Genomic DNA, 45,336 nt, shown 5'->3' with positions numbered 1-45,336 from the left:
CACGGACAATCCCCTGCTTCTGTGCTGGGTCGTGGGCATGATTTGCCTGAGTCTGGCCGTGGAACGCGACAGGCTGGCGTATTTCATCATCCTGGGCGCGAGCGTGGCCCTGGGAGTCATGGCCAAATACACCATGCTCGTCTTTATCCCCCTGGCCCTTGTCGCCAGCCTGTGGATCGGTCGGACCCACGCCCTGGGCGAAAGGTTTTGGCCGCGCCTGGGCAAGGCCCTGGGCGCGGGCGGCGTGGCTGGATTCCTGCCCATCCTGCTTTGGAACGCGGGCAACGGCTGGGTTGGGTTCAAACACGTCCTGTACCGGGGCGCCATGGCCGGAGAAAAGGCCGGCACCCTGTTTCGGCTGGAAAAATTTCCCGAATATCTGGGCGGTCAGGTCGGAGTGCTTACGCCGTGGTGGTTTGTTTTCCTGCTGATCGGAGCCTGGGCATGCACGCGCTGGCTTCTGTCCCGGCAGGAGCAGCCAAGTCCTTTCGACCTGCCCCGCCACCACGTCATCCTTCTGGTTGTATTTTTCTGGCCGGTCTGGATTTTTTTCCTGCTCTGGAGCCTGCACACCAAGGTCGAGCTCAATTGGGCGGCCACGGCCTATCCGGCCGGATTCATTTTGGCCGCGATGGCCTTTGAACGCTTCATGCACCGCGAGCCGCGCCCCAGACGTCGGTTTGTCTGGCCGGCCCTGGGAGTTCTGGTTTTCGCCCTCCTCCATCTCCAGGGATTTATCCCGATCGACAGCCCCAAAAATCCGGTTCATCGCCTGCTGGGCTGGCAGGATCTGGGCACGCGGGTCGATCAGTTGCGCCTTGACCTGGGCGGGCCGGAAACGGTTTTTCTTTGCAGTGATGAATACGGCCTGACCGCCCAGCTGTCGTTCTACGTGCCAGGGCAAATCCGGGCCTATTGCGTGGCCGGTGGGCGAAAAATGAACCAATACGATCTCTGGCCCGGGCCCGGGCCGGAATTCGAAAGCGCGGTCTACGTGGTCAAGGGCGAAAAGGCGGGTGTTCCGGATCGCGTGGCCCGGCTTTTCGAAATTGTTGATCCGCCCTTGGTGGTGACGACAACCCATCAGGGTCGCGCGGGTCAGACCTTCACCCTGTTCGCCTGCCGGGGCTTTCAGGGCGGCTGGCCACCACAGGAAGGGTCGATTTTTTAAAACTGGATGCCGCGCGCGGCCAGGTAGGACTGGGAGGCCAAAAAATCAGCCTCGGTATGCGGCTCGCACGTCGCGCTGACGGACGGGTGCTTCGCGAGCCAGCTCCAAAGCTCCTCCCATGGGATGGAACCCAGACCCAGACCGCGATGCTGGTCCGCGCCGCCATCGTTATCGTGCAGATGCAGGTGGCCGATATGGCCGTCCAGGGCGGTCAGCCATTCGTTCAGATTCCGGCGCTCATGACCACGGGCGAAGCAGTGCCAGTGCCCCAGATCCAGGCAGGCCCGGGCCCGACCGTCCAGGGCGTCGAGCACGGCCAGATGATGCGCGGGCGTTTCCTCAAAGACGTTTTCCAGGAACAGCGGGGCAGCGCCGGCGCGATTGAGGACCGCGTTCCAGGTGGTCACGGAACGTTCCAGCCAAAGATCCTGAAAATTGGCGTAGGTCAGAGGGTCATAACCGAGATGGGCGATAAAATGGACCGGACGATACACGGCGGCCACGCCCACGGCCTGGAGTAAGCGGCTTTGGGTGGCATGGTGAATGAGCGCGTCCAGGCTGCCCGGATGCAGATCGAAAAAAGGCAGATGCACGGCGCAGACCAGCCCGGCGTCGCGCAGCATGGCCGCGGTCCGCGCGTGCCAGTCCGGAGACAGGCTATCCAGGGCCCAAACATCCAGACCCAGTTCAGGATTCAGGCCATGTCTTAAAAAAAGGTCCAGGTAGCGGGGATGCTCCTCGATATAACGCAGGGGCAGATTGACGAAATGCATGTCAGTGCAGGGTGTCCTCGACCGTGATGGCCCAGGTGTCGAATTTGGCGGGCCGGAAGACAAACCGTCGCCCGCTTCCGGCCTGGCTGAGCAATACGACCACGCCCTGATCGGTCAGGGCAATCCGGGGCTCGCCGCGAAACGGATTGTCGACACCGGTTTCAAGCTCGGCCCGCAAACGCCGCGCGATGGCCAGATTGCCCTGATCCAAACCGCGCGTAGCGTCCTTGGCGTACATTTTCACCACGTCACCCAGACTGCGTCTGGACCAAGCGTCTTCGCCCCGCCGAAGCATGGTTTGAATTTCCTTTTCCATGGTCACGACATACGGCGGCGTGGTTTTCAGGCGCTGTGGGGCCCACTCCTCGCCCACGATTTTCCACGCATCGCCCTGCCGCATCCAATACAACCGCCGCCAACCTTCCTGGATGGAATCGTGGGCCACGGTCTGTTCGGGAAAAAAGCTGACCACGTAACCCGGTCCTTCCAAAATTTGAATTTTCCCCATGCGCACGTCGATCCAGGGCCTGGCCGTGAATTCGGCCCGAATCGCCGTCTGGAATCGTTCAAAAGATTTACCCGAGGACTGGGCATAGAGCTTGGAATCGTAAAGTCCAAAAAAACGTTCATCCCGCCGTTCGCGGGTCGCGCTCCAGGCCCACGTGCCCTGGACGACGCCCTGGGGCGCTCCGGCCCTGGTCGCGTTGCCCCATGCGATGTCCTGTCCGATGATCACCGGTGTGCCGTGCCGGGCAACATGGTCATCCAGATGATCCACGTCGGCGTTGTTCATGGACACGCAACCCTTGGTCTGCCTGGGCGTGATGGGCTCGCCCCGGCCGTGAATCCAGATTCCATACCCGGTTTTGCTCCGGATACGGTCCACGGGATTGGGATAATTCAGCGGAAAGGCGGTGTTGCCATAAAGGAGAAAATCCAGGCCGGAAGTGATTTTGCCGGTAACGAAATAAACCCCCTCGGGGGTTTTCAAATCGCCCTCGACCTGCTTGTCGCCGTCGCGCTGCCCCGTGGTACAAATCAGTTTCTTGAATTTGTCCAGCCGGGTCGCGTTTCCCGATGACCGGACCAAGAACGCGCGTTGCCGGCTTTTGTCCACGGCCATGAACAGCGGGGGCATGTTGGGACGGGGAGTCAGGGTCGGACGCCAGTTCGCCGCGTCCACCAACGTGGGCGCGGCGAACTGCAAGGCCAAGACAAGAGCAAACCACAGTTGCATGGATGGACGATCAGCTCCGGGCCGTTTCAACCAGTTCCTTGCGGGTGAAGATGGTCCGCAGCTCGAATCCGGCCTTGGCGATATTCTCGCGGCCACCCTGCTCGCGGTCCAACACGCCCATGATGGCCACGATGTTCAGACCCTGCTCGCGCACGCGGTCCACGGCCTTGAGGAGCGTGCCACCGGTTGTGATGACATCCTCCAGCAGGCAGACGTTCATGCCCGCCTTGAAGTTGTTCAAGCCTTCCAGATACTGGTTGGTGCCATGGCCCTTGGGCTGCTTGCGGATGATGAAACCGGGGAGAGGATAGCCTTCCAGGTGTGAAACCACGGTCACGCTGGACACCAGCGGGTCGGCGCCGAGCGTCATCCCGCCCACGCCCTGGATGCCGCCGTGGGCGCGGATCATGTCCAGGAAGAACTTGCCGATGAGCCAGGAGCCCTCGGGATGCAGGGCCGTGTGTTTGCAGTCGAAATAGTAATCGCTTTTCTGGCCCGAGGTCAGGGTGAAATCACCTTCGAGATAGGATTTCTCGAGGAGCAGTTGGGCCAGTCGTTTCTTCAGGTCGGTCGTCATGCAATCCTCTTATTTGAACACGCGGCCAAAAATCGTGTGTTCATGCCGCAGATAATACTTCAGATCAAAGGCCTGATCCAACCGGGCGGCATCCAAGCGACCGGTGATGGCCGCGTCGGCGCGCACGGCCGCCTCGAAGGGGGTCCGGTCCTGCCAGCAGCGCATGGCCACGGCCTGGACCATCTCGTAGGCCTTTTGCCGCTCCAGCCCGGTTTCGACCAGGGCCAGAAGAACGCGCTGGGAAAAAAACAGGCCATACGAACCCATCAGATTGCGTTCCATGTTCTCGGGGATGATGCGCAGGTTTTCGAGCACGCCATTGAGCCGATTAAGCATGTAGTTCACCATGATGGTCGAATCCGGCATGATGACGCGTTCCACCGAGGAATGACTGATGTCCCGTTCATGCCAGAGGGCCATGTTTTCCATGGCGGCCAGCGCGTTGCTCCGCACCAGGCGGGACAGACCGGTCAGGTTCTCGGCCGAGATGGGATTCTTCTTGTGGGGCATGGCCGAGGAGCCTTTCTGGCCCTTGCCAAAACCTTCCTCCACCTCGAGCACCTCGGTGCGTTGCAAGTGCCGCAGTTCGACGCAAAGGCGTTCGACACCGCCGGCGATAAGGGCCAACGCCGTGAAATACTGGGCATAGCGGTCGCGCTGGATGACCTGGGTGGAGATGGGATCAACCCCGAGGCCCAAAATATCCAGGGCACGTTTTTCCAGTTCGGGTTCCAGCTGGGCGTAGGTCCCAACCGCGCCGGAAATCTTGCCAACGCGGATGTTCTCCAGGGCCGCCGCCCAACGCTCGCGATGGCGCTGAAATTCGGCGTGGAACACGGCCATCTTCAGGCCAAAGCTGGTCGGCTCGGCGTGGATGCCGTGGGTGCGCCCCATGCACAGGCGGCCGGCATGGGTTTTGGCCATGGATTCCAGGGTGGCCAGAAGTTGGTCCAGATCCTTGAGGATAATCTTGCCGGCACGGGTCAACAACAGAGCGTTGGCCGTGTCCACGATGTCCGAGGACGTGCATCCCAGATGGATGAACCGCGAGGACGGGCCGACCTTTTCCTCCACGGCGGTCAAAAAGGCGATAACATCGTGCTTGGTGATTTCTTCCAGTTCCAGGATGCGGTCCAGCTCGAAATCGGCCTTGTCCCGGATCGTGGCCATGTCCTCGGCGGGGATGACGCCCATGGCGTGCCAGCCCTCGCAAACGGCCAATTCCACTTCGAGCCAGGCCCGGAATTTTTGTTCCAGGGTCCAGATCTCGCCCATTTCCTTGCGTGTGTAGCGTTCAATCATACGTGTCTGTGTGGAGCCGTGGGGTGCATTCCTCCTTGAAAATGGAGGTTCGGCGCACGGTCTTGCGGATAAAGGGAAAGAAAAAGGCAGCCGAAGCTGCCTTCGTCATGAGGACGTCGTGGTTGCCGTATCCGAAGAGGACGGTGAGGATGACTCCTTGCTGCCGTTGCCGCCGGATGCTTTGCAGTATCCGGAAGCATACCAGCCCCCGCCCTTCAGGACAAAGGAGGTGTTGGAGATGACCCGTTGGGCAGCTCCGCCGCAGACGGGACAGACTTTGTCCCGATCCTGGAAATCCTTCTGCCATTCCTCGAAAATCTGATGGCAATCCTCGCAGCAATACTCATAAATCGGCATGATGACCTCCGCAAAAACTATTTCTTGGCGGCCGCCTTGGCTTCGCGGATGCGCTCTTTCAGGCGCTCCTCGCGACGTTTGCGACGGCGGTCCAATTCTTTTTTCCGTTCGGTTTTCTTCTGAGCCATTATGTTCTCCTCCAGGGGTATGATATGTCGACTGAATGGAAGACTGGGCTCATATAATAGGGATCACCCTTTTGTCCAGCCTGACCGCGCGCCAAATTCCCGGAACTCACACGGGCACCACGGTGTAGTCCCGGCGCCCAAGGCCCAACTGTTGGGCATATTCCAAAAGATAGCAGCCCTGGACATGCCCGTGGATGGCTTCAAACTTATCCTGACCGGAAGCGATGCCCTCGGGCAGGGCGCTGGGATACAAAGGCGGCGCCTGATTGACCAAATCCAGACAGGCCTGATCCAGGGCCACCGGGTCCCAGGCGGCCAAAAGGCCCAGGTCCGGGCAGATGGGCGCGTCGGAAAAACCCGTGCAGTCACACCCCGGACTGACCTGCTGCACGAAGTTCAGATGCAATGTCCGCCGGGACCGGCCCAGGAGAGCCGCGGCCGCGTATTCGGCCATGCGTTCCAGAAAGGTATTCACGTCCACCCGCCAATCCACTTCCAACCCGCCGGTCTTGCAGGCCAAAAAACAAGCCGCGCAGCCGGCGCACTTGTCCCGGTCAATCCGGATTTTGCGATCCGCCCCCAAGGAGAGCGCGCCATGGGCGCAAACCTCGACACACTGCCCGCAGCCCGTGCAGTGCTCGGGATGGACGGCCGGGCCCAACCCGCAATGCTGCCGCATCTTGCCCCGCCGCGTGGCGCAGCCCATGCCGACGTTCTTGATGGCGCCGCCAAAACCAGCCAGATCGTGGCCCTTGAAATGGCTGACCGTGACCAGCATGTCCGCGTCAACGATATCCCCGGCCAGAAAGGCCTGCTCGAAATGACGGCCCGGACAGGGCACGGCCCGCTCGTTGCCGCTTTTCAAACCGTCGGCCAAAATGACCGGCGCGCCCAGCACGTTGGGATCATAGCCATGCCGGGCGGCCTGCAGGGCATGGGACACGGATTCGCCACGCTGGCCGACATACAGCGTGTTCGTGTCGGTGAGAAAAGGCTTGGCCCCGCATTTACGCAAAAAGGCCAAAAGCGGCACGAGTTGCAGGGGCCGGACATGGCCCGTTCCGCCACCCTCGCCAAAATGGAGCTTGACCGCGACCAAATCCCCGGAGCGCACCTCGGCGCCCAGCCCGGCCAGCTTGAGCAGGCGCTTGACCTTGGCCTCGAACGGTGCCTTGCGGGACGCGCGCAGGTTCCAGAAATAAACAGCTTCGGCCATGGCTCACCGCGCGGGAATGGGCTCCTGGGCTTCCGTCAGCAAGAATCTGCCGTCCAGAATCCAGCGTTTGAGCTCCTCGGCCACCTCCAGGGACAGGGTATAGCTGGTCACGGGCGTGGTCGGCACCTCCTTGCCATCCACGGTGATCGAGCCCTGCTTGAGCTGGGCAAAGGTCACGTGACCATATCGGGACGGATAGCCATTGGGATAGTCCTCGCCGTAGTCGACCACGGGCACCAGGATATCCTCGTCGGCCACGCCCGTGTACCAGGCCATGTCCTCGTTCAGGATGGGAATGGGAATGCCCAGGCCCACGGCCAGGGAGCACCCGTAGCCGACGATGCTCACCCCGCGCACATAGCGGGGGCTCATCCCCTTCAAGTCGCCCTTGACCATGATCGTGCCCGAGGGCGTCAGGGGCACGCCGCGCTCGGTGCGCTTGGGATCGGGCACGTGCTGGGTGCCCTCGCCGATGACGTACCCAATGCCACCGCCCAGAAAAATACGCGTGCCCAGGCCAATGGTCCTGAAATAGGGATCGTTCAGGAGCGGGCTCAACTCACCGGCCGTGGCGTAGTTGGCGTTGCCCATGTTCGACTTGAGTGGTCCCATGTAGGTGTACTTGAGCTTGGGCGTGCAATTGATGGCGCAGTTGTAGTTCTGGTAGCAATTCCGCGGGTTGAGCAGGATGGCGTTCCGCAACTCGGCCAGCGACACGTTCTTTTCGATGGCCTTTCTGGGATAGCAGTCCGTGCCGTAGGCCTCGGCCTTGAGATGGACCCGCTTGCCTTTCAAAAGGTCCTCGATGACGTGCCCGCCTCCGTATTTAAACTGGCCCGGGTACACCTTGTTCAGGGGATCGTCTTCCGAGGGCTCGGTGGCGCCAAGGTAGGAGTCCACGGCGGCCAGGCCGGCGTGACACGGAACGCCGTTCAGCCATACCTTGGAAGTTTTGATGGTCGGCGGCTGCTGCCCGATGTTGAACAACATCCCCGAGGAACACATGGGCGAAAATGTTCCGGTGGTGACGACATCGACTTGGCGGGCGGCCTTGACCTTGCCTTCCTTGCGAACTAAACTGGTCATTTCGCTGGCGTTGAGGACGACCGCTTTTCCCTGCCGGATTTTTTCGTTGATTTCGGCGATGGTCCTGTGGACTTCGAACGTGGCACTCATACATGTCCTCCCGTGAGATATCGGACCACTCCCGGTCCGCGGGAGCGGACTATGTCTGATTTGCCCGTCGGAGTAAACCGGACTTCGTGTCGTCCTGGGAGTACTGCATCATGGATCGTGTCTATCAGGGGCTGCAACAGGCCTTTCCCGCCGAGGAACTGGGCCGTTGGAGCTCGTCGCTGGGCATGAGTGTCGATGAAAACGTGCTGACGGTCCGCTTTCCACATAAATTTTTCGCGGAGTGGTTCGAGACCCAGCTCCGCGCCCGCTTCGAACAGGCCCTGGCTGGAACCGGACTGGCCATTGTCTACCAGTTCCAGGTCGGCGACCGGGATGTTGTCGTCCGCGAACGCAAACCGCCGAGTTCAACGCGGCCCTTTGGCAATGAGTTTCTTTTCGACAACTTCCTGGTCAACAACAAAAACTATTTTCCCTTGGCCTCGGCCCAGGAAGTGGCCCAAAGCCGCGAGGTCCAATACAACCCTTTCGTGCTGTGCGGGGAAAGCGGCGCCGGCAAATCCTTTTTGCTGCGAGCCATCGCCAACGCCAGGAGCGAGCAGGACGGGACCGGGATTTTCGTGGCTGGCATCGAGGATCTGCACGAACTTTATACCTCGCGCGGCGATGCCCGAAAATTTTTGACCACCATGAATTTTCTCGGCATCGACGACCTGCAGGACATTGCCAGGCATCAATATCTGCAAGGCGAACTGATCGCGCTGTTCGATCACTTCCACACCAGGCGCAAACAGATGGTCTTCGCCTGCGCCGGCAAGGTGTCCGGATACACGTTTTTGGCGCCCAAGCTCAAATCCCGTCTGGAATGGGGCCTCATCGTCACCCTGAAGGCTCCGGATCTGGACATCCGGACCCAGTACGCCGTGGCCCGTTGCCGGGAGCGACGCATCGACCTGCCCAAGGAGCGGTTGCTCCTCCTGGCCCAACGTTTTTCGGACCTGCGCAATCTTGAGGGCTGCATCCTGAAACTCTGGGCCTACCGGGAACTGATCCACGACCAAATTTCCGATGAAGATTTCGACAACATACTGAATTATCTTGATGATCGCTCCGTGACGACCATGACCGTGGACCAAATTCTGGGTACGGTTTGCACCCATTTCTCCCTGACCAGGGACGAAATCCTGTCCGCCGGCCGCAAGCAGAATCTAGTCTTTGCCCGCCAAGCGGCCATGTTTCTGTGCCGCAAGCACCTGGGCCTGTCCTTTCCGGAACTGGGCCGGGCCTTCGGCGGCCGGGACCATTCCACCGTGCTCTACAGCTGTCGAAAAATCGAACAATTACAGCGTGATGATAAAAACGTAAAAACGATGATACACGCCCTGTCCGAACAATGCATGGCCATGGACGACACGGGGTCGACCATATTTCCCGGATAAAAGGAGCCCACGATGTTTTTGAAGGTACGCAAGGAAGATATCATTGACGGATTGCTCAAGGCCGCGAACATCATCCCGACCAAGACCGGGGCGGCCTATCTGCGGACTGTCTGGCTACGGGCCGAGGACGACGCCCTGTCCATCCTGGCCACGGATTCCAGCATCGAATTCGTGGGCACCTACCCGGCCGTCATCAGTGACGGCGGCCTGGTCGGGGTATCCGGAAAAAAATTCTGCGACCTGATGCGCAAGATGCCTCCAGGTGAAATCCTGCTCAAGCTCGACGCCTCGGGCAAACACCTGCACATTGAACAGGGCCGCCGCAAATACAAACTTCCGGCCAACGAATCGTCCTGGTTTCAGGACTTCAATCCTTTTCCCGAGGAAAACGCGGTCCTTTGGTCGGGCGACTTCCTCAAGGAAATCATCGACCGCATCGCCTTCTGCATCTCCGACGACGAAGATCTGACCAGCATGAACTGCATCAAATTCTCGCCCGTGGAAGGCGACGACGTCGAGATTTGCGGTCTGAACGGACACCAATTCGGCCTGTTGCGGTTCACCAACGCCGACATCCACGCGGCCCTTGGCCAGGATGGGTTCCTGGTGTCCAAAAAATACCTGCTCGAAATCCGCAAATGGCTGACCAACGACGAAATCGAGATCAGCCTGTCGGACAAGCGCCTTTTCCTGCGCACCGAAAACAAAAAAGAAACCTTCAGCCTGCCGCTCAAGACCTATGTTTTCGCGGACTACCGCAACTTCATCAATCAATACACGAACCGCTTCGCCTCGACCCTGATCGTGGACAAACACGAACTAACCGACTCCCTGGATCGGATCTTCATTTTCAATACCGACGCCAACAAGGCCACATTCTTCAACTTCGGTCCCGAGGAACTGGCCCTGTCCTGCCAGGGCCAGGACATCGGCGAGGGCACGGAGCAGATCGGCTGCGCCTATTCCGGCGAGCTGTCCAAGATCGCCATGCAGACCAAGATCCTGCTGGACATCGTCAGCCACTTCAATTCCGATTCCCTGACCTTTTCCTTTGTCGGAGCCCTCGAACCCTGCAAAATCACCGGCAAGAACGATCCCAACTACATGGTTCTGACCATGCCCGTGGAAATCACCGAGGACACCTACTACAGTGAAGAAGAAATCTAGGGTTCGGTACCGTTCCCGAATATAACCATAAGAGAACTCATGACAAAAGCATCCACATATACCGCCGACAGCATTACCGTCCTGGAAGGTCTGTCCGCCGTGCGCAAACGGCCGGCCATGTATATTGGCTCCACCAATATCAATGGCCTGCACCATCTGGTGTACGAAGTCATCGACAACGCCATCGACGAGGCCATGGCCGGCTACTGCGACCAAATCAAGGTCACCGTGCACATGGACAACTCGGTCAGCATCATCGACAATGGTCGCGGCATCCCCGTGGACATGCACCCCAAGGAACACAAGCCGGCCTTGGAAGTGGTCATGACCGTGCTCCACGCCGGCGGCAAATTCGACAACGACACCTACAAGGTATCCGGCGGCCTGCATGGCGTGGGTGTGTCCGTGGTCAACGCCCTGTCCGAATACCTGGAGGTCACGGTCAGCCGGGGAGGCTTGCGCCATTACCAGCGCTACCGCCGCGGCGTGCCCGTGGCGCCCCTGAGCGTGGTCGGTGAAACCGACAAGACCGGCACCCTGGTCCGGTTCAAGCCCGACGAGGAAATTTTCGAGGAACTGGACTTCCAGTATGATGTCCTGGCCAAGCGCTTCGAGGAACTGGCCTATCTCAATCCGGGCATCAAGATCGAATTTTTCGACGAAAAAAGCCAAAACCGGGATGTCTTCAAATACGACGGCGGCCTGCCGCACTTCATCAAGAACAAGAACCAGGACAACGGCATCCACCGCATTGTCAGTGGTAGCGGCGAAATGGAGGGCGTGAGCATCGATTTCGCCCTGCAATACACGGCTGGCTATAAGGAAAACGTCTATACCTTCGCCAACAACATCCGCACCAAGGAAGGCGGCACCCACTTGCAGGGCTTCAAGACGGCCCTGACCCGGGCCATCAACACCTATATCACCAACAGCGCCGACCTGCCCAAGAAATTGAAGCAGAAGGTGTCCGGCGACGACGTGCGCGAGGGCCTGACCGCCATCATCAGCGTCAAGATTCCCAATCCGCAGTTCGAGGGCCAGACCAAGACCAAGCTCGGCAACTCCGAGGTGGCCGGCTACGTGGCGACCATGGTCTACGAAGCCCTGAACGAATTTTTCGGCGAAAATCCCAAGGACGTGCGGCTGATCATCGAAAAGGTCATTGACGCGGCCCGCGCCCGCGACGCGGCCCGGCGCGCCAGGGAACTGGTACGGCGCAAGGGCGCCCTGTCCGACAACGCCCTGCCCGGCAAATTGGCCGACTGCCAGAGCAAGGACCCGGCCGAAAGCGAGGTCTTCATCGTCGAGGGCGACTCCGCCGGCGGCTCGGCCAAACAGGGTCGCAACCCGAAATTCCAGGCCATTTTGCCCCTGCGTGGCAAAATTTTGAACGTGGAAAAAACCCGTTTCGACAAGATGCTCCAAAACAAGGAGATCAAGGCCCTGATCACGGCCATGGGCGCGGGCATCGGCGAGGACGAGGTGGACCTGGCCAAGCTCCGGTACCACAAGATCATCATCATGACCGACGCCGATGTGGACGGAGCGCATATCCGCACCCTGATCCTGACCTTCTTCTACCGCCAATACCAGCAACTCATTGAACAGGGCTACCTCTACATCGCCCAGCCGCCCCTGTACCGGGTGCACAAGGGCTCCTTCGAGCGCTACATCAAAAACGAGGAAGAGATGAGTGGCTTCCTGGTCCAACGCGTGACCGAGGAAATGACCGTCGCCACCCCCGAAGGCCCGGACATCGCCGGCCAGGAACTGACGGAGCTGCTCGACCGGATCCTGGCCCTGCGCGATCTGACCGTGGACGTGGCCAACATGGGCATTCCGGACGCCCTGTTCATCCACCTGCTGCAGTATGGCCAGGCGCTCGAACCCGAAACGGTCCGTGTTGCCGGCCTCGAACCCGCCTTCTTGGCCCACATGCGGGAACGGGAATACACGGTGGAACTGGTCAACGAACACGAGGACGGCCAAGAAGGCGTTGCCCTGGAAAACGAGACCCGGCACTATCTGCGTTTTGTCGACGCCAACAACCATGCCATCCGCCTGGGGTTGGAATTCTTCCACTCCAAGCGGTACCGCCGGGCCATGGAACTCCTGACTTCGATCCGCGAACGCTGCCCGGGTCCGGGCCATGTTATCCGGCACAAGGACATGGAAATGGAGGCCGCGAGCTATTTCGACCTCCTCCGCCAGGTCCTGGACCTGGCCCAGAAAGGCGTCAACGTACAGCGGTACAAGGGCCTAGGTGAAATGAACCCGGAGCAGCTGTGGGCCACGACCATGGACCCGGACGCACGAACCCTGCTGCGAGTGACTATCGACGACGCGGTCGAGGCCGACGAGCTGTTCACCAAACTCATGGGCGACAAGGTCGAGCCGAGGCGGGAATTCATCGAACGCAACGCCTTGGCCGTGACCGACCTTGATATTTAGTCCATACAGATTTTTACATTGAATTGAGGTAGATGTGTCCAACATCAGCATCGAGAAGGAACTCCAGAAATCCTATTTGGAATACTCCCTGAGCGTCATCATTGGCCGGGCCATCCCGGACGTGCGCGACGGGCTCAAACCCGTGCACCGGCGCATCCTGTTCGCCATGCACGAGCTGGGCAACACCTACAACCGGGCCTACAAAAAATCGGCCCGCGTCGTTGGTGATGTCATCGGTAAATTCCACCCCCATGGCGACTCGGCCGTGTACGACGCCCTGGTGCGCATGGCCCAGAACTTCAACATGCGCGACCCCCTGGTGGACGGTCAGGGCAATTTCGGGTCCATCGACGGCGACGCCGCGGCGGCCATGCGATACACCGAAGTGCGCATGTCCCGTTTGGCCGGCTCCTTTCTGGCCGACATCGAAAAGGACACGGTGGAATTTAGGCCCAACTACGACAACTCCCTGCAGGAACCATCCGTTCTGCCGACCAAGGTGCCCAACCTGCTCGTCAATGGCTCCTCGGGCATCGCCGTGGGCATGGCCACGAACATCCCGCCCCACAACCTGGGCGAGGTGGTCGCCGGCACCCTGCGCCTGCTGGACGACCCGCGCATATCCATCAACGACCTGATGCAGGACATCAAGGCGCCTGATTTCCCGACAGGCGCCCTGCTTTACGGCAAGTCCGGCATCCGCGAGGCCTACCACACCGGCCGAGGCTCGGTGCGCATCCGGTCCAGGATCGAGATCGAGAAACGCAAGGGCGACCTGGAATCCATCGTGGTCAAGGAAATCCCCTATGCCCTGAACAAATCCACCCTGGTCGAAAAAATCGCGATTCTGGTCAACGAACGCAAAATCGAGGGCATTTCGGACCTGCGCGACGAGTCGGACATGAAGGGCATCCGCATCGTCATGGACCTGAAAAAAGGCGTGTTCTCGGATGTCATCATCAACCAGCTCTTCAAATACACATCCCTGGAAACGAGCTTCGGCATCAACATGATGGCCGTGGTCAACAACCGGCCCCAGCTGCTGAATCTGAAGCAGGTCCTGGAATACTTTCTGGACTACCGGCGCGAGGTCGTCATCCGGCGCTCCCGCTTCGACCTCAGAAAGGCCCAACACCGGGCGCATATCCTGGAAGGTCTGCGCATCGCCCTGGATTTCATCGACGAAGTGGTCAGCCTGATCCGCGCCTCCAAGACCCCCCAGGAAGCCAAGGAACGACTGCGCGAACGCTTCGGCCTGTCCGAAATCCAGGCCCAGGCCATTTTGGACATGCGCCTGCAGCGCCTGACCAACCTGGAGCGCGAAAAACTGCTGGAGGAATACGCCGAGCTCCTGAAGCAGATCGAATACCTGACCAGCGTCATCGAGAATCCCGAGGTGCTCAAAGGCGTCATCCGACAGGAGCTCGAAGAATTGCGCGACACCTTCGCCACGCCGCGTAAATCCCAACTTCTGACGCACGACCCGGATTCCATCGACATCGAGGACATCATTCCGGACGATTCCGTGGTCATCACCCTGTCCCGCAACGGCTATCTCAAACGCACCAGCCTGGACAGCTACCGCCAACAGCGCCGGGGAGGCACGGGCATCACCGGCGTGCATGTCGCCGACGAGGACTTCATCACCTCCATCCTGACCACGTCCAATCACCAGTACCTGAACCTGTTCACCAACAAGGGCAGGATGTACCAGATCAAGGTCCATCAGATTCCCGAGGGCGGACGCACGGCCAGGGGCAAGCACGTGGCCAACCTGCTGCCCCTGGACAGCAACGAGTACATCGCCGCGGCCATGAGCTGTCGCGACCTGGACCAGGAAAAATACTATTTCTTCTATACCCGCCAGGGCGTGGTCAAACGCAGCTCCATCGAGCTCTATCGCAACATCCGCGCCGCCGGACTCATTGCCCTGGGCATGCGCGAGGACGACGAACTCATTGGCGTGAGCGAGGTGGAGGAAGGCGATGAGATGGTCCTGGTCACCGTGGACGGCTATTCCATCCGCTTTGCCTGCTCCGACGTGCGGGCCATGGGCCGTCAGGCCACCGGCGTGAAGGGCATCGCCCTGCGCAAGGGAGACCGGGTCGTGGCCGGCGTGGTCATCACCAAGGGCTCCACGCAGGAACTCCTGACCGTGGCCGAAAACGGCTATGGCAAGCGGACCCAGGTCGAGCACTTCCGGGCCCAGTCACGCGGCGGCAAGGGCATCATCAACATGCGCATCACCCCCAAGACCGGCAAGGTGGTCGGGGCCATGATGGTCCTGCCCACGGACGAGCTGATCCTTTTGACCTCGGGCAGCAAGATCATCCGCATCGGCATCTCCAGCATCAGCCTGGTTGGCCGGGCGGCCCAGGGCGTGCGCCTGGTCCGGCTGGAGGATGACCAGACCGTGATTTGTTTTGACCACGTTCCGGCCGAAAACGCCGAGGACGGCCCGGTCGCCGAAACCGTCGCGGCCGATCTGGAATTGGACGACACCGAAATCCCGGACGACGAGCCAACGACAGAGGACACGGACGACTGATCCACGCCGGGCCAGCGGCCCGGCGTGCGACTGGACGTTTCGCGCGTGGTCGTGTAGGGGAGCTGGCCATGAAATCTGATCGACGGACAGCATATGCTGAAGTACAAAGGGACGGGCGTCACGCCGGGTCCCTTTTTTTTCGCGACACGAAAACCCGGCCGGAGTCCGAGGAGACAGGCGCATGAATTGGCGGCACAAGGATTTACTCGACATTTCGCAGCTTGACCGGGACGAGGTCGGGCACGTCTTCGAGACGGCGGCCAGATTCGCCGAAGTGAACCAGCGGCCCATCAAAAAAGTGCCCATCCTCAAGGGCAAGAGCGTGGTCCTCTTTTTCGCCGAGGCCTCGACCCGGACCAAGACCTCTTTCGACATGGCTGGCAAGCGACTTTCGGCCGACACCTTCAGTCTGGCCAAATCCGGCAGCTCCCTGCAAAAAGGCGAAAGCCTCAAGGACACGGCCCTGACCCTGCAGGCCATGCACCCCGACGCCATCGTCATCCGGCATTGGCAGAGCGGCGCCGCCGCCTTCCTGGCCGAAAGACTGGATTGCTCCATCATCAACGCCGGCGACGGCTGGCACGCGCACCCCACCCAGGCCCTGCTCGATGGCTTCACCCTGAGCCGGGTCTGGGACACTTTTAAGGGCAGGACCGTGTGCATCCTGGGCGACATCGCCCACAGCCGGGTGGCCCGCTCCGATGTCCAGCTCCTGACCCTGCTCGGCGCCCGGGTGCGACTGTGCGCGCCGCGCACGCTCCTGCCCGCCGGCGTCGGATCCTGGCCCGTGGAAACCTTTACCGACGTGGCCACGGCCTGCGCGGGCGTGGACGCGGTCATTTGTCTGCGCCTGCAGCTTGAACGGCAACAGGCCGGCCTGCTGCCGGACCTGCGCGAGTACGCGTGCACCTATGGCCTGACCGGCCGGCACCTGAAAAACGCGGCGCCAAACGTCAAGATCATGCATCCCGGACCCATGAACCGGGGGCTGGAAATCGCTTCCGACCTCGCCGACTCGGGCGCGAGTCTGGTGCTCGACCAGGTCAGTGCCGGCGTGGCCGTGCGCATGACCCTTCTCCATCTTTTTCTGACCCGGTCCCGCATCGCGGCATAGGAGGTTCCCATGGCGACTTGTGATCTGATCATCCGCGATGTCCTGTGGCAGGACCGGGCGCGCGACCTTGTCCTGTTCCAAGGCCGGATCGTGGAACTGGCCGAGGCCGGCGTCGTGGTTCCCGAATCCGTCCCAACCCATGACGCCCAGGGCCTGCATCTGCTGCCCAGCCTGATCGACGCCCACGTCCATCTGCGCGAGCCCGGCCAGGAATACAAGGAAGACATCGCCTCCGGCCTGACCGCCGCCCTGCGGGGCGGCTTTGGCCAGGTCATGGCCATGGCCAACACCAACCCGGTCAACGATCGGGCCTCCGTGACCGAATTCATGCTGCACAAGGCGGCCCTGGCCTACCCGCACGGCCCGTGGGCGCGGCCCGTGGGCGCCCTGACCGTCGGCCTCCTGGGCAAGGAACTGGCTCCGGCCGGCGAGCTGGCCGGGGCCGGTTGCGTGGCCCTGTCCAACGATGGCCGGCCAGTGGAAAACAGCGAACTTTTTCGACGCGGCATGGAGTACGGGGCGGACTTCGGCCTGCGGGTCATCGACCACTGCGAGGACCCCTGGCTTGGAGCGGGCGGAGTCATGAACGAGGGGTTGGTCTCGGGGCGTCTGGGGCTTAAAGGGATCCCGTCCGTGTCCGAAGCCATGCAGGTTGCCCGGGACATTCTCCTGGCCGCGTATCTGAACATTCCCGTCCATCTGGCCCACATCAGCTGCCGGGAGTCCATCGAACTCATCGCCATGGCCAAGGCCAAGGGCGTGCCGGTCACGGCCGAAACCTGTCCGCATTATCTGCTCTGGGACGAAACCTGGGTCGAGGGCTACGACACCAGCGCCAAGGTCAATCCGCCCCTGCGCACCCGTGACGACGTCCTGGCCATGCGCCAAGCCGTGCGCGACGGCGTCATCGACATCCTGGTCACGGATCACGCCCCGCACGCGGCCCATGAAAAGGAAACGCCCTTCGACGAGGCACCCAACGGCATTTCCGGCCTGGATACGGCCCTGTCCCTGACCTATGAACTGGTTCGTGGCGGCGAGCTGGAACTTGGCGACATCGCCCGACTGTGGTGCTGGAACACGGCCACGATTTTCAACCTGCCGCGCAACACCTTCCAGCCCGGCGACCCGGCCGACTTCGTCCTCTTCGACCCGGACCAGGCCTGGATGGTCACGGCCGAAGCCCTGTGCTCCAAGGGCAAGAACACACCCTGTCTGGGCAAGGAACTCCCGGGACGGGTCATGGCCCACTTCCTGGGCGGACGGGAAATCTTCGCGCGCGACAAGGCGTCCCTGATCTAGGCCCTTCAACCAAAACGGATACGACAAAGCTGAATCATGGCCAAAATCCTTATCGTCGACGACGACCTGAGCCTGCGCGAAGTCCTGGAAATCGCCCTTTCCAAAAAGGGCCACGCCGTGTGGACCGCTCCGGATTCGGCCACGGCCCTGGACGTGCTGCAACGGGAGGCCATCGCCTTGATTCTGCTGGATCTGCGCCTGGGCAGGGAAAGCGGCATCGACCTCTTGGCGCGTATCCGCGAAACCTGGACCGAGGTCCCGGTGCTCATGGTCACGGCCTACGCCGACGCCAAAAGCGCCATCACGGCCATCAAGCATGGCGCCAAGGACTACATCACCAAACCCTTCGAGCTGGACGACCTGCTCTTCACCGTCGAACGGACCCTGGAAACGGCCCGTCTCAAGGAGGAAAACGCCTGGCTCAAGGGCCAAATCAATCGACAATACGGCGATATCATTGGCCAAAGCCCCCAAATGCAGGCAGTTTTCGACTTGGTGCGGCGCATCGCGCCGACGACCATCAACGTCCTCGTCACCGGCGAATCGGGCACGGGCAAGGAGCTTTTCGCCCGGGCCATTCACCAGCAAAGCCCCAGGGCCACCCATCCGTTCCTGGCCATCAACTGTGGCGGCCTGCCTGAAAACCTGGTCGAAAGCGAGCTCTTCGGATTCCGCAAGGGGGCTTTCACCAGCGCCGACCGCTCCAAGAAGGGGCTTCTGGAAATGGCCGAGGGCGGCACCATCTTTTTGGACGAGGTTGGCGAGCTGGCCGCGCCGACCCAGGTCAAGCTGCTGCGCTTTGTCCAGGAGCGCTGCTTCATCCCCCTGGGCGGCACCGAGGAATTGCACGCCGATGTGCGCATCATCACGGCCACCAACCGCAACATCGAGCAGTGCGTGGCCGAGGGCACCTTCCGCGAGGATCTGTATTACCGCCTCAGCGGGGTCAAGGTGCACCTGCCGCCGCTGCGCGAACGCGGTCAGGATATCCAGACCCTGGCCGACCATTTTTTGAAAAAAGCCTGCCAGACCCAAAAACGCGCCCTCAAGGGCTTCACCGGGGACGCCCGGAGCAAGCTGCTCCGCTACCATTATCCCGGCAATGTGCGGGAACTGGAAAACATCGTCGAACGGGCCGTGGCCCTGGAGCCCGGCGACACCGTGACCTCGGAAGCCCTGGTCATCTACGAAAAAATCCCCGCCGGCGAACTCGAATGCGGCCTCCAGAAAGTCCTGTCCGGGCAGCTGACCCTGGATGAATATCTGGCCACGCACGAACACAGGGTTCTTCAGGAGGCCATGCGCCGTTGCGGCGGACACAAGGGCCGGGCCGCCGAGATGGTCGGGCTCAATTTCCGGCAGTTCCGCTACCGCTTGACCAAGGTGGGGGAAAAAGATGAAGATATCTGATCTTTACCCGCTTGTTACAGACCTTTCGCCTACCGCACCCGATCATTCAAGGAGACATGGATGCCTCAGCCGATAAAAGAAGCCATCTCGATCTGCAAAACCATCATGCGCAACGGCTACGATGCCTACGTCATCAGCGCCGCGCTGCAACGCCGGGTCCTCGCCCACTCCCAGGATTCCGAGGTGGAAATTTGCACGGACATCGATCTGGACGGCCTCAAGGTGCTTTTCCCCGAGATCGAATCCGGCACCGCGGGAATCATGGCCCGCTTGATCCAGAATACCACGACCATTCTTTTCCACGCCGCCGACAACGCCGACGCCTCCCACCCCGAGGTCTGCGTGACCCAGATCACGCCGAACATGCTGCGCAAGCTGGAACAGGACGGCGATTTCCCCATGCACCTGGCCTGTCCGTATGTCCCTCGCTCCCAGGACGCCTACGACGGATTCGAAAACATCGCCGCCGGGCAGATCAAATTCGCGGGCATCCCGGACGAAACCCTCAAGCACGACTATCTCCGGGCCATCCGCGCCCTGCGCTTCTCCGCCAACTACCACCTGCCCATCGAGGAAAACTCCTGGATGTCGATTATCCGCGCCTCGCGCCGGGTTCTGGACTATGTCTCGGTGGCGGACATCATGGACGAGTGGCGCAAGGTCGAGGCCGAAAACATGTGGCGCTTCGCCGAATTGCTGTTCGACTCCATGATCCTGCATGGCCTGCTGCCGGAACTGGCCGCCCTGAGCCGTATTTTCCAGGCCACAAACGACGAGGGAGGCTCCCAATCCGTCTGGCAGCATACCCTGGACGTCATGCGCCGCTATCCCGAGGAACTCCCCTACGACTGGTACGGCACCCTGGCCTGTCTGTTCCATGACTGCGGCAAGCTCTACGCCGGCGAACAGTACGGCAAAAAGACCACCTTCTACCAGCACCACCGCATCGGAGCCAAGGTCACGCGCAAGATTCTGAAGCGTCTGCGCCTCAACACCGAGGAAGTGGATCTGGTCGTCAATCTGGTTCGCAACCACATGCGTTTCCATTTCATGCTCACGGACAAGGGCATCCGCCGCTTCAAGGCCCTGGACGATTACCCGCGCCTGATCGAAATGGCCCGGGCGGATATCAAGGCCACGGGCGGCAACTACACGGAATTCAATCATAACATGAAGATGCTGGAACGGGCCGACATCCGCGAGGAGCTGCTCGAACCGCTGCTGAACGGCAAGCAAATCATGGACATCGCCGCCATCAAGCCAGGTCCGACCGTGGGCTTGATCCGGGACAGCCTGCTCCAGGCCCAGATCGCGGGCGACGTCAACAACCAGGAAGAGGCCGAGCGTTTTGTCCTGGCCTACAAGGAAAAAAACCAGCTCTAATAGCTTTTATTCATTTGTTTTCTTCCCTCGCCGAAGGCACGAGGACCGCCCTGGCCGCGATCCTTGTGCCTTTGCGATTCCGGACAGGTAATGCGCAACATTCTTGAATTGACCTATCCCGAGCTGGAATCCGCCATCCTGGCCATGGGGCATCAGGCCTTTCGGGCCCGACAGCTCTGGCAATGGCTGTGGCGGCGCGGCGCGCGGGATTTCGCCCAGATGACCAATATCGCCAAGAACTTTCGGGAGCAGTTGCAACGGGAATGGGCGGTGGCCTGGCCGGCGACCTCGGAAACACGGGTCAGTTCCGACGGAACCATCAAATTCCTGCTGGAGCTGGCCGATGGCGCCACGGTGGAAAGCGTGCTCATCCCGGACAAGGGGCGCTACACGCAATGCCTGTCCTGCCAAATCGGTTGCCCCATGGGCTGCACCTTCTGCAGCACGGGGCTCATGGGCTTTGTCCGGAACATGACCGGCGGGGAAATCGCGGCCCAGATCCTGGTGGCGCGGGAGTACCTGCGGGCCCACGGTCTGGCCGAGGAAATCAAGAATCTCGTCTATATGGGCATGGGAGAGCCGCTTTTGAACTGGGACGAGGTCCGCAAAAGCCTGCATATCGTGTCCCATGCCGAGGGGCTGGAATTTTCCCGGCGGCGGATCACCCTATCCACCTGCGCCGTCAAGGGGCGGCTGCGCTGCTTCGAGGCCGAGGGTCTGGCGCTGCCCGCCATTTCCCTGCACGCCCCGACCCAGGACATTCGGGAAAAGCTCATGCCCGGCGCCGCCGCCTGGCACATCGACGACCTGATCAAGACCCTGCAAGAATTCACGCTCCGCCCCCGGGAACGGGTGACCATTGAGTACATCCTGATCCGAAACGTCAACGACAGGCTGGAGCACGCCCGCCAGTTGGTGCGCCTTTTGTCGCACCTCAAGTGCAAGATCAATCTGATCGCCTACAATCCCGGTCCGGGCATCGCCTACGAGGCGCCGGACCCGGCCGATGTGTTGGCGTTCGAGGAGCTGTTGCGCGCCAAGGGGTTCACCGTGACCCTGCGCAAGAGCAAGGGACAGGACATCGCGGCGGCCTGCGGTCAGCTCAAGACCGAAGTCGATGGCCACGCGCAAACGATCACCCAGTAAGCAAGGATACAGCGTGGACAAACCCAATTTTGCCAAGGGCGGCGGTCTCATTCCGGCCATTGCCCAGGACGCGGCCAGCGGCGAGGTGCTGATGCTCGCCTACATGAACGAAGAGGCCTGGAACACAACCCTCGAAACCGGCGAGGTGCACTACTACAGCCGCAGCCGGGATTGCCTGTGGCACAAGGGCGGCACGTCCGGGCACGTGCAGAAGGTGGTGTCCATCGCCCTGGACTGCGACCAGGACACGGTCCTGGTCAAGGTGGAACAAATCGGCGGCGCGGCCTGCCACACCGGCCGCAGAAGCTGCTTTTATCGTCAACGCGACGCTCGGGGGCAGTGGTCGGACTGCTCCCCCATGGTGTTCGATCCCAAGGAGGTTTACAAATAATGGCTGACGGAAAACAAATGCGTATCGGCATTCCCAAGGGTTCCCTGGAGGAAGCCACGATCAAGCTTTTCGCCAAGGCGGGATGGAAAATTACCTCCCACCATCGCAACTATTTCCCGGAAATCAACGACCCGGAATTGACCTGCTCCCTGTGCCGGGCCCAGGAAATGGCCCGCTACGTGGAAAGCGGCCTGCTCGACGCCGGCCTGACCGGCCGGGACTGGATTCTGGAAAACCAGTCCGACGTGGTCGTGGTTGACGACCTGATCTACTCCAAGGCCAGCAACCGTCCGGCCAAATGGGTTCTGGCCGTGGCTGGCGACGCCCCGTACAAGCGCCCCGAGGATCTGGCCGGCAAAAAAATCGCCACGGAATTCGTGGGCTTCACCCGCCGTTATTTCGAATCCGCCGGCATCCCGGTCGAGGTCGAATACTCCTGGGGCGCCACCGAGGCCAAGGTTGTCGAAGGGCTGGTGGACGGCATCGTCGAAATCACCGAGACCGGCACGACGATCAAGGCCCATGGCCTGCGCATCATCGCCGAGCTGCTCCAGACCAACACCCAGCTCATCGCCAACAAAAATTCCTGGAACGATCCCTGGAAGCGGGCCAAGATCGAAAACATGAACATCCTGCTTCAGGGCGCCCTGCGGGCCGACAAGCTCGTCGCCCTAAAGATGAACGCGCCGGCCGAGGCCGTGGACAAGGTCATGTCGCTGCTGCCGAGCATGAACTCGCCGACCGTGGCCCATCTGCACAATTCGGACTGGCTGTCCATCGAAACCGTGGTCGAGGCCACCCTGGTGCGCGATCTGGTTCCCCGGTTGTTGTCCGTGGGCGCGGAAGCCATCATCGAATACTCCCTGAACAAGGTCATCTGATCCGATCACCGCGAGCGGCCCCGCCAAGGGCCAAGGAAGAAACGTATGAAAACATCCCTCCTGGTGCTTTTCGTTTGTGTATTTCTGGCCGGATGCGGAGCGCGCTCCGGTTCCGGCGGCTTGTCCTCGGACATGGGCAGCCGCGAGGTCCAGCTGCGCCTGGATCTGGTCGAATCCCATGTCAAAAACGACCAGCCCCAACGGGCCTTGCAAGAGCTGCTCAAGGTCGAGGACCAGGCCGGCCACCTGTCCCGGTTTCATTTCGACGCGGGCATGGTCTACCTTGGTCTGAACGAATTGGAAAAATCACGGGAGGGCTTTGCCCGGGCCACGCAAATCGACGACGACTTCGGCGAGGCCTGGAACAACCTGGGCAAGGTCCTGGAGGCCTTGGGCAAGATCCAGGAGGCCGAGGCCGCCTACACCAAGTCCATCTCCATTCTGACCTATCTCACTCCGGAATTTCCAGCCTACAACCTTGGCGCCATGTACCTTGGCCAGGGGCGGGCCAAGGATGCCGAGGCCGCCGCGCGCAAGGCCCTGGCCAAAAACTGGCGCTATCTTCCGGGCTACAAGCTCCTCGGCGAGGCATTGATCGCCCAAAACCGCGTCGATGAAGCCGAAACCGTGCTCCGGGATGGCATGGAAGCGGACCTGGAAAGCACCTACCTGACACTGGCCCTGGCCGAACTCCACATGCGCACCGGCAAACAGCACGAGGCCCGGGAACTGTTCGAACGCATCGTCACCCTGAACCCAAAATCCAATGATGCCAAAGTGGCCCAGGATTACCTGGGCATCCTCCAATGACACCTCCGAGGACGCCCCTCGCGTTCTCGGGATAAATCCCTGGATTTTCGATTTCGCGGCCTTCAACCTGTGGTCCAGACCGGCCGGGTTGTTGGCCGTTCTGGACATGCTGCGCGCGGCGGGAACCCATGTCGCCCTGCTGGATTGTCTGGACCAAACCTGGTCCGACGCGCCCTGGCCCAGGCCCCACGCCACGGGCAAGGGACATTACCCCAAGCATCTGGCCGCCAAGCCATCCGTTCTGCGTGATGTCCCACGCCGCTTCAGCCGTTACGGCCAAGACCCGGAATTGGTCCGGGTGGCGCTGGCGGCCCTGAACCCGCCGCCGGACCTGATCCTGATCACCAGCATCATGACCTATTGGTATCCGGGCGCCCGCGAGGCCATCGCCATGGCGCGCGACATCTGGCCAAAAACACCCGTGGTCCTTGGCGGAATTTACGCCTCCCTCTGTCCGGACCATGCCGCCGGATTGGAGGCGGATCTGGTGCTGGGAGGAAAATTCGAGGACCCCGCCAACTGGTCGCGCCTCTGGAAACTCCTTGGCCAGACCACGCCGGCCGTGCCCGCCAACGCCGGGATGCATCTGGCCCTGGACCTATACGCCGACCCGGCGTTTTCAATCGTCCTTGGTTCGCGCGGCTGTCCGTTCCGATGCCCGTATTGCGCCAGCCACAGCCTGCATCCCACCTTCCGCCAAGCCCCGGCCCCGGAGCTTTTGGCCGGCATCAGGCGCGAGTACGCGCGTGGCGTGCGGGACTTCGCCTTTTACGACGACGCGCTGCTGGTCCAGCCGGGAACCTGGCTTTGGCCGCTCCTGGAGTGGTTCACGGGCAAAAACGCCCGCCTGCACACGCCCAACGCCATGCACATCCGCTATCTGACCCCGGAAGTATGCGCGCGGCTGAAGCGGGCCGGATTTTCGACCATCCGCCTCGGCCTGGAAACCGTCGATTTCGCCCACCGGCTGGACGCCAAGCTGTCGCGGGAGCAATGGGAAGCGGGACTGGCCGCCCTGCGCGGCGCGGGCTTTGGGCCGGACCGTGTCGGCGCCTATATTTTGTTTGGGCTGCCCGATCAGGACATGGGAGAAGTGGAGCGGACCATCCGTCTGGTCCGGGCAAGCGGCATCAAGCCGGATCTGGCCTTTTTCACACCGATTCCAACCAGCCCGCTTTTCGAGCGGGCCCGGGAGGTGTCGATGTTTCCCGTGGACACGGAACCACTGTGCCAAAACAATTCCATCTGGCCGTGCGTGCCGGGCGGATTTTCCTGGGACGCGGCCATGTATTGGCGAAAAGTGGTCGGCGGGTAGTCTAGTCGGACTCGACGTGCAACAGGTCTTCCTCGTCGAGATCCTCGGGAAATTCGCCGGAATCCAGATCGCAGAATCCATAGCCCACCGAGCACATGGGCAACCCCAGCAGCTCGACCAGACTCAGATGACGGTCCACGGCCAGGGTGAAGCCACAGTCATGATCCGGGCAATGGAGGATTTCGTTGATTTCCTCGGACGAGGCGTCGGAGTTGAAATACTGGGACAGCAATTCCGCCTTGCCCCCCTGGGCCCGGGGCCGGCTCCTGCCCTCGCCGTCCAGGGACGGCGCCGGCGACCTGTAGGTGTCCAGCAGTTCGCCGTCGGCATACAGCCAGTAGCGAAAAAGCTCCTCGTCCACGGCTTGGACCGCCAGCGCCGAGCAGCCGAAGTACCCGGAAAGGTCCTCGGCCAAGTCGGTCAGGATGCGGATTTCTCCCTCGTCGCTGTCCATTTCATACACGGTGGTCAGGCCATCCTCGGTCGGCGAAACAAAGGCGCAGCGTCCCTGGTTGCCAAGTTCATGAAGAATGTCCCGTGCCTTCGGCCCTTTAAGTGTAATATTGGCGTATGTCGTTCCCATATGTGGGTTCTTCAAACAGAATCCAGGCCAACTTGCAAGCCTGGAAGAGCACCCGGGACGCATTCTCCGGCCGGCATGGTGGGGCTTGAGAAAGATCATGGCTTCGCGTACCCCTCGCGGTATTGGCCCGGGACCATTTCCGGGCCTTTTCCATGACTGTCGAACGTGAACAGGAGCCCGCCGCGACCGGACGGGCTGGTCCAACATATCAGGAGGAACCATGAGTGCAGTGAAGGCGCTATGCGCCGGGGAAACAGGCAAGGGAGTGGTCATTCAGGGCAACATGGCCTTTGCCGTGGGCTGTGTGCGGGCGGGCTTCCACGCCGCCGACGGGTATCCGGGCACGCCGAGCACCGAGGTCATCGACAAGGGCCTGTCCCAGGTCCAGGATCTGATCACCGTGGGCTGGTCCGTGAACGAGGCCGTGGCCGCGGGCGTGGGCTTCGGCCACACCCTGGCCGGCAGCGACTGTGTCGTGACCATGAAAATTCCGGGCCTTTTCCAGGCCGCCGACGTCATCACCAGCTCGGCCTTTTACACCGGCCAGCGCGGCAGCCTCGTCTATTATATCGCCAGCGACTACACGCCCAGCTCCACCCAGCATCTGGTGGACCCGCGCCATATGCTCAAAAGCTGCTGCATTCCGGTCTTCGAGCCGCGCAACCACCAGGAAATGCATGAGGCCGCGCGGATCGCCGCCGATCTGGGGCGCCGTTTCCACACCCCCGTGGCCGTCATCGCCTCCGGCGTGCTCTGTCACAGCGAAGGCCTGGTCCGTCTGATGGAACCGCGCATGCGCGAAAAAGCGCCTCTGCCGGAACGCATGAGCGACTTCATCACCCTGCCCAATCGGGCGCGCATGTTCCACGACCAGGTCCGCACGACCCGCATTCCGGCCCTGCGCGAAATAGTCGAACAAAGCCCTCTCAACATCTGGACCAAGGGCGCGGGCAAGATCGGTGTCATCACCCACGGCGTGAATGGCCTGTTCGTGGACGAGGTCCGCGCGACTTCCGGCCAAGACATCGACGTCCTGTCCCTGGGCTTCACCTATCCCCTGCCCATGCAGCTCGCCCGCCGTTTTTGCGAGAGCATCGACGGCCCAGTTTTTGTCATCGAGGACGGACACCGCTTCATCCAGGACAGTCTGCTGGCCGCCGGGCTCATGGTCCAGGGCAAGGGCGAGGACGAAACGGTCACGGAGTGGACTCCGGCCCTGATCGCGGCCCGACTCGGCCTGAAGCTGGAAACGCGTGCGTCCGAGGTGGCCAGCCTGCCCCGGCCGCCCATGATCTGCGCGGGCTGTCCGTATCGTCTTTTCGGCCAAATTGTCGGCAAGATGCGCAAAAAAGGCACGTTGGAGGCCGTGTTCGGAGATATCGGCTGCAACACCCTGCTCCATTTCCTAAATGCCATGGACACGGCCCTGGCCATGGGCGCGAGCGAGGCCAAGCGCCTGGGCTATGTCCTGTCCCGGCCCGAGGCCGCCAGTAAATGCCTGGCCGTGCTCGGCGACGGCACCGAATGCCACAGCGGCATGGACGCCACCCGCAACACCATTTTCCGCAACATCCCCGGCGTGAAGGTCATCCTCAACAATGAGTGGACGGCCATGACCGGCGGCCAGCCCTCGCCGACATCTCCCGCCAATCTGGCCGGCGACCCCAACGTGTTCGATTTGAACGCCAGCCTCGAGGCCCACGGCGCGAACGTCGTCGAAGCCAGCGGCTACGACAAAAAAGGCCTGGAAAAAGCCCTCAAGGACAGTCTGGCCCTGGCTGAAAACGGAACCTTCACCACCCTGGTCGTCACCGGCACCTGCATCCGCAAGATGCCCAAGGAGGCCTACGGCGTGAAGATGGCCGTGGACGCGGATCTGTGCAAGAGATGCGGCCTGTGCCAAATCTGTCCGGGCATCGAGGCCGACAGCGAGGGTCTGCCCCGCTTCAACAACATCTGCACAGGGTGCGTGGGTCAGAATCCCGCCTGCGCCCAGATGTGCCCGGTGGGGGCCATCGCGCCGGCCAAGGATCAAAGCGTGTGCGGCCTGGCCTCCTGCCCGGAGTTGCCCACTCCGCCCGAATCCATCGCCCTGCCCGATGCCGGAAAACTGCCACCATTTTTGTCCGTGGCCGTGCGCGGCGTGGGCGGTCAGGGCAACCTCTTCTTCGGCCGGGTCCTGACCCAGCTGGCGTATCTGCTGGGCTACGACCAACAGAACATCCTCAAGGGCGAGACCCACGGCATGGCCCAGATGGGTGGCCCGGTCATCAGCACCTTTGCCTGTGGCGCGGTTCATTCGCCGGTGCTCATGCCCGGCACCTGCCAGTGCCTGGTCAGCATGGAACGCAGCGAGGTCTTCCGACCGGGTTTCCTGGACATGCTCCGGCCCGGCGGCACGGTCATCCTGGCCGACACGGCCATCATGCCCCCGGCCTTCGATCCGGCCAAATACCCGACCGTGGACGCCGTGCGCCAGGCTCTGGACGGGTACAACGTCATTGACGTGGACGTCCTGAACACGGCCCTGGGCCTGGGCGACCCGACCGGCCGCTGCGCCAACGTGGTCATGATCGGCGTTTTGAGCACGGTCGCCCCGTTTAACTCCTTCCCCTCCGAATACTGGCTCCAGGCCTTGAAAAACGTCAGCCCCAAGCCGGCCATCTGGCGGACCAACCACGCCGCCTTCCTGGCCGGCCGGAAACTGGGCGGACAATAGCACGGCCAGGGGGCAGATCCCCAAACCACGCACATCATCAAGCGGGCTTACGGCCCGCTTTTTTTATGCGCCACAAATCCCCATGTGGTGGCGCCCCATCGCCCGCCGCCGCCCTGGCACAGGATTTGCCCACGCGCCCCGCCTGTGCTAGGGAGCCGTGACCCACGCGGCCCACGTCCGCGCCATCCCCACGCCAACCCCCCTTTTCTGGAGAAGACATGAGTGATCTCAAGAAGATGTATCATACCCTGAACCGGGATTCCTTCCCGGCCGACCTCACCCTGACCATTGGCGACCAGACCATACGGTTCACCAAGAAAACCTGGAACATCGGCGGCGAACAAAAGGGCCTGCGCTACGGCGAAAATCCGGATCAACCCGCGGCCCTGTACGAGGTGGCCGACAGCTCCTTTTCCATGGACGGTGTCGCCTTCCAGCACGGCCAGCACAAGCTGGTTTCCAGCCTGACCGAGGACAACCTGATCCAGTCCGGCAAGCATCCGGGCAAGATCAACCTGACCGACGTCGACAACGGCATCAACATGCTCCAGTACCTCGCGGCCAAGCCCGCGGCCATCATCTTGAAGCACAACAACCCCTGCGGCGCGGCCTGGTCCGATGACGGACTGCACGCGGCCCTGACCAAGGCCTTTGGGGCCGATCGCATCGCCGCCTTCGGCGGCACCATCGTGGTCAACCGTCCCCTGGACAAGGCCTGCGCGGAATTTATCAATTCCAGCTATTTCGAGGTTGTCGCGGCTCCGGAATTCGAGCCCGGCGCCCTGGACGTGCTGACCACCAAGAAAAATCTGCGCATCATCCGTATCCCGGCCCTGGGCAAGCTCGAAGACATGGTCGGCACCCCGTTCCTGGACATCAAGTCCCTGGTGGACGGAGGCCTGATCATCCAGGCGTCCTTCCGCAACCGCATCCTCGGCGTGGATGATTTCCTGCCGGCCGCGGCCACCAAGGACGGCCAGACCGTCCTGGCCCGTAAACCCACCCCCAAGGAAGCCGATGACCTGCTCTTCGCCTGGGCCGTGGAAGCCGGCGTGACCTCCAATTCCATCATTTTCGCCCGCGACGGGGCCACCGTGTCCATCGGCACCGGCGAGCAGGATCGCGTCGGTTGTGTCGAGCTGACCATCCAGAAGGCTCACACCAAATACGCCGACAAGCTGGCCTTTGAACGGCATGGCCTGTCCCTGTACGAACTCAAGCTCAAGGCCAGGGACGACGCCGACCTGAATTCCTCCCTGACCGAAATCCTGGCCCGGACGGAACGGGACAAGGGCGGCCTGCCCGGCACGGTTTTGGTTTCGGACGGCTTCTTCCCCTTCCGCGACGGCGTCGATCTGGCCATTGCCCAGGGCGTGACGGCCATCGCCCAGCCCGGCGGCTCCATCCGCGACCTCGAAGTCATCCAGGCCGTCAACGAGGCCGCTCCCCAGGTGGCCATGGTCTTTACAGGGCAGCGCTCGTTCAAGCATTGATCACGGTCCAATCCCGCCCCTCGGCCCGCAACCGGACCTTGGGGCGGGCGTTCGGCGGCACGCGGGGCACAGTCCCCTCGTCCCCGTCATCAAACGTTTCACCGCCGCCCGGAGCCCCCGGGCGACGCAATGCCGCCAGAAGCGGAGCGCGCGACGCGCATAAGGTCTTGTATGTCCATCTTTCCTCCCCTTTTGCCAGGCTGCATCATGGAATTTCTGCAGGACAACCAGCCGGTCACGGCCTGGGTTCTGGATGTCCAGGGGGCGCGGTTGCGGGTCTTCACGTCGGGCCAGCGCGAGCTGAAGCTCCCCCTGTCCCGCGCCCTGCCCTGGACCGGTCCGCAGTGTAGCGCCGGCGCCAGCCGACAGGAGATGCTCGATCTGCTGCGCACCCACCACGGCCGCCGCGAGCGTCTGGCCGAGGCCGTCGATGCCCTGGAGCTCTGGGATCTGGCCCAGGGCGAGCTGGACGAGGCGGAAATCGACTGGTTCGCCAGTCTGGTCTTTGACACGCCCAACCCCGATCAGCTGGCCGCACTGGGCCGCAAGCTGCTCCAGACCAAGACCCATTTCAAATTTTCCCCGCCCAAGTTCGAAATCTACCCCCGCGAGACGGTCGAACGCCGCCAGGAGGAAATGCGCAAGGCCCAGGAACGGGAACGTCTGGTCGGTTTCGGGCAGGTCTTTCTGCGCGGCTTGTGGGACGCCTTCACCAAGCGCAAGGCCACCCCGCCCCAGCCCGACGCGGAACAGACCCAGCGCATCCACGACCTGCTCATGACCCGCATCGCCAATCCCGACGACCGGGACTCCGAGGCGTTGTGGAAGACCATGAGTCAGGGGCTGCCCGAGGACCCGTTCCTGCCCCTGTATCTGGCCCAGGCCTGGGGCATCGTGCCGCCGCATTTCAATTTTCATCTGGCCCGGGCCCAGTACGACTGGACGCCGGATTGGGCAGGGGAACACGCCCAAGCCGTGGAGGACATCGCACGCCGCGTCCTGGCCGGCCGGACCGCGCCCGTGACCAGCATCGTGACCATCGACTCGGCCAGCACCCAGGACATCGACGACGGCTTCAGCCTGGAGCGAACCGCGTCCGGCTTCACCCTGCGCCAGGCCCTGGCCTGCCCGCCCCTGGGCTGGGAGTTCGGATCAAGCCTGGATCGGGCCGTGCTGCACCGGTTCACGTCCCTGTACCTGCCCGAGGGCACCAGCCACATGCTGCCCGAGGCGCTGGGCACGGCCTTTTTCAGCCTGAACGCGGGCCAGGAGCGTCCGGCCCTGGTCATCACCTTTGATCTGGATGAAAACGGCGCCCTCCGGTCCTTCGAGCCGGCCATCGCCTGGATCCACGTGGACGCCAACCTGACCTATGCCGGAGTGGAGGCGGACATCGCCGCCGGCACGACGGCCATGCTGGCCTCGGCCCGCGATCTGGCCGCCCTGCTCCGCGCCCAGCGCATCCACGACCACGCCGTGATCATGGACCAGCCCGACCCGCGTCTGGTCCTGTCCGGGGACCCGGCCAACCCCACCGTCGAGGTGCGCCAGTCCGTGTCCACGCCCGAGGCCCAGATGATCGTGTCCGAATTCATGATCCTGGCCAACAAGGCCATGGCCGCCTGGGCCCTGGACAACGACGTGCCCCTGCTCTTCCGGACCCAGAACATCACCCTGCCGGCCGAAAGCGCCGGCGTCTGGAGCGAGCCCACGGACATCTACCGGATCATCAACAACATGGGCCCGTCCATTCTGGAGTGCGAGCCCAAGCGCCACGCCACCATCGGCGCCAAGGCCTACGCGCCGGTGACCTCGCCCCTGCGCCGCTACTCGGACTTTCTCAACATGGCCCAGATCCTGGCCAAACTGACCGGCCAGGGACGACTGCTGACCAAGGACGAACTGGAACGCCTGCTGCCCATCCTGTCCAGCCGGGCGGAAATGACCGGACAGGTCCAGCGCATGCGCCCACGCTACTGGAAATGCGAATACTTCCGGCAAAATCACAAAAAAACACGCTGGTCCGGGATCATCGTCGATGCCGGCCCGGTCCTGGTGACCATCTCCCTGCCGGACATGCAGCTCTTCCTCAAGGCGCCGCGCAAAATCTTTGGCGACAAAATCCGCCTGGGCCAACGCTTTGCCATCCGCATTGGCAAGGTCGATCCCCTGAACAACGAAATCAAGATCGTCGAGGCCTGGGAAGAGGAATGATCTTGTTCACGACGCTTTTTTTCCGTAAAGTGACCCGTTCCATGCCAACCACATTCCGTCAGACCAAGGAGTTCGCACAATGGTGACAATATTCTGGCTGTGCATCAGCTACCTGCTGGGCGCCATGCCCTTTGGCCTTCTTGTTTCCCGGACCTGCTGCAACATCGATCCCCGCGAACAGGGCAGCGGCAACATCGGCGCGACCAACGTCGGCCGGCTGTGCGGAAAAAAATACGGAGCCCTGACCCTGATCCTGGACATGGCCAAGGGTTTCATCCCCGTGGTCCTGGCCTCGTCGTTCTCGGATTCCGCCTTTTTCCTGACCCTGGTCGCCACGGCCACCATTTGCGGGCACATGTACTCCGTTTTCCTGAACGGCAAGGGCGGCAAGGGCGTGGCCACCTGGGTCGGCGCCTTCGCGGCCATTTCCTTTTCCGGCACTATCCTGTGCGGGCTGGGCTTCCTGGCCGCGCTCTATCTGTACAACTACGTGTCCCTGGCCTCCATGGTCATGGTCGCGCTGATGCCCATCGTGCTCCTCTTCCAAGGCATCTGGGGCGCCATCCCCCTGGCCCTGGTCCTGGCCGGCCTGATCTTCTGGAAGCATTCCGAAAACATCCAGCGCCTCATGAACGGCGAGGAAAACCCCTGGAAAAAATAATCCAGCGTCCTTCTTGTCGCCGAAGGAATGACATTCCGGTCGTGAACAGCGGCCGACAACGACACCCCTACAAGGATCGATATGTCTCGGAGAGCAGCGATAAGCTTGGTTTTGATTTGTTTTCTTGGCGCGACAGGGTGTCACTGGGTTGGTTCGACAGCCGGTAAGGCCCAGGCCAAGATCGAGCGCAAGATAGATGCCGTCCAGGACGGCTACGAAAAAGGCTACACCAGGGAAAAAACGAAAACCAACCAATAGGTCGATTCATTTCCCGCGACGCAACACGGCGGCCAGGCTGGCCCTGGTCGCCATACACACAGACAGGCACGGCCCTAACGGTCGTTCGCGGAATCCATGACACATCCCATTTCACTCGTTACTGGGGCCAGTAAAGGGATCGGCGCGGCCATCGCCCTGAAATTGGCCAAAGACGGATTTGACATCTGGCTCAACTACCGCAGTGACCACGACGGCGCGACAAACGTCAAAAACAGCATTGAAACGTTGGGCCGGTCCTGCACGCTCCTGGCCTTTGATGTCGCTGACGCATCCGGCTGTACCGCTGCCCTGGCGCCTCTTTTGGAACGGCAAACGCCATTCGCGGTGATCAACAACGCCGGTTTCACGCGTGACGGACTGATGATTTGGATGCAGGAAAAGGACTGGACCGATGTGCTCGACGTCCATCTGCGTGGTTTTTTCAACGTGACCAGGGCCGTTTTGCCCACCATGCTGCGCAAACGCCGGGGCCGGATCATCAACATCGCCTCGACGTCCGGAGAAACCGGCGTTGCTGGTCAAGTCAACTATTCCACAGCCAAAGCCGGACTCATCGGAGCGACCCGTTCCCTGGCCACGGAGATCGCCAAGCGCAATGTCCTCGTCAACGCCGTGGCCCCAGGATTCATCGATACCGAGATGCTCAAGGATTTGCCCGTGGGCGAAATCCGCGCGCGAATTCCCTTGGGGCGCGTCGGCACCCCGAAGGAAGTGGCCGATGTCGTGGCCTTTCTCTGTTCCCCAGGAGCATCCTACATCACGGGTCAGGTCATTTCCGTCAACGGCGGCATCCTGACCTGACCAGCCAGACGTTTCTCAACCGCGCAAGGATTCATGAACCGCATAGCAATCACCGGCATCGGCATCGTCTCGACCCTCGGCAACGACACGGACACCGTGTCCAAGGCCCTGTACACGGGTAAATCCGGCATCACCGTCGATCCCGAGCGACAGGCTCTCGGCTTCTCCTCGCCCCTGACCGGCGCGATCCGCGATTTTGCCCCCGTACCCGCTCTCGGCCGTAAACAGCGCAAAACCATGCCCGATTTCGCCGTCTGGGCCTTCGCCGCGGCCATGGAAGCCCTGACCATGTCCGGACTGGATCCGCACGAGCTCAAGAACGACCGCACCGGCCTGATTTTTGGTTCGGATTCCAGCAGCATCGCGGCCATCGAACAGGTCGAGCTTCTCCAAAAGCGTGGCCAAACCAGCCTCATTGGCAGCGGACTCGTTTTTCGCGCCATGACCTCATGCGTAACCATGAATCTGAACACCTTGTTCGGGACCAAGGGCGCCTGTTGGACTCTCAGCTCGGCCTGCGCCAGTGGAGGACAGGCCGTCGGACAGGCCGCGGATCTGATCGCCCTTGGCCGGCAAGACCGGGTCATCTGCGGTGGCGTCCAGGAAATCAACTGGCAGTCCATCTGCAGCTTCGATGGGCTTGGAGCCTTCTCGACGCGCGCGGACGATCCCGCCAGGGCCAGCCGTCCCTTTGACCGCAATCGGGATGGTCTGGTGCCCAGTGGAGGCGCGGCGGTCATCCTGCTTGAAAACATGGATATGGCCAAGGCGCGCGGCGCGCGCATCCTTGGCGAAGTTCTCGCCCACGGTTTTTCCTCGGATGGCGAAAACCTCTCCGTGCCCAGCCGCGGCGGCCTGGCCCGAGCCATGCGCGCGGCGCTCAACAACGCCAATCTCACGACAGCGGACATCGACTACATTTGCGCCCACGCCACGGCCACTCCCGCCGGCGACGGCGTGGAAGCCTGGAATATCCGCGACGTGTTCGGGGCCACGACGCCAACCATCTCATCGACCAAATCCATGACCGGCCATGAATTGTGGATGTCCGGCGCGTCCCAGGTCGTCTACACGACCCTCATGGCCCGTGACGGCTTCATCGCCCCAAGCATCAACTTCGACCAGCCCGACGACGACACGGCCGGCCTGGCCATCACGCCGGAGACCATCGAACGCGCTCCGCGCACGGCCATGTGCAACGCGGCGGGCTTCGGCGGCACCAACTCCTGTCTCATACTTCGGTTCTAAAATACATGGCCCCTCGAACAATCGTTATCGGCGCCGGCGTCGCGGGCATGACCACGGCACTCATCCTGGCCCGTCACGGACACCACGTGAGCCTCGTCGAAGCCTTCCCCCAAGCCGCGCCAACGCTACGCGGTTTTCACCGCGGCGGCATCTACTTCGATACCGGACTTCACTACACGGGCGGGCTCGCTCCGGGTGAAATCCTCGATCGCTATCTCCATTGGCTGGATCTGCGGGACGTGACACCCGTGCCATACAATCCAATGTGCTTTGACCGCTTTCGCTTTTCATCCGATGGCATGGAGTTTTCCTTTCCGATCGGCCGCGAACAGATCCAGGCCACGCTTCTGGACGCCTTTCCTGACCAACGATTGGGCATCATCACCTATCTCGACGATGTCCGGACCGCTTTTGAATCGTCGCCTTTTTTGAATCCCGAGCGTGATTTTTCCCGGAACGATCTCGACGTCATGCTTCGGGAACAGTCTCTGACCGACTACCTACAGACGCATTTCTCCGACGATCGACTCAAATCCATCCTGTCCATGCACAGCCTTCTTTATGGCGTGTCCCCCGATGAATGTCCCTTTTCCAATCACGCTCGTATTGTTGGATCCTACTACCAATCGGTGCACGGCGTGAACGGAGGCGGACGGGGCGTGGTCCACGCTTTCGAACAGGCCCTCAACACCGTCGGAGTACAAACCTTTTTTGGGCAGGCCGCTCATGGGATCGTGCTCGATACTACAGGCGACATTCGTGGCGTGGAACTGAAAAACGGCGAAATCTTGAAATCAACACAAATCGTTTGCACGACACATCCTTCCGTACTGGCCCATTTACTACCCGCCGAGGCCATGCGCCCGGCCTTTCGTCGCCACATGCAAAGCCTTGAGGACACGCCCTCGGCGTATATGCTCTTCGGCATTTCCGATGCGCCCCTCGACCTTCTGGACCGAAGCAATCTGTTCGTCTGTCCAGACACGGATGTCCCGTCCTTCTTCCGGCCAGGCCGTCATCCAGAGAGCGGCCCGTTCTATATCGCATCCACGGAGCAACCAGGAAACGCCACATCCCGAGCCATCATCGCCATCGCGCCAGGGCACGCCAGCATGGTTGATGCTTGGAAAGAAACCCACACCGGCAGACGTCCAAACTCGTATCACCAGCACAAATCCGAACGTCTCAAGGCCATGCGCGACCGTCTCTTGGACTCGGCACCAGAACTCTCCAGCGTCCGGTTTATCGACGGCGCCACGCCGCTGACCCTGCGTGACTACATGCGCACGCCCACGGGCAGCCTCTATGGCGCTCGTCATTCCATTCATCAGCTCAACCCCATGCCCGTAACCCGGATCCCCGGCCTCATGCTCGCCGGCCAGTCCATCGTCGCTCCCGGTCTGCTGGGAGCGATCATCTCCGCCGTCCTGACCTGCGGATTCCTCGTGGGGCACGATATCATCCGCAAGGAGCTTCGCGCATGCCATTAAAACGTGTCGTCATTACCGGGATGGGCGCGGTCACACCCTTCGGACCTGGCGTGAACCGGCTGTTCGATGCCCTCCTCACGGGCAAAAGCGCTATCCGCCAGCATCCGGAGTTGGAGCGAGTGCAAGGATTGAGACCACGGGTCGCTGGCCTTGTCCGGAGCATTGATATCAGTGATATCCCGCGCAAAGTGCGCCGTTCCATGTCGTCCATGTCCGTTTACGCGCTCCTGGCCGCACAGGAAGCCCTGCACCAGGGAGGCGTCGACGAACCGCTGCGCAGCGGTGGACGCCTCGGCGTGGTCCTGGGCTCCACCGTCGGCAGTGTCGACACCATGGAGGAATTCTTCTCTCAATATCTCGCCACCAAAAGCGTGGAGCAGATCAAATCCATGCTGTTTTTTCGCATCATGGGCCATTCCTGCGCGGCCAACGTGGCCCAAGCCCTGGGCGTCAACGGGCGCACGGTGGCTCCGTCGGCGGCCTGCTCCACTGGCTGTCAAGCCATTGGGCTTGGCTATGAAGCTATCCTCCTCGGTCGCCAGGATCTTATGCTTTGCGGTGGAGCCGACGAATTCCACCCGCTGACAACGGCGACGTTCGATATCATGCAGGCCGCATCCACGGCTTTTAACGACGCCCCACGGCAAACCCCTCGCCCTTTTGATCGCGACCGGGATGGCATGGTCTGCTCCGAAGGCGCTGGCATCATCTTATTGGAATCATTAGACTCAGCTCTGGAACGCGGCGTCGATATCCTCGCCGAGGTGGCTGGCTTTGCTTCAACATCCGACCCCACCAATATCGCCAACCCGAGCTCAGCCCCAATGCGTCGGTGCATGGAACTCGCGGTGCGCGACTCGGGGCTGACTGCAACGGACATTGATTATATCAACGCCCACGCCACGGGCACCATGCAGGGCGACATTTCGGAAAGCGCGGCCATCGCCGATCTGTTCGGTCCGGAAGTACCCGTATCAAGTCTGAAGGGACACCTGGGGCACACCATGGCCGCCAGCGGCGCGATTGAACTTGCGGCATGCGTGAAAATGCTCTGCAATGAGACCCTCGTTCCAACTCGCAATCTTGACAACCCAGCCCCTGAATGCTCAAAAGCCCACCTGCTTCGGGAGGTTACCCGCCAACCCGTGGTCAACCTCGTCAAAAACAACTTCGCCCTCGGCGGTGTGAACTGTTCCATTGTTTTAAGGAGATTCTCGCATGACGGATGAGGACATCATCGACAGAACCAACGCCGCCATCGCGGAAGAATTCGAACTGGACGCGGCCGACATGACGCCCGAGGCCTCCTTCAAGGACGACCTGGGACTGGACAGCCTCGATGCCGTGGACATGGTCATCGTGCTCGAACAGGAATTCGGCATCAAAATCGGCAAGGATCCACGGATCGCGACCATCAAAACCCTGGCGGACCTGCACGCCTTCGTCATCGACAAAAAACGCGCCCTCGAATCCTGATCAGGCATGGCCGCCGCGCACCAGCCCCCTACTTGTGCCGATGGGGTACGCAACCTTGTCCATTACGGCGGCCTGACACTTCTGACCCTGATCACCATCGTTCTTTCCCCGCCGTTGTACATCATCCTGCGCCGCCTTGGCGGGGCGACTTCCGGCCAGGCCGTGCGCCGCATCATCTGGGTTTACGGACGGGCATGGACATGGCTGCTCCGGCTCGTGGTCCCGGTCCGGATCGGCACGGGCGACGCGGCGGACTATCCCGCGCCGTGCATCATCGTCGCCAACCACCAGTCCTTTTTCGACGCCTTCTGCATGGGGGCCCTGCCCATTTACGATCTGGTCTTCGTCGTGCGGTCCTGGCCCTTCCGCATCCCGTTCTACGGCCCGTACATGCGGCGCGGGGAATACCTGAACAGCGAACACCTGAGCTGCGACGAATTTCTGGATCAGGCCGTCCAACGCCTGAACAACGGCATTTCGGTCATCATTTTTCCCGAGGGAACGCGCAGCCCGGACGGGCAACTCGGCCGCTTCTATTCCGGGGCGTTCAAACTGTCCCTGCAAACCGGAGTGCCGGTGATCCCCATCTGCCTGCGCGGGATGGGCGACTTTCTGCCCAGGGGGGGCGTGTGGCTGCGCAAGGCTTCCATAACAATCAAAAAAATGGCACCTGTCTTTCCAGCCGATTTCAAGGCAGCCGGTCCCGGCGCGCACCTGGCCATGCGCAAGCACGTCAAGGCTCTGTTGGCGACAGCTCTGCGAGAACCGGCCGAGTGACCGTCACCATTCACAAACCCAGGAGAAGAGCATGCACCCGACATTCCGATTTCCGCGTTTCCTCGTTGCCGTCACCCTTGCCGCCGCCTTGTTCGTCATGACCGGCTGCATCCGCAACGCCGCCGTCTACAATGTCACGAACGCGCCGGTCGCCACCAATGCCAACCAGCGCCTCGACACGGACGCCGTCCGGGACGCCATCCTGCGCGCTGGCAACAAGCTGGGCTGGATCATGCAGACCAAGGCGGACGGGCATATCCTCGGCACCCTCAACCTGCGCGCGCACCAGGCCGTGGTCGACATCACCCATACGGCCAGCACCTTCAACATCGCCTACAAGGACAGCGCCAACCTGCACTATGACGCCGCCAAGAACCAAATCCACAAAAATTACAACGGGTGGATCAAGAACCTCGAACACGAGATCCAGATCGAACTCAACGCACTCAAATAAAGGCATCTCCGGCGACGCGGCCAGCCGCGCCGCCGCCATTCCGGTTCATCCCCGACTCCGACACGCCATGCACAACCAACTCCCCGCCCCGGCCGCGACCCTCCTGCCCCACGAGCCGCCCATGGTCTACATCGACCGTCTGCTGGAAGCCGACCAAGACCGAGGGCTGTGCGAAACCCGCCTGACACCGGGACACATGTTGCTCGACAGCCAGGGCCGCATGGACCGCTGCGCCTTCATCGAACTGGCAGCTCAGAGCTTCGCCGCGCTCAAGGGCTGGGAATTCGTTCGCCAAGGCCAGCCCTTTCCCATCGGCTTCCTGGTTGGCGCGCAAGGTTTCGAATGTCTGGCCGACGCCCGGATGGGCGACCGTCTATGCATCGAAACCGTGTCCCTGGGCACCTTCGAGGGCTTCGGCGTTGTCCGGGCGACCATCACCCGGGACAGCGACATCCTGGCCCAGGGCAAGATCAAACTCTACGTTCCGAACGCGGGAAATCCGGCATGAATCGGCATCTCGGCCTGCTATTCGGACTTGTGCTGGCCTTGGCGACCCTACCCGCCACCGCCCCGGCCGCCGAGCCGACGGAAATTCTGAACAGCCTGCGGTCCAAGGCCGCTGGAGTCGCGACCATCGTCAGCGACTTCAAGCAGGAAAAACGGCTGTCCATGTTCGATTCCGTGCTCGTGTCCACGGGTCGATTTTACTTCGACAGACCGGACAAGTTGCGCTGGGAATACATCGACCCGCTCATCGAGGGGTTCGCCATCAGCGGCGATAAAGGAACGCGCTGGACGGACTCGGTCGAAAACCGACGACAATTCGTCCTGCGCCAGGATCCGGTCATGCACATTGTCGCCGGCCAACTCCTGGCCTGGGCCACCTTTGACCTGGACCGACTGCGACAGGAATACGACATCGCCCTTGATGGCGCCTCGCCCGTCGTTCTGCGCCTCACGCCGCGCGGCGACGAGGCCCGGCGCATCCTGCAATGCCTGTTGATCGAATTCTCACCGTCGGGGGAAACGGTCGCCAGGGTCGAACTGCGGGAACAGGGCGAGGACTTCACCCGAATCACCTTTTCCGGCACCGTGATCAACCAACCCCTCGACGCCGGGTTGTTCCGCTGACCATGCGCCACGGTCTCGGCCCGCTGTACTCCCGACTGGCGCCGCGCCGGCGCGCCCTGTTCGCCTCGACCGCGGTCCTGATCGCGGTCTGCACCGTATGGCTGACACGCCTCGTGGTTCGCGAAGACATCCAGACCATGCTCCCGGAAAGCGGCGCCATCGCCGAAGATTTCGCGCTACTGCGCCAGGCCCCCTTTGCCCGGCGCCTAACCGTCACCGTCTCGCATCCCGGAGGCAACGCGGCGACGGCGGCGCGACTGCTGGCCGAGTCCCTGCGGCGACAACCGGAATTCACCCACGTCATGACCGGCCCGAGCGGGCGCATGGACGTCGGCTTTTTGGCCCGTGTCCCGGATCTGGCGCCAGCCCTGCTCGACGCCACGGATCTGCGGGAGCTGGAAAACCGGCTCGACACCCGGTCCATCCATGCCGCCCTGGAGCGAAACCGGAACACGCTGCTCGGCCCCGGCGGACTGGCTCTCAAGGACGCCGTCAACCGGGACCCCCTTGGCATCCGCGACCTGGTTCTGGCGAAGCTGACCCCGCTGGCCCGTTTCGCCCAGGTCAGAATCGAAAACGGCCAGTTCGTCAGCCAGGACGGCATGCACGCCCTGATCCTGGCCGACACGGACATCCCCATGACCGACTCGCGCGGCGCGGCGACCCTCATGGCCGCCCTGGACCGGGCCAAATCCGCCCTGCCCGAAGGCGCGCGGGTCATGTTGCTCGGCGGTCACCGCCATACCCTGGCCAATGCCGAGGCCATCAAGGCCGACCTGGAACGCATCCTGCCCGCGTCCCTGCTCGCCCTGGCCGTTATCTTCCTGTTATTCCTGCGCTCCCCGCAAAGCATCCTCGTCTTTCTGGTCCCGATCTCGGTCATGAGCGTGGCCGGAGTCGGCACCGCCGCCATTCACGGCGACATCTCCGGCATCGTGCTTGGCTTCGGAGCCGTATTGCTCGGCATTTCCGTGGATTACGCCCTGCACGTCTTCCTGGCCCTGCGGGCAGGGCACGAATACGAAGGCCGCACGGCCGCCACGGTACTTCAAGACGTGGCCCGCCCCGTGACCTTCGGCGCTCTGACCTCGTTCGCCGCCCTTGCCGCCCTGCTCGTGTCCGATATCCCCGGCATCCGACAACTGGCCGCCTTTTCCATGATCGGCCTCGGCGCGTCCCTGCTGCTGTCCCTGGTCGTGCTGCCCCATGGAATCACGCCGCGCGGCCCGACCACGGCCGCCACGCAGCCCGCCGCGCCCCGACGATCTCCGGCGCACACCATTCGCCGCGTCACCCTGACCGCCGTCTGGGTCGTGATCCTGGCCTGCGGCTGGGGAGCCGGCACGCATCTGCGCATCAACGGCGACCCACGCGCCCTGAGCCATGTTCCGGTCAGCCTGCGCGACGACGAAACGGCCACCCGCGCCATATGGGGCGGCATGCGCGACATGGCCATGATCGTGACCTCGGGGACGGACTCGGACCACGCTCGCGACGGCAATGACGCGGTCTGGGACTACCTGCGGACCGCGGGGCGCGGGCAGAACGTCATGAGCCTGGCGCCGGCCTGGCCGGGCCCGACCAAACAGCAGGCCGCCATGGTGGCCTGGAAGCAATTCTGGACCGAACACGGCCCGGACACCCTGCGGATCTTGGCCGCGGAAAAGCACAAACTCGGCTATTCGAGCGTATCCTTCACCCCCTTCGCGGAGGCCTTGCGCCGTGATCCCGCTCCCATCACCGCCGAGACCATCGATGCCCTGGGTCTGCGCGACCTCGTCGCCATGCTCACGGTGCAAGATGCTGGACAAACCCGCGTCATGACCCTCCTTCCCGACACCGCCGACCTGAACGGACTCTCCGATGACATCGCCCGATTGAACCCCAAGGCGCGCCTGGTCTCCGGCGGCCGTTTCCGGGATCTGCTCGGCCAAGCCATGACGCGGGACGTCTCCCGCTTCTGCGGCCTGGCCCTCGGTGCGGTGGTTGGTCTCGTTTTCCTGCTCCACCGCGACCCGACGCGCTCCATGCTGGCCCTGCTGCCCGTGGGCGCGGGCCTTGTCGCGGTGCTGACCGCCATGGCCCTGACCGGTCAGGACGTGAATCTGTTCCATGTCGTGTCCTTTCCCCTGATCATGGGGTTAAGCGCGGATTACGGCATTTTCATGACCAGCGGCATGGGCCGGCCACGCGCGAGCACGATCCACTCCGTGCTCCTGTCCGGCCTGACCACCCTGGTCGGCTTCGGCGCGCTGGTCCTGGCGCGGCATCCGGCCCTGCATTCCCTGGGGATGACGGTCCTGACGGGCATTGGCACGGCCATGCTCACGGCCCGATGGGGCATCCCCCTGCTGCAACGGCGGACTGCATGATCCGTTTCCTGGTCATCCTGCTCGTGATCGGCCTGGGCGGCTGCGTCCACCAGCGACCCGATCCATCCCTCTGGACTCAGCCGACGGCCAAATCCATGGGCGTTGTCGTACCGGCCATCCCGGAAACGCCGCGCGTGCTCCGTCACGCCGCGCGCCTGGAAATCCGGGGCCAGGCTCCCCAGGCCTTTGACGGCATGCTGGGTTTTGATGCACGACGGCGGACGGCGCGGGCGGTGGCCCTCGGCGGCTTTGGCCTGAAGGTGTTCGATCTGACCGTCACACCGGACACGGTCGAGACGCATCTGCTCCATCCGGCCCTGGCCCGCGTTCCCGGCATGGCCGAACGCATCGCCTTCTGCATCCGCCGCATCTGGCTGGACTTCCGGCCCGCGGAAAACGACCCGGCGCAAAACCGCGATGGCCGGGTCCACCTGTACGACACCCGTCGCGGCGTCCTGCTGGAACACGAAGTGACCGGAGGCGAACGAATCGCCACCACGGCCCACGGCCCAAAGGAATACTGGCGCGTCGAATTTCGCGACCACGACCCAACCACCCATGAACCCGGCCGCATCGTCTTCACCGACGGCGACGGCCGCTACCGACTCGACATCCGGACCATACCGCAATGAGCGCACTGCTTCAGGAAATACGGGCCTGCGCCGTCGGCCAGGCCATCACGGACAACGACTCACGGACGATGGAATTCATTTTCCCACCGTCCTTTCTCGGTTTTCAAGGGCACTTTCCGAGCCAGGCCATTCTTCCGGGCATGGTCCAGATCATGGCCGGCATCGTCACGGCCGAAAACGGCCATCCCCTGACCCTGCTCAAGGTCGGCCGCGCCAAATTCTCGCGCATCATCATGCCGCTGGAACCGATCCGGGTCACGGCCTCGACCTCGACCAAAAACGGCCACGTCCAGGCAATCGTCCAGATCGCGGTCCATGACGACATCGCCGCCTCGCTGACCCTGGAGCTGATTCCGACCGGAGGCGGACAATGAAAAAAGCGTATTTCAAGGCCGCGCCCCACCATCCGGCCCCACTGGCGCACACGGTCGAGCGGGCCGTGCGCTTCGAGGAGGTCGACCCTCTCGGCATCGTCTGGCACGGCCGCTATCCGAGCTACTTCGAGGACGCCCGCGTGGCCCACGGCAACCGCTACGGCATCGGTTATCTCGATTTCCATCGCGAACGGATGCTTACGCCCATCAAGCAGATGCATGTCGATTACATGCAACCGCTGCGCTTCGGCCAGTCGTGCACGATCACGGCCCTGTTGCACTGGAGCGACGCCGCCCGCGTCAACTACGAATTCCAGATCCGCGATGACGCCGGCGAAATGACCACGACGGGATACTCGATCCAGCTTTTTGTCGAGGAATCCGGCGCCCCGCTCATGTACCCGCCCGACTTCTATCTCGCCTTTCTGGACCGCTGGAAATCCGGGACCATCTAGACATGCGCGTCCTGCTCATCGCCACGAACACGGAAACCGAACCGTATCCCGTCTTTCCCCTCGGCATGGCCGTTATCGCCCGCGCCCTGGAACAAGCCGGACACGAGGTTCGCCAACTCGACGCCCTGGCCGGCGGCACCCCCGAACGAATCGGTGCCGTGTGCCGGGAATTCGCGCCCGAAGCCGTGGGCATCTCGGTCCGCAACCTGGACAACGTCGATTCCCTCACCTCGGCCGAGCACTGGGCCCTGGACGGAGTCCGCGCCACGGTCGACGTGCTGCGCCGCGCCACGAACGCGCCGATCTTCATGGGCGGCCCGGGCTTTTCCCTCATGCCCGAGCAGATCCTCGAGCACACCGGCGCCGACCACGGCATTGTCGGCGAAGGCGAGGAAGCCTGCTCCCGATTTCTGGACATGCTGATCGCGGGCCAGACCCCGCCCCGTCTGCTCCACGGGTCACGCCGCCTGCATGGCAACGAGATTCACGGCGCGAGGGCCGATGCGGACATCCTCGACTACTACCTGGGCCAGAGCGGCATTCTCAACCTGCAGACCAAACGCGGCTGTCCGCACGCCTGCATCTACTGCACCTACCCGAGCCTGGAAGGCGGACGGATCCGGGCCAGGGAGCCCGAGGCCGTCATCGAGGACATCCTGCGCATCACGGCCAGCCACGACATCCACGAGATATTCTTCACCGATTCCGTGTTCAATGATCGCGAAGGGCACTGGCTGCGCCTGGCCGAGGCCATGGTGCGCCAAAATCTGACCATCCCCTGGAGCGGCTTCTTCCAACCGGAAGGACTCACCCGCGAGGAACTGCATCTGTGCCGACGGGCCGGACTCAAAGCCTTGGAGCTGGGCACGGACGCCACCACGAACACCACCCTGCGCGGCCTGCGCAAAAGCTTCGATTTCGCCAC

Annotated in this window: 39 protein-coding genes; 31 read left to right on the top strand and 8 right to left on the bottom strand. The window is 62.2% G+C overall.

The features are described 5' to 3' along the window. A partial coding sequence (locus EOL86_01180; GenBank protein ID NCD24194.1) for a dolichyl-phosphate-mannose--protein mannosyltransferase occupies nucleotides 1–1,171 on the top strand: 1,171 nt, incomplete at its 5' end. Here the strand turns inward: EOL86_01180 and EOL86_01175 are convergent. From EOL86_01175 to EOL86_01145, 7 genes are all read right to left on the bottom strand, one after another. After that, nucleotides 1,168–1,944, bottom strand: coding sequence for a sugar phosphate isomerase/epimerase (locus EOL86_01175; GenBank protein NCD24193.1), 777 nt, complete (start codon nucleotides 1,942–1,944; stop codon nucleotides 1,168–1,170). The two genes, EOL86_01180 and EOL86_01175, sit on opposite strands and share 4 nt — an antisense overlap. A 1-nt stretch (nucleotide 1,945) precedes the next feature. After that, nucleotides 1,946–3,181 (bottom strand): hypothetical protein, encoded by a 1,236-nt coding sequence (locus tag EOL86_01170; protein NCD24192.1) that lies wholly within the window; start codon nucleotides 3,179–3,181, stop codon nucleotides 1,946–1,948. A gap of 10 nt (nucleotides 3,182–3,191) precedes the next feature. Then, entirely contained in the window at nucleotides 3,192–3,758 is a 567-nt protein-coding gene (pyrE, locus tag EOL86_01165) for an orotate phosphoribosyltransferase (GenBank protein ID NCD24191.1), read from the bottom strand. 9 nt (nucleotides 3,759–3,767) lie between these two features. Continuing rightward, nucleotides 3,768–5,060: an adenylosuccinate lyase gene (locus EOL86_01160; protein ID NCD24190.1), complete on the bottom strand. Its 1,293-nt coding sequence runs from the start codon at nucleotides 5,058–5,060 to the stop codon at nucleotides 3,768–3,770. Nucleotides 5,061–5,165: 105 nt separating this feature from the next. Then, the gene (locus tag EOL86_01155) at nucleotides 5,166–5,417 is read right to left on the bottom strand and encodes a zinc ribbon domain-containing protein (GenBank protein NCD24189.1); all 252 of its coding nucleotides are present in this window, start codon (nucleotides 5,415–5,417) and stop codon (nucleotides 5,166–5,168) included. A gap of 234 nt (nucleotides 5,418–5,651) precedes the next feature. Beyond that, nucleotides 5,652–6,761 (bottom strand): DUF362 domain-containing protein, encoded by a 1,110-nt coding sequence (locus tag EOL86_01150; protein NCD24188.1) that lies wholly within the window; start codon nucleotides 6,759–6,761, stop codon nucleotides 5,652–5,654. Nucleotides 6,762–6,764: 3 nt separating this feature from the next. Then, complete coding sequence (locus EOL86_01145) at nucleotides 6,765–7,937, bottom strand: hypothetical protein (protein ID NCD24187.1); 1,173 nt, start codon at nucleotides 7,935–7,937, stop codon at nucleotides 6,765–6,767. A gap of 110 nt (nucleotides 7,938–8,047) precedes the next feature. On the opposite strand from EOL86_01145, the gene EOL86_01140 reads away from it, so the two are divergent. The 13 genes from EOL86_01140 (at nucleotide 8,048) to EOL86_01080 (ending at nucleotide 25,252) form a co-directional block, all read left to right on the top strand. Further along, complete coding sequence (locus tag EOL86_01140; protein ID NCD24186.1) at nucleotides 8,048–9,334, top strand: chromosomal replication initiator DnaA; 1,287 nt, start codon at nucleotides 8,048–8,050, stop codon at nucleotides 9,332–9,334. A 12-nt stretch (nucleotides 9,335–9,346) separates the two neighbouring features. Further along, nucleotides 9,347–10,501, top strand: coding sequence for a DNA polymerase III subunit beta (locus EOL86_01135; protein ID NCD24185.1), 1,155 nt, complete (start codon nucleotides 9,347–9,349; stop codon nucleotides 10,499–10,501). A 39-nt stretch (nucleotides 10,502–10,540) separates the two neighbouring features. Continuing rightward, nucleotides 10,541–12,952: a DNA topoisomerase (ATP-hydrolyzing) subunit B gene (gene gyrB, locus EOL86_01130; GenBank protein NCD24184.1), complete on the top strand. Its 2,412-nt coding sequence runs from the start codon at nucleotides 10,541–10,543 to the stop codon at nucleotides 12,950–12,952. A gap of 34 nt (nucleotides 12,953–12,986) precedes the next feature. Continuing rightward, complete coding sequence (gene gyrA / locus EOL86_01125) at nucleotides 12,987–15,500, top strand: DNA gyrase subunit A (GenBank protein ID NCD24183.1); 2,514 nt, start codon at nucleotides 12,987–12,989, stop codon at nucleotides 15,498–15,500. Nucleotides 15,501–15,681: 181 nt separating this feature from the next. Continuing rightward, complete coding sequence (locus EOL86_01120; protein NCD24182.1) at nucleotides 15,682–16,614, top strand: aspartate carbamoyltransferase catalytic subunit; 933 nt, start codon at nucleotides 15,682–15,684, stop codon at nucleotides 16,612–16,614. A 9-nt stretch (nucleotides 16,615–16,623) separates the two neighbouring features. Beyond that, nucleotides 16,624–17,916 (top strand): dihydroorotase, encoded by a 1,293-nt coding sequence (locus EOL86_01115; protein NCD24181.1) that lies wholly within the window; start codon nucleotides 16,624–16,626, stop codon nucleotides 17,914–17,916. A gap of 36 nt (nucleotides 17,917–17,952) precedes the next feature. Next, nucleotides 17,953–19,326 (top strand): sigma-54-dependent Fis family transcriptional regulator, encoded by a 1,374-nt coding sequence (locus EOL86_01110; protein NCD24180.1) that lies wholly within the window; start codon nucleotides 17,953–17,955, stop codon nucleotides 19,324–19,326. 60 nt (nucleotides 19,327–19,386) lie between these two features. Continuing rightward, nucleotides 19,387–20,709, top strand: coding sequence for an HD domain-containing protein (locus EOL86_01105; GenBank protein ID NCD24179.1), 1,323 nt, complete (start codon nucleotides 19,387–19,389; stop codon nucleotides 20,707–20,709). Nucleotides 20,710–20,799: 90 nt separating this feature from the next. After that, on the top strand, nucleotides 20,800–21,855 hold the full coding sequence (rlmN, locus tag EOL86_01100) for a 23S rRNA (adenine(2503)-C(2))-methyltransferase RlmN (GenBank protein NCD24178.1): 1,056 nt from the start codon (nucleotides 20,800–20,802) through the stop codon (nucleotides 21,853–21,855). 13 nt (nucleotides 21,856–21,868) lie between these two features. Continuing rightward, nucleotides 21,869–22,246 (top strand): phosphoribosyl-AMP cyclohydrolase, encoded by a 378-nt coding sequence (gene hisI, locus EOL86_01095; GenBank protein NCD24177.1) that lies wholly within the window; start codon nucleotides 21,869–21,871, stop codon nucleotides 22,244–22,246. Then, entirely contained in the window at nucleotides 22,246–23,127 is an 882-nt protein-coding gene (locus tag EOL86_01090; GenBank protein NCD24176.1) for an ATP phosphoribosyltransferase, read from the top strand. The genes hisI and EOL86_01090 overlap by 1 nt, the downstream gene beginning before the upstream one ends. 45 nt (nucleotides 23,128–23,172) lie before the next feature. Continuing rightward, nucleotides 23,173–23,937 carry a tetratricopeptide repeat protein gene (locus EOL86_01085; protein NCD24175.1) on the top strand — a complete coding sequence of 255 codons (765 nt, stop codon included), beginning with the start codon at nucleotides 23,173–23,175 and terminating at the stop codon, nucleotides 23,935–23,937. After that, nucleotides 23,894–25,252, top strand: coding sequence for a radical SAM protein (locus tag EOL86_01080; GenBank protein NCD24174.1), 1,359 nt, complete (start codon nucleotides 23,894–23,896; stop codon nucleotides 25,250–25,252). The genes EOL86_01085 and EOL86_01080 overlap by 44 nt, the downstream gene beginning before the upstream one ends. 1 nt (nucleotide 25,253) lies before the next feature. Here the strand turns inward: EOL86_01080 and EOL86_01075 are convergent, their stop codons facing one another. Beyond that, nucleotides 25,254–25,835 (bottom strand): hypothetical protein, encoded by a 582-nt coding sequence (locus EOL86_01075; protein NCD24173.1) that lies wholly within the window; start codon nucleotides 25,833–25,835, stop codon nucleotides 25,254–25,256. Between the two features lie 220 nt (nucleotides 25,836–26,055). Between EOL86_01075 and EOL86_01070 the strand changes: the two genes are divergently transcribed. The 17 genes from EOL86_01070 to EOL86_00990 all read left to right on the top strand — a co-directional run. Beyond that, complete coding sequence (locus tag EOL86_01070) at nucleotides 26,056–28,554, top strand: pyruvate ferredoxin oxidoreductase (GenBank protein ID NCD24172.1); 2,499 nt, start codon at nucleotides 26,056–26,058, stop codon at nucleotides 28,552–28,554. A gap of 218 nt (nucleotides 28,555–28,772) precedes the next feature. Then, on the top strand, nucleotides 28,773–30,047 hold the full coding sequence (locus EOL86_01065) for an IMP cyclohydrolase (protein NCD24171.1): 1,275 nt from the start codon (nucleotides 28,773–28,775) through the stop codon (nucleotides 30,045–30,047). Between the two features lie 171 nt (nucleotides 30,048–30,218). After that, nucleotides 30,219–32,261 (top strand): RNB domain-containing ribonuclease, encoded by a 2,043-nt coding sequence (locus tag EOL86_01060; protein NCD24170.1) that lies wholly within the window; start codon nucleotides 30,219–30,221, stop codon nucleotides 32,259–32,261. Nucleotides 32,262–32,340: 79 nt separating this feature from the next. Beyond that, entirely contained in the window at nucleotides 32,341–32,922 is a 582-nt protein-coding gene (gene plsY / locus EOL86_01055; protein ID NCD24169.1) for a glycerol-3-phosphate 1-O-acyltransferase, read from the top strand. A 354-nt stretch (nucleotides 32,923–33,276) separates the two neighbouring features. After that, on the top strand, nucleotides 33,277–34,002 hold the full coding sequence (gene fabG, locus EOL86_01050) for a 3-oxoacyl-ACP reductase FabG (GenBank protein NCD24168.1): 726 nt from the start codon (nucleotides 33,277–33,279) through the stop codon (nucleotides 34,000–34,002). Between the two features lie 33 nt (nucleotides 34,003–34,035). Continuing rightward, nucleotides 34,036–35,250, top strand: coding sequence for a beta-ketoacyl-[acyl-carrier-protein] synthase family protein (locus tag EOL86_01045; protein NCD24167.1), 1,215 nt, complete (start codon nucleotides 34,036–34,038; stop codon nucleotides 35,248–35,250). 5 nt (nucleotides 35,251–35,255) lie between these two features. Next, nucleotides 35,256–36,740: an NAD(P)/FAD-dependent oxidoreductase gene (locus EOL86_01040; protein ID NCD24166.1), complete on the top strand. Its 1,485-nt coding sequence runs from the start codon at nucleotides 35,256–35,258 to the stop codon at nucleotides 36,738–36,740. After that, nucleotides 36,731–37,969 (top strand): beta-ketoacyl-[acyl-carrier-protein] synthase family protein, encoded by a 1,239-nt coding sequence (locus tag EOL86_01035; protein ID NCD24165.1) that lies wholly within the window; start codon nucleotides 36,731–36,733, stop codon nucleotides 37,967–37,969. Before EOL86_01040 ends, EOL86_01035 begins: the two co-directional genes overlap by 10 nt. Then, on the top strand, nucleotides 37,959–38,216 hold the full coding sequence (locus EOL86_01030) for an acyl carrier protein (protein ID NCD24164.1): 258 nt from the start codon (nucleotides 37,959–37,961) through the stop codon (nucleotides 38,214–38,216). Before EOL86_01035 ends, EOL86_01030 begins: the two co-directional genes overlap by 11 nt. 6 nt (nucleotides 38,217–38,222) lie before the next feature. Beyond that, entirely contained in the window at nucleotides 38,223–38,993 is a 771-nt protein-coding gene (locus tag EOL86_01025) for a 1-acyl-sn-glycerol-3-phosphate acyltransferase (protein NCD24163.1), read from the top strand. Between the two features lie 31 nt (nucleotides 38,994–39,024). After that, nucleotides 39,025–39,447, top strand: coding sequence for a hypothetical protein (locus EOL86_01020; protein NCD24162.1), 423 nt, complete (start codon nucleotides 39,025–39,027; stop codon nucleotides 39,445–39,447). A gap of 342 nt (nucleotides 39,448–39,789) precedes the next feature. Next, on the top strand, nucleotides 39,790–40,578 hold the full coding sequence (locus EOL86_01015; protein NCD24161.1) for an outer membrane lipoprotein carrier protein LolA: 789 nt from the start codon (nucleotides 39,790–39,792) through the stop codon (nucleotides 40,576–40,578). 2 nt (nucleotides 40,579–40,580) lie between these two features. After that, nucleotides 40,581–42,950: a transporter gene (locus EOL86_01010; GenBank protein NCD24160.1), complete on the top strand. Its 2,370-nt coding sequence runs from the start codon at nucleotides 40,581–40,583 to the stop codon at nucleotides 42,948–42,950. Beyond that, nucleotides 42,947–43,582 (top strand): hypothetical protein, encoded by a 636-nt coding sequence (locus EOL86_01005; protein ID NCD24159.1) that lies wholly within the window; start codon nucleotides 42,947–42,949, stop codon nucleotides 43,580–43,582. The genes EOL86_01010 and EOL86_01005 overlap by 4 nt, the downstream gene beginning before the upstream one ends. Then, nucleotides 43,579–43,956, top strand: a complete 378-nt coding sequence (locus EOL86_01000) for a hypothetical protein (GenBank protein ID NCD24158.1) — start codon at nucleotides 43,579–43,581, stop codon at nucleotides 43,954–43,956. The genes EOL86_01005 and EOL86_01000 overlap by 4 nt, the downstream gene beginning before the upstream one ends. Beyond that, on the top strand, nucleotides 43,953–44,411 hold the full coding sequence (locus tag EOL86_00995; protein NCD24157.1) for an acyl-CoA thioesterase: 459 nt from the start codon (nucleotides 43,953–43,955) through the stop codon (nucleotides 44,409–44,411). Before EOL86_01000 ends, EOL86_00995 begins: the two co-directional genes overlap by 4 nt. A 2-nt stretch (nucleotides 44,412–44,413) precedes the next feature. Further along, nucleotides 44,414–45,336, top strand: a 923-nt coding sequence (locus tag EOL86_00990; GenBank protein NCD24156.1) for a radical SAM protein, incomplete at its 3' end; no start/stop codon positions are given.

The organism is Deltaproteobacteria bacterium (assembly GCA_009930495.1).
Classification (GTDB): Bacteria; Desulfobacterota; Desulfovibrionia; order Desulfovibrionales; family Desulfomicrobiaceae; genus Desulfomicrobium.
The sequence above is the reverse complement of the archived record's forward strand: the minus strand, read 5'-3'. Positions and strand labels throughout refer to the sequence as shown.

Coding starts and splice junctions, on each gene's coding strand:
- EOL86_01175 (NCD24193.1), bottom strand. CDS start 1,944: ATGCATTTCGTCAATCTGCCCCTGCGTTATATCGAGGAGCATCCCCGC.
- EOL86_01170 (NCD24192.1), bottom strand. CDS start 3,181: ATGCAACTGTGGTTTGCTCTTGTCTTGGCCTTGCAGTTCGCCGCGCCC.
- pyrE (NCD24191.1), bottom strand. CDS start 3,758: ATGACGACCGACCTGAAGAAACGACTGGCCCAACTGCTCCTCGAGAAA.
- EOL86_01160 (NCD24190.1), bottom strand. CDS start 5,060: ATGATTGAACGCTACACACGCAAGGAAATGGGCGAGATCTGGACCCTG.
- EOL86_01155 (NCD24189.1), bottom strand. CDS start 5,417: ATGCCGATTTATGAGTATTGCTGCGAGGATTGCCATCAGATTTTCGAG.
- EOL86_01150 (NCD24188.1), bottom strand. CDS start 6,761: ATGGCCGAAGCTGTTTATTTCTGGAACCTGCGCGCGTCCCGCAAGGCA.
- EOL86_01145 (NCD24187.1), bottom strand. CDS start 7,937: ATGAGTGCCACGTTCGAAGTCCACAGGACCATCGCCGAAATCAACGAA.
- EOL86_01140 (NCD24186.1), top strand. CDS start 8,048: ATGGATCGTGTCTATCAGGGGCTGCAACAGGCCTTTCCCGCCGAGGAA.
- EOL86_01135 (NCD24185.1), top strand. CDS start 9,347: ATGTTTTTGAAGGTACGCAAGGAAGATATCATTGACGGATTGCTCAAG.
- gyrB (NCD24184.1), top strand. CDS start 10,541: ATGACAAAAGCATCCACATATACCGCCGACAGCATTACCGTCCTGGAA.
- EOL86_01120 (NCD24182.1), top strand. CDS start 15,682: ATGAATTGGCGGCACAAGGATTTACTCGACATTTCGCAGCTTGACCGG.
- EOL86_01115 (NCD24181.1), top strand. CDS start 16,624: ATGGCGACTTGTGATCTGATCATCCGCGATGTCCTGTGGCAGGACCGG.
- EOL86_01110 (NCD24180.1), top strand. CDS start 17,953: ATGGCCAAAATCCTTATCGTCGACGACGACCTGAGCCTGCGCGAAGTC.
- EOL86_01105 (NCD24179.1), top strand. CDS start 19,387: ATGCCTCAGCCGATAAAAGAAGCCATCTCGATCTGCAAAACCATCATG.
- rlmN (NCD24178.1), top strand. CDS start 20,800: ATGCGCAACATTCTTGAATTGACCTATCCCGAGCTGGAATCCGCCATC.
- EOL86_01090 (NCD24176.1), top strand. CDS start 22,246: ATGGCTGACGGAAAACAAATGCGTATCGGCATTCCCAAGGGTTCCCTG.
- EOL86_01085 (NCD24175.1), top strand. CDS start 23,173: ATGAAAACATCCCTCCTGGTGCTTTTCGTTTGTGTATTTCTGGCCGGA.
- EOL86_01080 (NCD24174.1), top strand. CDS start 23,894: ATGATGCCAAAGTGGCCCAGGATTACCTGGGCATCCTCCAATGACACC.
- EOL86_01075 (NCD24173.1), bottom strand. CDS start 25,835: ATGGGAACGACATACGCCAATATTACACTTAAAGGGCCGAAGGCACGG.
- EOL86_01070 (NCD24172.1), top strand. CDS start 26,056: ATGAGTGCAGTGAAGGCGCTATGCGCCGGGGAAACAGGCAAGGGAGTG.
- EOL86_01065 (NCD24171.1), top strand. CDS start 28,773: ATGAGTGATCTCAAGAAGATGTATCATACCCTGAACCGGGATTCCTTC.
- EOL86_01060 (NCD24170.1), top strand. CDS start 30,219: ATGTCCATCTTTCCTCCCCTTTTGCCAGGCTGCATCATGGAATTTCTG.
- plsY (NCD24169.1), top strand. CDS start 32,341: ATGGTGACAATATTCTGGCTGTGCATCAGCTACCTGCTGGGCGCCATG.
- fabG (NCD24168.1), top strand. CDS start 33,277: ATGACACATCCCATTTCACTCGTTACTGGGGCCAGTAAAGGGATCGGC.
- EOL86_01045 (NCD24167.1), top strand. CDS start 34,036: ATGAACCGCATAGCAATCACCGGCATCGGCATCGTCTCGACCCTCGGC.
- EOL86_01040 (NCD24166.1), top strand. CDS start 35,256: ATGGCCCCTCGAACAATCGTTATCGGCGCCGGCGTCGCGGGCATGACC.
- EOL86_01035 (NCD24165.1), top strand. CDS start 36,731: ATGCCATTAAAACGTGTCGTCATTACCGGGATGGGCGCGGTCACACCC.
- EOL86_01030 (NCD24164.1), top strand. CDS start 37,959: ATGACGGATGAGGACATCATCGACAGAACCAACGCCGCCATCGCGGAA.
- EOL86_01025 (NCD24163.1), top strand. CDS start 38,223: ATGGCCGCCGCGCACCAGCCCCCTACTTGTGCCGATGGGGTACGCAAC.
- EOL86_01020 (NCD24162.1), top strand. CDS start 39,025: ATGCACCCGACATTCCGATTTCCGCGTTTCCTCGTTGCCGTCACCCTT.
- EOL86_01015 (NCD24161.1), top strand. CDS start 39,790: ATGTCTGGCCGACGCCCGGATGGGCGACCGTCTATGCATCGAAACCGT.
- EOL86_01010 (NCD24160.1), top strand. CDS start 40,581: ATGCGCCACGGTCTCGGCCCGCTGTACTCCCGACTGGCGCCGCGCCGG.
- EOL86_01005 (NCD24159.1), top strand. CDS start 42,947: ATGATCCGTTTCCTGGTCATCCTGCTCGTGATCGGCCTGGGCGGCTGC.
- EOL86_01000 (NCD24158.1), top strand. CDS start 43,579: ATGAGCGCACTGCTTCAGGAAATACGGGCCTGCGCCGTCGGCCAGGCC.
- EOL86_00995 (NCD24157.1), top strand. CDS start 43,953: ATGAAAAAAGCGTATTTCAAGGCCGCGCCCCACCATCCGGCCCCACTG.